Below are 56581 nucleotides of genomic sequence, written 5' to 3'. Positions count from 1 at the left end.
CGCCTTCCAGGCCCTGGTGACGCGGTTCACCGCGCCGATCACCCGGCTGAACGGCGTGGCGGGCCGCATCCAGGACTTCGCGGCGGACGTGGCGCGCCTCCGGGACGTCGAGAACTTTCCGGTCGACCCGCTGTACGCACGCGATGTGCCGGAGGCCGGCACTCGGCGGCTGACCGGGCACGTCACGCTGGAGGACATCACCTTCGGCTACAGCCCGCTCGACCAGCCGCTGCTCACCGGCTTCTCGCTGTCCGTCGGGCCGGGCCGGCAGATCGCCCTCGTCGGCGGCTCCGGCAGCGGCAAGTCGACCGTCTCCCGGCTGATCTCGGGCCTCTACACCCCGTGGGAAGGCACGATCCGCATCGACGGACAGCGGCTGGACGACATCCCGCGCGGCTCGCTGGCGGCCTCGGTCTCCTTCGTCGACCAGGACATCTTCCTCTTCGAGGGCACGGTGCGGGACAACGTGGCGCTGTGGGACCCGTCGATCACCGACGAGGCCGTGGTCACGGCGCTCCGGGACGCGGAACTGTACGAGGATGTCATCGCCCGGCGCCCGGAGGGCATCCACGGCCGGGTCGAGCAGGACGGCCGCAACTTCTCCGGCGGCCAGCGCCAGCGGCTGGAGATCGCCCGCGCGCTGGTGCGGCGGCCGAGTGTCCTCGTACTCGACGAGGTGACCAGCGCCCTGGACGCGCGGACCGAACAGGCCGTCATCGCCAATCTGCGGCGCCGGGGCTGCGCGTGCGTGGTGATCGCGCACCGGCTGAGCACCGTGCGGGACAGCGACGAGATCCTGGTCCTGGACCACGGGACGGTCGTCGAACGAGGCCGGCACGAGGCGCTGGTCGCGGCCGGCGGACCGTACGCCGAACTGGTCAGGGAGCACTGAGCGCCGCTATGACGTACGTTTCGCCTCCGGGCACCTCTGTGGCGCCTGCCTCCGACCCTGTGGTCCATGCGCTGGGCGGCCTCGGCTCGCCGGTCGAGGGCGCGGGCCTGCGCAGCCTTCCGCTGGAGGGGCCGCAGGTGCTCTGGCTGGTGGTGGCGGGCGCGCTCGACCTGTTCGCGGTCGACGCGCTCCAGGAGGGCCACTGGCACTTCCTGGGCCGGCTCGACGCGGGCGGACTGCTGCTCGGGCCGGTGGAGGGGCCGCAGCACACGCTGCTCGGCCGGCCCTCCCAGTACTGCCGGATGCGCCGGATCCCGCTGCGGGAGCTGTGGCGGCCGGAGCCGTACGGGGATGGGTACGGCGGTGCGTACGGTGACCCGTACGCCGCCACCGGCCCGACGCCGCTCGAACACGCGGTCTCGCTCGGCGCCGGGCGCGGTACCGGTGTCCTCTCCGCTGCGCCGCTGGACGGCCGTCCGGCCGCTGCTTCCGCCGCGGCCGTGTCCGACGACGATGTGCTGTGGCTGCCGGTTCCGCCGGGGAGCGTGCGGTACGGCGCGTCCTACGGCGCGGAGGCCGCCGCTGACCTGCTGATGGACGCGGAGCTGTGGCAGCGGATGGTGGACCAGCAGTACCGGCTGCTCACCGCCGTCGACCGCTGGATCGAGCAGGTGGAGCGGGCGCACGAGGACCGTACGGCCGCCGGGTTGCGCGCGGGCGAGGCGGTCCGGGAGAGCGCCGACCAGGCGCTGCTGGCCTCGATCGGGCGGCCGGGCGGCGGCGCGGTGGCCGGTGGCGGGACGGGCGCCGGCGTGGACGCCACGTACGCCGTGTGCCGGCGGGTCGCGGAGGCGGCCGGGATCACCCTGACCGAGCCGCCGAAGGGTGCGGCCGGGAACAGCGACCGCACCGGTGCGGTGGAACGCATCGCGCTCGGCTCCCGGGTGCGCACCCGTGCCGTACGGCTCGACGGGGCCTGGTGGCGCAACGACGCCGGACCGCTGGTCGGGCAGCGCGCCAAGTCCGGTGCGCCGGTGGCGCTGCTGTGGCGGAGGGGCCGGTACGAGGCGGTCAACCCGGCCACCGGCAGCCGGATCCGGGTCGGCGAGGAGAACGCCGAGGACTTCGCGGAGCGGGCGGTGATGTTCTACCGGCCGCTGCCGGAGAAGCCGCTGCGTACGGCCCGGCTGCTGCTCTTCAGCCTGCGGGGCACCCGGGCCGACCTGCGTAACCTCCTGATCAGCGGGCTGGTGACGGTCGGGCTCGGTGCGCTGGTGCCGATCGCGACCGGGCAGGTTCTCGGTACGTTCGTGCCCCGGGCACAGACGGATCTGATCGCGCAGGTGTGCCTGGTCCTGATGATCACGAGCGTCGTCGCCGCCACGTTCATGCTGCTGCAGAGCCTGACGCTGCTGCGGATGGAGGGCCGGATCGAGAGCACCCTGCAACCGGCCGTCTGGGACCGGCTGTTGAGGCTGCCGACGACGTTCTTCACCGAGCGGTCGACGGGTGAACTGGCCAGCGCCGCCATGGGGATCAGCGCGATCCGGCGGGTGCTGGCGGGAGTTGGTCCGGTGGCCGTGCAGGCGGGGACGGTCGGCGCGGTGAACCTCGGGCTGCTGCTGTTCCACAGTGTGCCGCTGGCGTTGGCGGCGATCGGCATGCTGGTCGTCATCGCGGCCGTGTTCCTGGCGTTGGGACTGTGGCAACTGCGCTGGCAGCGAAGGCTGGTGAAGCTCAACAACCGGCTCGCCAACCAGGCGTACCAGACCCTGCGCGGGCTGCCGAAGCTGCGCGTGGCAGCGGCGGAGAGCTTCGCGTACGCCGCCTGGGCGCGGGAGTTCGCGCGCTCGCGGGAGATGCACCAGCGGGCCGGGCGGATCAGGAACATCACCACGGTCCTGGACTCGGTGTATCTGCCGCTCTGTTCGCTCATCATGTTCATGCTGCTCGCCGGTCCGGCGCGCGGGACGATGTCGGCCGGGGCGTTCCTGACCTTCAGTACGTCGGTGACGATGCTGCTGACGTCGGTCACCCAGCTCACGGGCGCCCTGGTGTCGGCGGCGGCCGCGCTGCCGATGTTCGAGCAGGTCAGGCCGGTGCTGGAGGAGATGCCCGAGGTGAAGAGCGCGAGCGCCCGGCCCGGCGTGCTGTCGGGCGGGATCGAAGCGCGGAAGCTCTCCTTCCGGTACGCCGAGGACGCGCCGCTGGTCCTCGACGACGTGTCGCTGGAGATCCGGCCCGGCGAGTTCGTGGCGGTGGTGGGCCCGAGCGGCTGCGGGAAGTCGACGCTGCTGCGGCTGCTGATCGGCTTCGACCGGCCGGAGTCCGGCAGTGTGCTGTACGACGGCCAGGACCTGGCCGCCCTCGACCGGTCGGCCGTACGGCGTCAGTGCGGAGTGGTGCTGCAGAACGCCCAACCGCTGACCGGGTCGATCCTGGACTGCATCTGCGGTACGGAGTCCTTCACGCAGGAGGAGGCGTGGGAGGCGGCCGAGATGGCCGGGCTGGCGGAGGACATCCGGCGGATGCCGATGGGCCTGCAGACGATGATCGCCGGAGGCGGTGCGATCTCGGGCGGCCAGCGGCAGCGGCTGATGATCGCGGCGGCGCTGATCCGGCGGCCCCGCATCCTCTTCTTCGACGAGGCGACGAGCGCGCTGGACAACGAGACCCAGCGCACGGTGATCGAGAGCACCCAGCGCCTGGACGCCACCCGCCTGGTGATCGCGCACCGGCTCTCGACGGTGATGGACGCGGACCGGGTGGTGGTGATGGCGGAGGGGCGGATCGTGGAACAGGGGCCGCCTGCGGAGTTGCTGGGGAGGGCGGGGGGCCATCTGCGTGAGCTGGTGCGGAGGCAGCTGGCGTGATCGCGGGAGGGCCGGCACCGCGATCGCGCCGCGGTGCCGGCCCTTTGCCGTGCGTACGAGGAGGAGGTCAGGAGCCTTCGCCGCGCGGGAAGGAGACCTCCACGCGGCGGTTCTTCTTCCGGCCCTCTTCGTTGCTGTTGCTGGCGATCGGGTACTGCTCGCCGTAGCCCCGGATCTCGTACGTGATCGTGGGGCCGAGCGCCTTGGAGAGGACTCCGTGCACGGCGTCGGCGCGCTTCTTGGAGAGCACGTCGCCGTGGGCGGAGGAGCCGAGGTTGTCGGTGAAGCCGAAGACGCGGACCTTGGTGGCGTTCTGCTTCTTGATCTCGTCGGCGATGGCGGCGATGCGGGCGTTGGCCGCCGAGCTCAGCTTCGCGCTGTCCTTGCCGAAGAGGACTTCGGCCTGGAGCGCGAACTTGATGTCGGCGTTGCTGTCCTCGCGGCGTTCTTCGCCGCCGAGGTCTTCTACCACCTGGACGATGTCGAGGACCTTGGCGGGTCCCAGCGTGCCGCCGTCGGGCATCTTGAGGTCCGGGTCGTTCGGGTCGACCTCGACCGGGGGGACCGACTGGGCCTCGGTGCCCGGTGGGACGCTGGGGTCGTCGGCCAGGGCCGGCGTCGACCCGAACAGCGTGAAGCTCGCGACGACCAGAAATGAGGCGGCCGACAGTCCCGCCGACCTCATGCGGGTGCGTGTGTGCGTCATGGCGGCCGTCACCCGGAGATCTTGACGGACGTGGTCCCGAAGGTCGGGAGAGTGAAGTCGACCTCCGTCGTCGTGTTCGGCGGTGACGGGAACTGCATGAACACGGACGTGGTCTTCCCGGCCAGAAGAGGCGGAATACCGGTCGTGCACAGGCACCGGTTCTCGGTGTCACGCAGGATGTAGTAGCGCTTCTTGCCCACCTTGTCGACAAGGGTCGCTCCGGCGACCGAGTTCGGGTTCTTCGCCAGCAGTGCCGTCTCGGTGCCTGCCCACGCAGTCGTGTTCTTCGACTGCGTGCCGTCATTCCTGATCGACGCCTGCACGGTGACGAAACCGCCGGAGTCCCGCTTGGCCTGATGGATGGTCATGATCAGCCCATCACCGCGGATCTCCGCCAGCTTGACATTCGGGTCCACGTTCTCGCCGGCAGCGGTGTCCGGCTGCTGTTCGCCCTTGTCTTCCGTGGGAGCAGGAGCGGGCGCCGAAGGCTGCGCGGAGTTCTCACCACCCTGCTGAGCCTCATCGCTACCGCCGTCGCCACCGCAGCCGGTGAGGGCCAGGCCGAAGACGGCCGTGAGAGCGGCAGCCGCCAGCGCCTTTCGGCCTGTCGTGGTGTGCCGAATGCTCATGATCGGATTCCTCTACTCATCGTTCGCTGTCACTGGTCGACCAACCGCACATCAAAGAGGGTCCTGCTCACGCTCTCCCATGGTGGAGGGCTGCCTGGCGCGATCTCGAGGATCCTGCCGTTCCGGCATGTGAAGACGAAGAGGTCCTGGACTCCGTCACTGTTGACGTCCACAGCCTTCGGATTGGGACAGCGGAACTCGATGAGCGCAGTGGCCTTGGCCGTGGCGAACGTGTTGCCCGAACCAGGGAGCACCGAGGAGTCCACCGGCTTGCGGCCCTTGACCTCGACCGTGATCCGGTCACGCAGGTCGCCGTAGACCGGGACACAGAGGGTCGTGTCGGCGTCATTGGCGTCGGCCAGCCGTTCGGCCTCCGAGCAGGGCGGAACGAAAGGCGCGCCGAGAAAGAGGTCCAGCGTGTTTCCGGGGAGCGAGGCGTAGAACCCCGTCCCGAAGTCGTCGCGTGCGCTTTGAGCGGCAGCCAGTGCGGCGGCGTCAGCCGCACCCTGGGATCCGTTGCGCAAGGCGGAAGCCTTGCCGACAGCGAAGAAGGCCAACGCGAGGAAGAGCAGGCCCGCCACCATCATGACGTAGATGGGGAAAGCCTGCCCTCCGTCGTTGCGAGAACGACCGGTCATCACTGGGCGGTGATGGAATCCACCAGTCCGCTGATGCGGGTGGAGATCGCGCCGCCGATCCCCGTAGCCACGATCGCGCCGATGATCGCCACGACCACCAGAATGATCCCCAGGTACTCGAACGCCGTCTGCCCCCGGTCCTTCGCCGCATACCGCTTCCGGACGGCGGTGACAGCCGTGTTGGCCCAGCCGTTGACGCGGACGGCGGTCTTCAGGGTGATGTCCGACATGGTGTTCCCCTCCTGGTTCGGCCGGCCGTCTGCCGGCCGGCTCGGGCGTTTCCGCGGTGCTCTCCCCGGTACCGGCTTCCTCCTGGCCGGTGCCGGGGGCGACGGGAGAAACATAGGGGGGAACCGCTGTGCGGTCAGAGGGTCCGTGGGCCCATTCCCGGGCCCAAAAGGTCTCCTGGGCCCCCGTGGGTAACGTCCGGTTGGTCTTCCGGGCGGTCATGGGTGCCGTCCGGGGGCCTGGGGCGCCGTGCCGAGCCAGCGGGCTATGGCCTCGCTGCGGCTGGTGCTGTGGAGCTTGGTGAAGATGCGGTTGATGTGGTTCTTGACGGTCTTCTCGCTGATGAAGCAGGTGGCGGCGATCTGCTGATTACTCATTCCGGACGCAATCAGCTCCATGACCTCCACCTCTCGCGAACTCAGCCCGTACTGCTGCCTGTTGGGGGATGGCACCGACCCCCCGGTTACAGAAGACTGTCCCACAACAGGTTGCAGTTGCGAAAGGCTTTCGGAATGTTCGCGCTGTCGCGAGGGCGCTTGGGCGGGTGCCTGAACGGGCGTGCGCCCAGCTGCCGTTGTCAGCGCCGCACCCAGCCCGTCCGGCAGTGGCGCCCGCTCCGGGCCCGTGCCGTGGCGCATGTGGGCCAGGAGCGCGTCGGCGGCCGTGGCGGTGAAGTGGGCGCGGCCGTTCCTCGTGTCCCGTACCGCCTGCACCAGCTGGTCCGCCGTGAACTCGCCGTGCACCAGATAGCCGCCGGCGCCGAGACGCAGCGCCTCGTGCACGATCTCGCTCTCGCGGCTGTACGTCAGCATGAGGACGGGGGCGATGCCCACCAGGTGCGGCAGCGCGGAGATGCCGTCCACGCCGGGCATGCGGACGTCCAGCAGGACCACGTCCGGGCGGTGGTGGAGCGTCTTCTCGTACGCCTCCCGGCCGTCCGCCGCCTCCGCGACGACCTGGATGTCGGCGCGGCCCGAGAGCAGGACGCCCAGGCCCGCGCGGACCACCGGGTTGTCGTCGGCCACCACCACCCGGAGCCGGGCCGTGGCGGGAGCGGGGGGCAGGGCGGGGGGAACGGTCGCGGGGTGCGGGGGGCCTGGTTCGAAGACGTCGTCCGGCATGTGTGCGGCCTCCTCTCTGGGTCGGGAAATCAAGGGTCGGGGATCTGAGGGGGCTGAGCGGTCAGAGCGGTCTGAGGGGGCCGAGGGGCCACAGCGGTCATGGGGGTGACATGTGGGCGGCGGGGACAGAAGCGGGTCCGGCCGGTACCGGGGCCGCCGGTGCGAACGGTGGTGGTGGTGAAGGCACCAGCGCCGCCAGCGGGAGCTCCACCCGCACCTCCGTCCCCCGCTCCGCCCTGCCCCGGCCGATCCGGATCCGGGCCCCGATCGACGCCGCCCGCTCCACCATGCCGACCAGGCCGAAGTGGCCCGCCAGCCGCAGGCCCTCCAGGGTGGTTCCGGCGGGCAGGCCGCGGCCGTCGTCGTACACGCTCATCCTCAGCACATCGCCCTTCACCCCGGCCAGGACGACCAGGTACGTAGGGCCCGCGTGCCGGTGCGCGTTCTCCAGGGCCTCGGAGGCGACCGTGAGGAGCTGGCGGGCCACCGCGTGCGGGACGGGCGGGACCGGGGTGTTCTCGGCGAGGCGGCGGAACGTGGCCGTGACCGGGTGGCGCGCGGTGAAGTCGGCGGCCTGGGCGGCCAGTTCCGTCACCAGGTCCACGCCGCCCTCCAGGCCCTGTTCGCGCCGCAGGTCCGTCAGCAGCTCCCGTGACTCGGCGGCGGCCCGGCGCGCGGCCCGGGCGACCAGCTCCGCCTGGTGCCGTACCGTCGGCGGGTCCATCCGGTCGGCCGAGCACGCCAGGCCGTCGGCGGCCAGCGCCAGGCCGTGCAGCGTCTTGGCCACTGAGTCGTGCATCTCCCGTGCCAGGCGCGTGCGTTCGCCCTCCACCGCCTCGTTCACCGCCAGCCGCGCCCGGGTCTCGGTGAGCGCCTGCGTGGCCGCCCCGAAGCGGAGGAGCAGGTTGCGCAGAGTGACGCCGACCGCTCCGGCGATCACGCAGAAGCCGGGCAGCAGCAACGCCGTCGCTCCGCCCGCCTCCAGCTTCGGGACGCTCGCGTACACGCCGAAGACGATCACCACCTGGAGCGCCGCGAAGACCGCGGCCCCGCGCCAGCCCTGGACCAGGCCCGCCAGGAGCGGGGTGCAGACGGTGACGTACGCGAGGGTCGACTCGGGGGTCGCGGTGATCAGCAGGAGCGCGCCGAAGAACACGTCGACGGCGAGCAGCCAGGGGTGGCGCAGGAGGACGGGGCCGAAGCGTTCCCAGTCGCGGAAGAGGACGTACGAGCCCATGAAGGTGACCAGGATCGCCGCGCCGATGAACCAGGTGGGCAGACCGGGGGCGGTGTGGGCGATGGCGTACGGGGTTGCGATCGCGATCATCGCCAGGCGGAAGCCGAACACCTGGCGGCACATCGCCTGGAGTGCGTTGACCTGGATGGCGAAGGCCGGGGCCGCCGGGGTGTCGGTGTGGGCCCGGGTCAGGTCGGTGGTCAGGCCGGGCCGGGATCCGGTCAGTTGGTATGCCATGCTCCTGTCACCTCCGCCTCGTTCCCCGTAAGGCTCCGCTGTCCCCGTCGTCCCCATCCCGTACGCCGTTCATGTCAGCCGCCCGAGAGAAACGAGAAGTCGACGTCGGCTCCGTACACGAATCCGACCGTGAGGAGGACGAGGGTGCCGGGCAGCAGGAACGTGGTCACCGCGAACGTCGCCTTCGGGACCGCCTTGGCGGCCTTGCGGCGGGCGTTCTGGGCGTCGGTGCGGCGCATGTCGTTGGCGATCTGGATGAGCGTCTCGACGATCGGGGCGCCCAGCTCCTCGCCCTGCTGGAGCGTGGTGACGAACATCGCGACCTGCTCCGAGTCGTTGCGTCTGCGCAGCTCCTCGAAGGCCTGGCGGCGGCTGACGCCCATGTCCATCTGGCGCAGGGTGATGCGGAGTTCGTCAGACCACGGGCCCTCGTACTTCTCCGCCACCCGGTCCAGCGCCTGCCGGAAGCCGAGGCCGGCGGAGACGACGACGGCGAGGACGTCGAGGAAGTCCGGCAGGGTGCGTTCGATGTGCTCGCGGCGGACCCGGATCGCCGACCAGATGCCCGCCTCCACCCAGAACAGGCCGAACGCGATCATGAGGAGCGCCAGGAAGAGCTGGCCCTGGAGCAGCATGGAGAAGGCGCCCAGGAGGCCCAGCGCGCCGTAGACGGCGCGGCGGGCCGCGTAACGGTCGATGGTGAGGCCGCCCGGGTTGCCGGCCAGGTCGATCTGGCGGCGCTTCTTGTTGACCGCCTTCGGGCCCATCATCCGCAGCACCATCGGGGCCCAGCGGATGCCGAGGCGGTCGATGCCGGAGCCGACCGCGCCGGTGCGCGAGGAGCCGGATTCCAGCGCGACGGCGAGGTCGCCGGGGAGTTTGGCGTCGGCCCGGTACATCCGGATGCCGTGGATGGCCCCGTAGACGGCGAGGCCGACGACCAGGGCGAGCAGCAGGTCCATGTCCGTACCTCTTCTCTTCCTGGTCTCAGACGTCGATACGGGAGAGGCGGCGGATGACCACGAACCCGACCGCGTACAGGGCGAGGGCCACGACCACCGCGGCCTGGCCGATGAGGGCGCCGGTCATCCGGTCCAGCGCTCCCGGCATGACCGCGTTCATCAGGAGCATCGCGCCGATCCCGAAGACCGGTACGGCGTAGGCGGTGACGGTGACCTGCGAGAGCTGGGTCTTGACCTCGCGGCGGGTCTCCTTGCGCTCCTCCAGCGTCTCGGTGAGGTTGCGCAGCGAGCTGACGACCGTTCCGCCGGCCCGGTTGGAGAGAACCAACGTTGTTACCAAGACCACGAGTTCGCGGGACGGGAGGCGGTCGGTCAGTTCGCTCAACGCCTCGTCCAGCGATTCTCCTACCGCCAGCCTCCTTGCCACGCGCGCCAGTTCCTCGCCCGCCGGGTCCTCCATCTCCTCGGCGGCCATGGAGAGCGCGGTGCGCAGCGCCAGGCCCGCCTGGGTGGCGTTGGCCAGGATGCGGGAGAGTTCCGGGAGTTGGTTGATGAACTTCTCGGTGCGCTTGGTCCGCTGCCAGTTGAGGAACGCGTTGGTGCCCCAGAGCCCGATCAGCGCGGCGACCGGGCCGAAGAAGGACGCGAGCATGGAGGAGGCGATCATCCACAGCCCGGCCATCGCAAGGAGCGCGTAGACGAAGAACTCGCCGGGCGTGAGCTCCATGCCGGTCGCCGCGAGTTTCAGCTGCAGCCTCCGGCCGAGCGCGGTGGCCCGCAGCCGCCGGTCCAGGCCCTTGAAGCGGCGCCGGCGGCCGGTCTCGGGGACCTGGCCGACGTAGGAGAGCCGCTCGACGAGCGCGTCGCGGTCGGCCTTGCCGCCGGAGTAGGCGTACAGGCCCATGACGCCGAGCACACAGGCGATCAGCGTGACGCCGACGGTGAGCAGAGGGAGGTTGACGTTGTCCATGGCGCGTACCTAGTTGGCCTCTCGGGTGGCGAGCTGTTCGGCGCTCTGCGCGATGCCGAACGCCTGCGGGATGGGCTGGCTCGCCATGTAGAGGCGGTCGGCGACCCTGCGGGGCAGCGGCAGGTACTGGAAGCGGCCGTGGATCCGGCCGTCCGCCGCCATCGGCTGCCCGTTGAAGCGGGCCACCGTGACGATCCGGTACGGGTCGCGGCCGTGCGAGTCCAGCACCGCGATCTCGGTGATCTTCCTGGTGCCGTCGGCGTGCCGGGTGAGCTGGACGATCACGTCGACGGCGCTGTTGATCTGGTCGTGCAGCGCCTCGAACGGGATCTCCACCTCGGACATCGACGCCAGGGTCTGGAGCCGCATCAGCGCGTCCTCGGCGCTGTTGGCGTGGACGGTGGCGAGCGAGCCGTCGTGGCCGGTGGACATCGCCTGGAGCATGTCGAGCGACTCGCCGCCACGGACCTCACCGACGACGATGCGGTCGGGCCGCATACGCAGGGAGTTGCGGACCAGGTCGCGGATGGTGATCTGGCCCTTGCCCTCGACGTTGGCCGGACGGGACTCCAGCCGGATCACATGGCTCTGCTGGAGCTGGAGTTCGGCGGAGTCCTCGATGGTCACGATGCGCTCGGTGTTCGGGATGAGGCCGGAGAGCGCGTTGAGGAGTGTCGTCTTGCCGGTGCCGGTGGCGCCCGAGACGATGATGTTGAACTTGGCCTGGACGAGCCCGGCCAGCAGGACCAGCATCTGCTCGTCCAGCGAGCCGAAGCCGATCATCTCCTGGAGGGTGAAGGAGCGCGGGAAGCGGCGGATGGTGAGCGTGGCGCCGGTCAGCGAGAGCGGCGGGATGATCACGTTGACGCGTTCGCCGCTCGGCAGCCGGGCGTCGACCATCGGATTCGACTCGTCGACCCGGCGGTTGACGGTCGACACGATGCGCTCGATGGTCTGCATCAGCTGCTCGTGCGAGCCGAAGCGCAGCGGCAGTTGCTCGACCTTGCCGCTGCGCTCGACGAAGATCTGGTCCGGGCCGTTCACCATGATCTCGGTGATCGACGCGTCCTCCAGGAGCGGTTCCAGGATGCCGAGGCCGAGCGCCTCGTCCACGACGCGCCGGATCAGCTGTGAGCGCTCGACGGTGGAGAGGACCGGGCCCTCGCGGCTGATGATGTGGCCGAGTACGCGCTCCAGCCGGGCCCGCCGGTCGGCGGCGGCCAGCGAGGACATCTCCGCGAGGTCGATCTCCTCCAGCAGCTTGGCCCGGTAGGTGGCCACCAGGTGGCCGTCCTCCCGGCCGCTGCCCTGGTCGTCCGGGGCGGTCATGCGTGCCCGCAGGCTCATCGGCGTAACTCTCCTCGGTGTGACGGGTGGTGCGGGGCCGGGTCGGCACGGGCCGTGCGGGGCGCTACTCGCGCGGCATCGTGGCGCTCCGGGTCGCCACCCAGCCGTCCAGGCCGGGGACGACGGACGGGACCTTGACCTGGACCGTGGCGGTGATGTCCTCGCCGCCGCTCTGGCTGTACCCGAACCCGTCGCCGCTCAGCCAGCCGCTCACCGAGCTGCGGGCCACGGACGCCGGGTCCCCGTGGGCGTCGTAGCTGGCCGCCGTACGGGCTCCGGCGCGGGCTGCGGTGCCCGCCTGGTTGGCGGCGTACGCGGCGATGCCGAGCTGGACGGCTCCCATGGCGACGAGGAGCAGGAGGGGCAGGAAGCCGAGGTACTCCAGGGCGACCTGGCCCCGGTCCCGGCCCTGGCCCCGGCCCCGCTCCCGGCCCTTCGCGGCCCGCCCGGACCCTCCGGCCCGTCCGGCCCTGATGCGTGCGCTGTACGGCATGGTCGTCATCGCTCAGTCCTCCAGCGCCGATCCGGCTTCGCCGTCGATGTCGATGTCCAGGTCGAAGAGGCCCGGCACCAGGACCGGGACCTTGAGCGTCACCTTCGCCTCGTACAGGTCCGAGCCCCGGCCGCAGCTCACCCGGGCCGCACCCGCCCAGGCGTCGGGCAGGTCCTCCTCGGCTCCGGCCCGGCACGCCGCGTCCGCCCCGTACTCCGCTCCGCTCCCCTTCCGCGCGCCCACGTCCGCCGCGTTGCCCGCGAGGCTGAAGGTGTAGCCGATCAGTGCGCACTCCCAGAGCACGAGCATGATCAGGATGATGAAGGGGGTCATGCCGAGGAACTCGATCGCGGTCTGACCGCGGTCATCCCGTCGGAGCCGCCAGGCTCGCCGGGGCCCACGGAGACTGCGAGGCAGCCTCCTCGTGGAGCCGCGAGCCGTCCTTCCGGTCGTCGTCGTCATCGCTCAACGTGTCCCCTCAGCGTCTGCGGGCCCGCCGCGCCGGCGGCGCGGGCGTCCGATGGAGCCCCGGTCGTTCTTGAAGGTGCCGCTGTTCCTCTTGGCGAGAACGCCGCCGGACTTCTTGGCGGTCGCGCCCGGCTTGACGATGCCCAGCTCTCCGGCCAGGCCCCACAAGGCCTGCTTGACCGTGCTCTTGGCGTCCAGTTCGTGCAGGCGGCCGGAGTCGACGGCGGCCTGGAGCTCCTTGAAGTTGGCGGGGACCGCCGCGTTGGCGACCCGGGTGCCGGTGATCTTCTGGATCAGCGGCGGCTGGATCTCGGTGTTGCGGGTGAAGCGGTTGACCAGGGTGACGGTCTCCTCGGCCTTGCGGATCTGGAGCCGGTCCCACATCCGTACGATGCGTTTCGCACCGCGCACCGCGACCACGTCCGGGGTCGTCACCAGCAGGGCCGTGTCCGCCATCTCGATGGCCGCCGCGTTGGCGCCGTTCATCTGGCCGCCGCAGTCGATGACGACGATCTCGTACCGGGAGCGCAGCGCGCTGACGATCTGGCGGGCCGAGCGGTCGCTGACCTCCTCGCCGCGTTCGCCGTCGCCGGGGGCCAGCAGGAGGGCGAGGCCGGTGGAGTGGGAGAAGACGGCGTCGGCGAGGACGCGCGGCGAGATGTCGGTGATCAGCGCGAGGTCGACGAGCGAGCGGCGGAACTGTACGTCGAGGAAGGAGGCGATGTCGCCGGTCTGGAGGTCCATGTCGACCAGCGCCACGGTGTGGCCCGACGCCTGTGCGGCCAGGGCGAGTTGGATGGCTGTGACGGTGGCGCCGACGCCGCCCTTGGCGCCGGTGACCGTGACGACGGTGCCGCCGGGGCCGGTGAAGACGTCGCCGGCGGAGGAGAGGTGGCGGCGTACGCCGGTCGACCACTGGGCCGCCGCCTGGACCCGGTTGGCGAGCTCCTCGTACCCCACCGGCAGGGTGACCAGGCCGCGGGCGCCGGAGTCCATCGCGTCGGCGAAGAGGTGCGGGCCGGCGTCCGTGGTGATCATGACGACCCCGACGGACGGGAACCGCAGGGACACCTCCCGGATCAGCTCCAGCGCCGGGACCGGGCCGATCCGCTCGTGCACCAGCACCACTTCGGGCAGCTCGTCCAGGGCCTCGCCGGCCAGGCGCGCCAACGTGTCGATCAGCTGGGTGGAGTCGGTGACCGGGGCCGCGGGTTCGGCGTCGGGCAGCTGGCTGAGCAGGGTGGTGAGGGAACGGGCGGCGTCCGGGTCGCCGACGGCCGGGAGGATTCTGGTGGTCATCCGACCTCACTTGTCCTTGTCGAGCGTGTAGGTGCGGTCGCCCGGACGGATGGTGCCGTCGCTGCCGGGGGCGACGAGGGCGAGACGTACGTGCTCCGCGAAGGACTCGGCGTAGGCGATGCGCTGGGTGTCCAGCGTGTTGAGGGCGAAGGTGATCGGCACGGCCTCGGTCACCTGGGTGCGCCGGTCGTCGCCGCTCGGGTTGAGCGGGGTGAGCTTGCCGACCTCCAGCACCTTGGCGTTGGAGACGATGACCTTGGACTGGGCGGGGGCGCCGTCCTCGCGCTGCTGTTCGCCGGCGAAGGTGGCGTAGATGTTGACGGTGGCGCCGGGTGTGATCTTGCCCGCGACGCCGGTGGCGGCGTCGATCATGATGGCGATCTCCTGCTCGCCGGCGCGGAGTTCGGGTTTGCGGACCATCATGTCCGACTGGAGGAGCGAGCCGCCGCGCAGCTCGGTCACGGCGATCTTGCCCTCGACCTCCCGCAGGTCGGTGACGGCGTTCTCCGAGAGCCAGCGCTTGGGCATCGTGATCTTCTCGAACTGACCGCTGTTCAGGGCCGTGTAGGGGGCCACATCGGATTTCAGCTGGTAGGCGGTCACTTCGGGACCGACCTTGGAGTTCACATCGCTGATCACCGAGAGGACGCCGGCGAAGGCACCGAAGGCACACAGGACCGACAGGAGCAGGAGTATCACGCCGCGGCGCTGGCGGGAGTTCATGGGCCGGACAACCTCGTTCGAATCGGATGCGTGGGGCAGCGGACGGAGAGGGAGGCCCGGTGAGGCGGTACGGACCCGGGGGCCCGGTGCCTGGGCCGGGCGGGCCTAGGGGCCGGAGGGCTTGCCGGCTTCCAGCTGGAGGACACCGGTGGACGGTGTGCGGTTCTCGGGTGGGGCGAGCGGTGCGGAACAGAAGGCGCAGCGGTCACCGATGAGTTCCATCGCGCACCAGTGGCATCTCTCCCGGCGGACGGAGGCGACCAGTTGGTACAGCACGGAGATGTCGGGGAGATGGGCGGCGAACTCCACCAGCTTTCCCGTGCCCCACCAGCGCGGCGAGTCGGCGGGTACCGGCGTCTCGTGGACGGCCTGGACCTGCCAGGCGGGTGCGAGGGTCTCCTGCACCCAGTCCGACGGTAACTGCCCCTTGGCGACGAGGAGATGCGTACGGAATTCCGGTCCGGCCAGTGGTTCGGCGGCCGGGCCGACCTTGATGAGCTGCGGTTCGGGACCGGCGAGCACGGCGAACTGGGAGCCGGGGACCCAGGACCTGGCGTGGCTCTTGAGGCTGACCGGGACCCGGTCGAGCCTGGCGACGGAGTTGAGCAGGGCGCCGGCGTAGATGTAGTGGGACAGCAGGCGGGCGGCGGAGGCGATGACGCCGGGGCTGAAGTCGCAGATGGACAACTGCCTCAGCTGGCGCACCAGTACGGCGAAACCGAGCGGCGGAAGGTCGGCCTCGACCAGCGCGATCCGGTCGCTCTCCAGGACCGAGCGGATGGAGTGAAGCCGTCCGACGTGCTCGGGCCGGGTGCCGGACGGATAGAGGGCGATCACATATCCGTGCTGTTCGAGCAGGAGATGCATGTCGCCGATCGCCAGCTCCAGGGCCTGGGCTTCGGGGGCCTGGAGCAGGGCCGCGGTCGGGGTCTGCTGATCGGTGGGCGGCAGCACCAGATCTGCACTCGTCACTGCTATCGCGGTCGGCACGCTCTTCCCCGTTCGGCTCCGGCCGCCGTCGAGACGTCGGCCGCAATCGCTCCTGCTCCGTGCTCCTGCCCCAGCACTTTAGCCACGTCTCATCAGGCAGAGAACAGTTATCGGAGACCAGTGCGTCATCATGCGAACACCGTTCGTACGGGGATCGGGTGCTAAACGGGATGAAATCGATTTCGGTCAACTCGGCCGTCATTGCGGAGCGTTACCGAACCCGTCATCCGGAATCCGGTCATGCTTCCGTTACCGCACGTCAGGGCCGAGAGAGGTGCGTACCGGACCAATGCGGCGGGCGGTTCTCGTCACGGTACGAAGACCTTCGGCAAGATCACTCTTGCGGGTAGCGGAGCGCGGACGCCGGGTCACCGTCCGGCAAAGAAATTCCGGCCCTGCCCTCTCCGCCGGGCACCAGGCGGGCGGGCGGAGCCGGTGCGCGCCGACACCCCGCGAAGCCCCTTTCACTGCCAGAGGTCTTGACAACTTGATTGGTCTGGACCAGTTTATCCGCCAGCGGTGACGACCGCTTCCGCTCCACCCGCGCGGCCCTTCCGCACCCCCATCGCCGCGCGCCCGCCCGTCCGCCGTGCCCGCACCGCCGCACCACCCCCGCCACGCACCACCAACTCCCCACCGGAGGCCCACGTGCAACGCTCCGCAGGCAGCAGAAGACGCAGAAGGCACACCTCCCGGCCCTTCCTCGGCGGCGCCATGGCCGTCATCGCGGCCGGCGCCCTGACCGTCACCGGACTCGTCTCCACCGCTCAGGCCGCCGACGTCAACAACGCCAAGAACGCGGGCTTCGAGTCGGGGCTCGCCAACTGGTCCTGTTCCGCCGGCAGCGGCGCCACCGTCACCACGCCCGTGCGCAGCGGCACGTCCGCGCTGAAGGCCACCCCGGCCGGCCAGGACCACGCCAAGTGCACGCAGACCGTGGCCGTGAAGCCCAACTCGACGTACGCGCTGAGCTCCTGGGTGCAGGGCGGTTACGCCTACCTCGGCGTGACCGGCAGCGGAACGACCGACGTCTCCACCTGGACGCCGGGCTCCTCCACCTGGACCAAGCTGTCCACGAGCTTCAGGACCGGCGCCAACACCACCTCGGTGACCGTCTACACCCACGGCTGGTACGGGCAGTCCGCCTACTTCGCCGACGACGTCGAGGTGACCGGCCCGGACGGCGGCGGGGGCGGCGAGCAACCCCCCGTCCTCCCGGGCACCCCCGCCGGTCTCGCCGCGGGCGCCACGACGACCTCCTCCGTCGCCCTGTCCTGGAACGCGGTCTCCGGCGCCACGGGCTACAAGGTCTACCGCAACGGCACCCAGGCCACCACGGCCACCGGGACCTCGGCGACCGTCACGGGGCTGACCGCGGACACCGCGTACCAGTTCTCCGTGAGCGCCACCAACGCGGCCGGCGAGTCGGCCAAGTCGGCGGCCATCACCGCCCGTACGGCCAAGCCCGGCACGGGCCCCGGCCCCGGCCCCGCCGTGCCCAAGCACGCGGTGACCGGCTACTGGCAGAACTTCAACAACGGCGCCGCCGTCCAGAAGCTCACCGACGTCCCGGCCGACTACGACATCATCGCGGTCTCCTTCGCGGACGCCACGCCGACGCCGGGTGCGGTCACCTTCAAGCTGGACACGGCCGGCCTGAACGGCTACACCGACGCGCAGTTCCGGGCGGACATCAAGACCAAGCAGGCTCAGGGCAAGAACGTCATCATCTCGATCGGCGGCGAGCTCGGCACGGTCCGGGTCGACAACGACGCCTCCGCCACCGCGTTCGCCAACTCGGTGTACGCGCTGATGCAGGACTACGGCTTCAACGGGGTCGACATCGACCTGGAGAACGGCCTCAACGCCACCTACATGACGAAGGCGCTGCGCCAGCTGTCGGCAAAGGCGGGCTCCGGGCTCGTGCTGACCATGGCACCGCAGACCATCGACATGCAGTCGACGTCGGGTGAGTACTTCAAGACGGCGCTCAACGTCAAGGACATCCTGACCGTCGTCAACATGCAGTACTACAACAGCGGTTCGATGCTCGGCTGCGACGGCAAGGTCTACTCGCAGGGCTCGGTGGACTTCCTCACCGCGCTCGCCTGCATCCAGCTGGAGGGCGGCCTCGACCCGAGCCAGGTCGGCATCGGCGTCCCGGCCTCCACCCGCGGCGCGGGCAGCGGCTACGTCTCCCCGTCGATCGTGAACGCCGCGCTGGACTGCCTGACCAAGGGCACCAACTGCGGTTCGTTCAAGCCCTCGAAGACCTACCCGTCGCTCCGTGGCGCGATGACCTGGTCGACCAACTGGGACGCGACGGCCGGGTTCGCCTGGTCGAAGGCGGTCGGCCCGCACGTCCGCAGCCTGCCCTAACCGCAACCGGCACCACCACCCACCCCGAAACCTGCAGCGCCGCCGCTCCCCCGGCGGCGCTGCGGCGTTTCGTAAGCCCCCTCCTCACCAGGGCAGTTCGCGCACCTGCTGCACACACAGCACGACGAACAGCAGCCCGGCGAGAGCCAGCATGCCGTTGCTGACCCAGCCGTTGCGCCATTCCCTGGGCGTACGGGAGGAGTTGAGCAGCCAGAGCAGGGTCAGGGCGAGGAAGGGCATGAAGAACGCGCCGAGCACGCCGTACGCGATGACCAGGCCGAAGGGCTCGTCCAGCCAGAGCAGGGTCATCGGCGGGAAGGTCAGCCAGAGCAGGTACGCGCGGAAGGGCAGCGACCGCTGCTGCCGGGCGACGGCTGCGGGACCGGCGTGCTCCTCGTCCGGATCCGCGGGGGCCCGGAACCTCTCCACGAAGTCGGCGAACATCAGGCTCACCCCGTGCCAGACCCCGATCAGCGACGAGAACGAGGTGGCGAAGAAGCCGACCAGGAAGAGCTTCGCGGTGCCCGCGCCGAACCGGTCCTCCAGCACCTTGCCCAGGTCGATCAGGCCGCGGTCGCCGGAGGTCAGGGCGATCTGCGAGGCGTGCAGCAGCTCGGCACCGACGATGAGCATGGCGACGACGAAGATGCCGGTGGTGATGTAGGCGACCCGGTTGTCGAGCCGCATCACCTTCATCCAGGAGGAGTTGCTCCACCCCTTGGCGTTGACCCAGTAACCGTAGGCGGCCATCGTGATCGTGCCGCCGACGCCGCCGATCAGCCCGAGAGTGTAGAGCAGCGAACCGTCCGGCAGTACGGGGACGAGCCCGGCGAACGAGGCCCCCACATCCGGCACGACCCGGGCGGCCACATAGACGACCACCACGAACATGATCCCGATCAGGACCGTCATGACCTTCTCGAAGACGGCGTACCGGTTGAACCAGACGAAGGCCAGACCGATCAGCCCGGTCACGATCGCCCAGAACTTCAGCCCCGGCCCGTCCGGGAAGAGCGCGACGATGGGCAGGGCGCTGGAGGACATGGCCGTGGCGCCGTAGATGAAGCCCCAGACGACGACGTAGATCGCGAAGTAGACGGTCGTCCACGCGCCGATGCTGCGCCAGCCGTCGAAGAGCGTGCGCCCGGTCGCCAGATGCCAGCGGCCGGCGGCCTCGGCGAGCGAGATCTTGACGACACAGCCGATCACCGCCGCCCACATCAGCGTGTACCCGAACTTGCTGCCCGCGATGAGCGTCGCGACCAGATCCCCGGCCCCGACCCCGGTCGCCGCGACCACGATCCCGGGCCCGATGTACTTCCAGCTGGACTTACGCGGTCGGGAGGCCGGCTCCCCTGTCTCTGTGGTTGCGCTTGTCTCGGACATGCCGATCAAGGAAGCGCAATCGGCGGGACGGCACAAGGGGGCGTGCGGGGATTGTGCGGTGAGGCCGGCGCCGCGGGCAGCCGCAGGCAGCACTGGGCAGCCCCTGGTCAAGATCCGCCGGACGGCCCCTAGATCACCAGGCTGAGCAGCGCCGCGACCGCGAAGCCCGCCACCGACAGCACCGTCTCCAGGACCGTCCAGGACTTCAGCGTGTCGCGTTCCGAGATGCCGAAGTACTTCGACACCATCCAGAAGCCGCCGTCGTTCACGTGCGAGGCGAAGATCGAACCCGCCGAGATCGCCATGATGATCAGCGCCAGGTGCGCCTGGGACAGGTCCTGGCCCTCGACCAGCGGGACCACGATTCCGGCCGTGGTGACAATCGCGACGGTGGCCGAGCCCTGGGCGACGCGGAGGACCACCGAGATCAGCCAGGCGAGCAGGATGACCGGCAGGCCCACGTCGTTGAACGTGTCGGCGAGCGCGTCCGCGATGCCGCTGCCCTTGAGGACCGCGCCGAAGATGCCGCCCGCGCCGACCACCAGCAGGATGTTGCCGACCGGCTTGAGCGAGGACGTGGAGACCGACTCCAGGGACTTGCGGGACCAGCCGCGGCGGATGCCGAGCAGGTAGTACGCGAGGAACAGCGCGATCGTCAGGGCCACGAACGGGTTGCCGAAGAACTCCACGACCGAGCGGAGAGTCGAAGGGTTCAGCGCGATGGAGGAGAACGTCGCGGCGAGGATCAGGATCAGCGGCGTGCCGATGATCGCGAGGACCGTGAGGAGCGGGACCGGCTTCTCGTGCGGGGTGACGCCCGCCGCCCGCTGCTCGGCGGCGACGGCCTCCTTGGCCTCGGCGGCCGCGTCCACCATGTCCTGCGGTACGTCGACGAAGATCCGCTTCCCGATCCAGGAGGCGTACGCCCAGGCGGCCAGGACGGACGGGATGCCGACGACCGCGCCCATCAGGATGACCCAGCCGAGCGACACGTTGAAGAGTCCGGCGGCGGCCACCGGACCCGGGTGCGGCGGCAGGAACGCATGGGTCATCGACAGCCCCGCCAGCAGCGGCATCGCATAGAGCAGAATCGATTTTCCGGAGCGCTTGGCGGCGGCGTACACGATCGGCGCGAGGACGAAGATGCCGACGTCGAAGAAGACCGGGATGCCGAAGACGAGGCCCGTCATCCCCATGGCGAGCGGGGCGCGCTTCTCGCCGAAGGCGTTCAGCAGGCGGGCGCTCAACACCTCGGCCCCGCCCGAGACTTCGAGGATCGCGCCGAGCATCGTCCCGAGCCCGATGATGATCGCGACATGGCCGAGGATGCCGCCCATGCCGGATTCGATGACCGAGACGGCGGCGGATTTCTGCACGGTGCCGAAGAGTTCGGTGACCGAGAGCCCGGCGCCGAGGCCGACGGCTATGGAGACGGCCAACAGGGCGACGAACGGCTGGAGTCTGACCTTGATGATCAGGAAGAGGAGGAGCGCGATACCGAGGGCGGCGACGGTCAGCAGACCGGCGGTGCCGTCGATCAGGAGGAGCAGGCCACCGGTGTGCGGTGGCGTCTCGACCGGCGGTGGGGTGGCGGCGAGCGGCATGGGGGAACTCCGGTGGTGCTGGAGGGAGGGCAGGGCGGAGCGCGGCACGGCGCCCCCGGGGGGCGGGGCGCCGTGCCGTACGGCGAGTTGGAGAGTTGCTGCGGGTGGTACAAGGCGATGAGGTTGCGAGAAGTCCGAACCGTCAGCTGAGCCGGAACCGTCAGCTGAGCACCGCGAGCGCGTCGATCTCGATCAGCAGCCCCTTGGGCAGGCCGACGTAGACCGTCGTGCGGGCCGAGGGGGCTTCCTTCAGGTTCTGCTCGGCGAAGTACGCGTTGTAGATCTCGTTCATCTCCGCGAAGTGGTCGACGTCCGTGAGGTAGACGCGCATCATCATCACGTCGTCCCAGCTCGCGCCGCCCTCCTCCAGGATCGCCTTGACGTTGGCGAAGGTCTGGAGGGTCTGCTCGCGCAGCGTCGGGCCGGCGGGCGTCGGGGCCTGGCCCTCGACGGCCGGGAGGAAGCCGACCTGGCCGGCGACCTGGAGGATGTTTCCCTTCCGCACCCCGTGCGAGAACTTCGCCGGCGGCGTGGTGTGGGTGGAGGGGGTGAGGGCGGTCTTCTCGGTCATGGCTGATCAGACTTTCTTGGGTCGGTTGGTGCCGGATCCTGAGTACTCCCGGCTGATGGTCTCGGCGGTGCGCCGGACCAGCGGAAGGAGGGTGAGGAGTTCCTCGGCCGTGACGACCACGTTCGGTGCGGACACCGACATGGCCGCGACGACCCGCCCGTCCGCGCCCCGGATGGGGGCGCCGATGCAGTTGATGGACTCCTCGTGGCCACCGAGGTCGGTGGCCCAGCCCTGTTCGCGGACGACGGCCAGCTCCTTGAGGAAGGCGGCCGCGTTCGGCGTCGAACGGGACGTGTACATGGGGTAGTCGAGCTTCTCGGCGATCGCGCGCCGCTCGGGCTCGGTGAGGTCGGCCAGCAGCAGCTTCGCCACGGCGGCGACGGTGATCGCCACGGGCTTCCCGATCCGTGAGTACATACGGACCGGATAGCGGCTCTCGACCTTGTCGATGTAGAGGACTTCCTGCTCCTCGTAGACCGCGAGGTGCACGGTGTGCCCGCACCGGTCGTTCAGCTCGACCAGGTGCGGATGGGCGATCTCCCGTACGTCGAGGTTCTCGACGGCCTCCTGCGCGAGCGCGAAGAGCCGGGCGCCGAGGCGGTAGCGCTGGTCCTGCTGGCGGTAGACGAGCCCGTGCTCGTGGAGCGTACGCAGCAGGCGCAGCGCCGTGGACTTGTGGACGCCGAGCCGCTCGGCGACCTGGCCGAGGTCGGCGGGTCCCTGGGCGAGCAGCGGCAGGATGCTGAGTGCCCGGTCGACGGTCTGGCTCATGGCGTACGTACCTCCTCGGCGGCCCGGTCGGCTGCGGTCCAGCCGGGGCCGAGACGAAGTCTCCCCCAGGCCTCGTCGTCGAGGGCGACGAGGCGGTCGGCGTGGTCCCGGGCGGGCGGTTCGGTGAGGTCACCGGGGACGGTGAGGGCGGCGGCGGCCATGAGGTGCCCGTGCCGGACCCGGTCCCGGACGGGGAGGTCGCGCAGGGTCGCGGAGAGGAACCCGGCGGCGAACGCGTCGCCCGCACCGACGGCGGCGACGACGTCGACGCGGAGGGCGGGGACGTGGGTGACCACCTCAGCCCCGGCGCCGTCCGTGGAGCGCGAGGCCGGGGCATTCTCAGCCCCTCCCCCACTCGACGAGCGGGCTCCGGCGGCAAAATCAGCCCCTCCGGCGTTTGAGGAGCGGGGTCCGGGGCGGAGCCCCGAGGCGAACACCGTCGCGCCCGCACTCCCCCGCTTCACGACCACCACCGACGGCTCCGGCAGCGCCGCCCGGATCGCCTCCGCGCCGACGATCCCCCACGCCTCCTCCGCCTCGTCCTCCCCGACGAACACCAGGTCACACCGCCGAGCCAGCTCCAGCAGCACCGACGCGTCGGCGTGACCGCCCCGCCACAGATGCGGCCGGTGGTTCACGTCGAACGACACCAGCGGGCGCCCCGGCCGCGCGGCCGTCAGCTCCCGCAGCAGCGCCAGGCAGTCGCCGGACAGCGCCGCCGTGATCCCGGAGAGGTGCAGGACACGGCCCGCGAAGACCTCCTCGTACGGCACATTCGCCGGCGACATCGCGGACGCCGCCGACCCGGCCCGGTAGTAGGCCACCTCGTGCGCGCCCTCCCCGCGATCCGTCGCCGTACGGAAGTAGATGCCGGTCGGCCGGTCAGGATCCCGCCGCACGGCCGACGTGTCGACCCCGTACCCCCCGATCGTCTCGACCAGGTGGTCACCGAAGCCGTCCGCCCCGACCCGCCCGACCCAGGCCGCCCGGTGCCCGGCGGCGGCGAGAGCACAGGCCACGTTGGACTCGGCGCCCCCGATCCCGCGCCCGAAGGACGGTACGTCGGCGAGGCGGCCGGGCTGCGAGGGCAGGAACGTCACCATGGACTCGCCGAGACAGACGACCTCGGCGGTCGTGTCGGCGCGGGCCGTCCCTGCTGCGGGTCCGGACACTGAAGGCTCCTCGCTGATCGGCGTGCGGGCCGGTGGTCACCATTGACCGGGCATCGGCTCGGATGTTAGACAGCGTTGAGCGATATACGCAATGGGTGTTGCATATGTTGCAACAGACTTCGAGGAGCTCCCCTTGGCAGCCGAACGCCCCACCACCCCCACCACCTCACCCGCCTCTCTGACGGCCTGCCTCGCCGAAGAGCGCGTCGACCACCGCTTCAAGGCGCTCCCGCCCGACGCCGAAGGCCTGACCGTCGGAACCCTCGCCGCCGAGCGCCGCAACCTCTTCACCGGCGGGTTCACCACCCCGGTCCTCGCGCTCTCCGCCGAGTCGGTCGAGCACAACCTCGCCCTGCTGGAGACGTACGCCGAACGCCACGGCCTCGCCTTCGCCCCGCACGGCAAGACCTCCATGTCCCCGCAGCTCTTCGCGGACCAGCTGAAGCGCGGCGCCTGGGGCATCACGGCGGCCGTGCCGCACCAGGCCCGGGTCTACCGCGCGTACGGCATCGGCCGGATCTTCCTCGCCAACGAGCTGGTCGACCCGGTCGCGCTGCGCTGGCTGGCCGGGGAGATGAACGCCGACCCGGAGTTCCGCTTCATCTGTTACGTCGACTCCGTGCGCGGGGTCGAGCTGATGGAGGAGGCCCTGAGCGCGGCGGGCGCCACCCGTCCCGTCGACGTGGTGGTGGAGCTCGGCGCGGGCGAGGGCGCACGCACCGGCGCCCGTACGGAGGCCGACTGCGGCACGGTGGCCGACGCGGTGGCGGTGGCCGGGTCGCTGCGGCTGGTCGGGGTCGCCGGGTACGAGGGCGAGGTGCCGGACGCCGATCCGGAGCGCGTACGGACGTGGCTCCGGCGCCTCGTCGCGCTCGCGGCCACCTTCGACGCCGAGAAGCGGTTCACCGGCGCCGAGGAGATCGTGATCAGCGCGGGCGGCAGCGCCTGGTTCGACGCGGTGGCGGACGTGTTGGCGGAGATCCCCGAACTCACCTCCCCCGTACTGAAGTTGCTCCGCTCCGGCGCGTACGTGTCGCACGACGACGGGCACTACAAGCACCTCACCCCGTTCAACCGGGTCCCGGAAGAAGGCGCGTTGGAGCCCGCGTTCCGCCTCTGGGCGCAGGTCGTCTCGCGCCCGACCGGCGAGCAGGCGTTCCTGAACGCGGGCAAGCGGGACGCGGCGTACGACCTGGACCTTCCCGAGGCGCAGGTGGTCCGCTCCGGCCGGGACGGCTCGGTGCGGCCCGCCACCGGGATCACGGTCACCGGCCTCTCCGACCAGCACACCTGGGTCCGTACGGAGGCAGGCGCCGAACTGGAGGTGGGCGACTGGGTCGGCATGGGCCTCTCGCACCCGTGCACCAGCTTCGACAAGTGGCAGCTCATCCCGCTGGTCGAGTCGGACGGCACGGTCACGGACTACATCCGCACGTTCTTCTGAGCCGCCAACTCCCCCGCTCCGAAAGGCCATCCATGGACCTGGTCCTGCGCGACGCGCTCGTCGTCGACGGCACCGGCGAGCCGTCCTACCGCGCCGATGTGGCGGTCGACGGCGGCCGGATCACCGAGATCCACCGCGAGGGCTCCCCCGGCCCCCGCCCCACCGCCACCCGCACGGTCGACGCCGACGGCCTCGCGCTGGCCCCCGGCTTCATCGACATGCACGCCCACAGCGATCTGGCGCTGCTGCGGGACCCGGACCACACGGCAAAGGCGGCGCAGGGCGTCACGCTCGAAGTGCTCGGCCAGGACGGCCTGTCGTACGCCCCGGTCGACGACCGCACGCTTGCCGAGGTCCGCCGCTCCATCACCGGCTGGAACGGCGACGGCTCCGACATCGACTTCGACTGGCGCACGGTCGGCGGCTACCTGGACCGCCTGGACCGCAACTTCGGCGGCGAGGGCATCGCGGTCAACGCGGCCTACCTGATCCCGCAGGGCACGGTCCGGATGTACGCCGTCGGCTGGGACGACCGCCCGGCCACCGACGCCGAACTGGCCCGGATGAAGGAGCTGGTGGACCAGGGCATGCGGGAAGGCGCGGTCGGCATGTCGTCCGGGCTGACCTACACGCCCGGGATGTACGCGGACGATGCCGAACTCACCGAACTCTGCCGGGTTGTGGCCCGCCACGGCGGCTACTACTGCCCGCACCACCGCAGTTACGGCGCGGGCGCACTCGAAGCGTACGAGGAGATGGTGCAGCTGACCCGGAACGCCGGCTGCGCGCTCCATCTCGCCCACGCCACCATGAACTTCGGCGTCAACAAGGGCAGGGCGCCCGACCTCCTCGCCCTGCTCGACGGCGCGCTCGCCGCCGGGGCCGACATCTCGCTCGACACCTACCCGTACACCCCCGGCTGCACAACGCTCGTGGCGATGCTGCCGAGTTGGGCGGGCGAAGGCGGTCCCGAGTCGATCCTCACCCGGCTCGCGGACCCTTCGAGCGCGGAGAAGATACGGCACCACCTGGAGGTGCTCGGCTCGGACGGCTGCCACGGGGTGCCGATCGAGTGGGACACCATCGAGATCTCCGGCGTCAGCGTGCCGCACCTGGCCGAGTACGTGGGCCGTACGGTGGTGGAGTCGGCGAAGCTGCGCGGCGAGGAGCCATGGGTGACCGCGCGGCGGCTGCTCACCGAGGACCGGCTCGGGACGACGATCCTCCAGCACGTGGGCCACGAGGAGAACGTCCAGCAGATCATGCGCCACCCGGTGCACACCGGCGGCAGCGACGGCATCCTCCAGGGCGACAAGCCGCACCCGAGGGCGTACGGCACGTTCCCGCAGTATCTCGGCCGGTACGTGAGGGAGTTGGGCATCCTCTCGCTGGAGGAGTGCGTGGCCCACCTGACCTCGCGCCCGGCCGCCCGGCTGCGGCTGGCGGACCGGGGCCTGGTGCGCGAGGGCTACCGCGCGGACCTGGTGCTCTTCGACCCGGAGACGGTGGCGGCGGGCTCCACGTTCGCGGAGCCGCGCACGTTGCCGGTGGGCATCCCGCACGTCCTGATCGACGGGCGGTTCGTCATCGAGGAGGGCCGGCGCACGTCGGTGCTGGCGGGACGGTCGGTCCGGGGAGCCGGGGCGACAACCGCCTGAGAGCTCACGGGTGAACCGTCCACCGCGAGCGAGGCTGTACGAACCGTCCGCCGCGCGAGGCCCGACGAGCATCCGCCGCGCGCGAGGCCCTACGAAGCGTCCGCCGCGCGCTCGGCCGCCCAGGCGAGGTCCTCCTCGGTGGGGGCGTCGTCCTGGGTGAGCGCGCGTCGCCAGTAGCCGCTGAACTCGACGGCCGCCTTGGGCAGTTCGCGGTCCGCGACCAGGTGGCGGCGGAGCGCCCGCACCGCGGACGCCTCGCCCGCCACCCAGGCCGCGTCCACCCGGTCGAGGTCCGCTCCGGCGTCCCGTACGGCGTCCACCAGCGAGCCGCCCCGGTCGCGGTGCACCCAGCGGACCTCGGCGCCTCCCGCCGCGGCCGGCAGTTCCCGTTCCTCCGCCGCGTCGGCGACCTCGGCGTAGACGACGGCCCCGGTCCCGGCGGGCAGCGCCTCCAGCACCGTGGCGATGGCCGGGAGCGCGGTCTCGTCCCCGGCGAGGAGCATCCGCCGGGCGGCGGGCAGCGGGCGGGCGTAGAGGGAGGACGGGCCGACCATGCCGAGGACGTCGCCGACCCGGGCGGCCGCACCCCAGCGGGAGGCGGGCCCGCCCTCGCCGTGCAGCACGAAGTCCACGGTCATCACGTTGCGTTGGCGGTCGTAGGCGCGGACGGTGAAGCTGCGCATCCAGGGCCGCTCCGCCTCCGGGACCGCGAGGTACGCCTCATACCAGCGCATGCCGTACGGGTCGTCGGCGTCCCGCTCCGGCAGCCGGGGCACGGCCCGTCCGGCGCGCGGAAGGCAGAGCTTCATCTGCTGGTCCGGGCGGTCCTCCATGAGCCCCGGCAGCTCGTCGGCGGTGAAGCCGATCCTCGCCGTCCCGGGGGTGACCCGCTCGACGTCCACGACCCGTACGTACGTGACCGGCAGCGCCTGACCCATCGCGACCCGACCCCTCTCCCGTGGAGGTTGATACCTTACGGCGTAAGGAATTACCCGCCGGACGTTACTTTACGCCGTAAGGAGTCGCAAGTGGTGGTCTTCGCCGGGCAGGGCGATCCGCGCCGTTCCCTCTCCCTCCTGTGGCGGGCGGACGCCCCGCCGCCGACGCGCGGGGGCCCGGGGCCCAAGCCCCGGCTGAGCGTGGACGCGATCGTGGCGGCGGCCGTGGCGCTCGCGGACGAGGAGGGGATGGGGGCCTTGTCGATGCGCGCGGTCGGCGACCGGCTCGGGCGGACGGCGATGGCGCTCTACACCTACGTGCCCGGCAAGAGCGAGCTGCTGGACCTGATGTACGACGCGGTCCACGCCGAACTCCCCACCTCCTACGCGGAGTCGGACGACTGGCGGGCGCCGGTCATCGCCTGGTCCCGCGAGGTCCTGGAGCTCTACGTCCGGCACCCCTGGGTCCTCCAGGTGTCCCAGGCCCGGCCGGTGCTGGGGCCGCACGAGTACGCGAACCTGGACACGCTCGTCCGGCTGCTCGGGGCGACGGGGCTGGCGGCCGGGACGGTGCGGCGGCTGGTGGGGTCACTGTTCCCGCTGGTGCAGGGCTCGGCGCGGGCGGTGGCGGACGCGCGCAGGGCCGCGACGGCGACCGGTAGCTCCGACGAGGAGTGGTGGGCGGCCCGCTCGGCGGCCTTGCTGGAGCTGGTCCCCGACTTCGCGGAGCGCTTCCCGGCGTTGAGCGGCCTGGAGGCGGAGGGGCCGGTGGAGCCGTATCCGGGCGAAGGGACCGGGGGCGCCGAGCCGGTGCCGTATCCGGAGCGGGAGGCGCGCGAGACGTTCCGGGTGGGTCTCGGGGTGCTGCTGGACGGGATCGAGGCGGCACGCGCCGGCCGGACCTGACCGGGCCGGGTCCGGCCGACGCGCTGATGCGACGGGGTGACTACGGCTTGGGCAGCCCGCAGCCCTCGCGGTCCAGGTCGATCTTGTTGCCGGTGCCGATGCACGGGACCATGTTGTACGTCTGCTGGGCGTAGTTGATGCCCTCGCGGACGGTCACCTCGCCGTTCTCGTCGACCTCGCACGGGTTGTTGTCCGTGCACTCCTGGCCGCTCTCGTTACCGGTGTTGTTGACGGCGACCACCTTGCCGGTGGCGTCGTCGATCACCGGCGAACCCGACGTACCGCCGATCGTCTGGCACTCCGGGGTGTAGCGGACCGAGTCCTTCCAGGTCCACCGGCCCTCCTTGAGCTGGTGGACGAAGCCGTCGATGTCGCAGCTGTAGGTGCGCCTCCAGTAACCGGAGGCGACGGTGATGGCGGTGCCCGCGACCGGGTGCGCGGTCTCCAGCTCCAGCGCCTCGATGCCGTAACTGCTCTGTATCTGCTCGTAGGTGGAGGTGAGTTCGTAGAGCGAGAGGTCGGTGTCGGTCATGGTGCCGTACGCGATCTTGCTCGCCTTGAGCGTGCCGAGGCTGTTGCCCGAGGCGTCGAGCAGCGTGAACGTCCGCGTGGACGGCCGGTCGACGAGCACCTCACCGGGGCCCGGGAAGCCGGTCTCCAGGCAGTGCCCGTTGGAGAGCACGAGTGCGGGGTCGGTGGGTGCGGAGTCGGGCGAACGGACCACGGAGCCCGAACAGTTGCTGAGTGCGACGGTCCCGGCGAAGGTCACGGCCTTCACGGCGGGAGCCGTCTCGGTGGCGGATTCTCGCGCCTGTGCGGAGTCGGCCGCGACGGCGGGCGCGACGCCCGCTCCCAGGAGCAGGGCAGCAAGAAACGCACCGATGAGAGGCTTGTTCATGTGGGGGGTCCCCTCCAGTGGCGCCAAGGGCCGGAGATCTTCCGGCTGTTGACATGCGCATGGTGGCTCAGATGTCCGGCCATCACAAGGGGTTGTTTCCGGCCACGAGCCTCCGTCCAGGGCGCCGGGATCGCCTCCGCGCCCCGGCCCGGCCGGCGGTCGACGGGTAACACCCACTCATATGTGCGTACTTGATCTCCACCGGCCCGGTCGACCAGCCTGGTCCCATGTCCGACACCACAGCAGCACCGACCCCGTCCACCTCCCCCACCCCTGTCACCCTGCTCGGCCTCGGCGCCATGGGCACCGCACTCGCTCGCACCTGGCTCGCCGCCGGGCACCCTCTGACCGTCTGGAACCGCAGCCCCGGCCGCGGCGCCGAACTCGCCCGCGAGGGCGCGCGGGTGGCCGCGACGGCGGCGGAGGCGGTGGCCGCGAGCCCGCTCGTCATCACCTGCCTGCTCGACGACGCCTCGGTCCGCGCGGCGCTGGCCGACGCCGACCTCACCGGCAAGGACCTGGTCGACCTCACCACCTCCACCCCGGCCGAGTCGCGTGACCGTGCGGCCTGGGCAAACGAGCGCGGCGCCCGCTTCCTGGACGGCGGCATCATGGCCATTCCGCCGATGATCGGTGTGCCGGAGGCCGGCGGCTATGTCTTCTACAGCGGCTCACGCGAGGTCTTCGACGAGCACCGCGAGGTGCTGGCCGTGCCGGCCGCCACCAAGTACGTCGGTGAGGAGTTCGGCCTCGCCGCGCTGTACGACGTGGCGTTGCTCAGTGCGATGAACGCGATGTTCGCCGGGGCCCGGCACGCGGCCGCGCTGGTGGCGGACGCCGAGATCGACCAGGAGGCGTTCGGCGCGCTGGTGGCGGACTGGCTCACGGCGATGGCCCCGGCGACGGCGGCGTACGCGGGCGGGCCGGTGCCGGATGACCCGACCAGCGCGGCCGTGGCGGAGTCGGGGGACGCGACGCTGCTCCGTACGGCCGAGGAGCAGGGCGTCGACACGGCGCTGCTGATCGCGTCGGCGGGCTCGATGGACGGTATGTGACGGTCCGGGGGGGCGGAAGTCCGGAGGGGCGGAACCCGCCCGTACCGCCCGGGTCAGGCCTCCGTCGCCGCGGCCTCCTTCGCGTACGTCACCGCCTGGAGCAGCGTCAGTCCGGGCTCGGCCTGGCGCAGGATCTTGATGGCCTCCACGGAGTCCGCCGGCCCCTCGTGCCCGGCGGCGGCGAGCCGCTGGCGCACCCACCGGCCGCGCAGCTCCGCGTCCGGGCGTGCGGCGGAGTCCTCGGCCAGGGCGAGGGCGCGCTCCAGTCCGGGGCGCTCGGCGTCCGCGGCGGTCTCCAGCGCACTCCGAAGACCGGCGACGACATCGGGGGCGTCGCGGACGACGAGTACGGCGAGGGGCTGGGGCTTCCGGAACAGGCTCATGGTCCACCGTTACCCGGCCCGGCCCGGCTCGCACCGGAGTTGAGCAAGATCTGAGCAGCCCCGCGGAGGGCCTCGGTCCAGGGACCGAGGCCCTCCGGCCGCACACGTGGGTCCGCAGCCGGAGGCGCGCCCAGGCCCCGGCTGCGTACGGTCGGCGTATGACACTCGACCTCGACGCGTACGTCGCCCGTATCGGCTGGACCGGGACCCTCCGCCCCACGCTGGAGGTGCTGCGGTCCCTGCACCGCGCCCATCTGTCCGGCATCCCGTTCGAGAACCTGGACGCCGTCCTCGGCTCCGCCCCGTCGCTGGCGCTCGACGACCTGGAGGCGAAACTCGTGCGCGGCGGGCGCGGCGGCTACTGCTACGAGCACAACACCCTCTTCTCCGCCGTGCTGCGGCAGATCGGCTTCTCCGTGACGCTGCTGACGGCCCGCGTGAAGCTGGGTGCGGCGCCGGGCGACATCCGGCCCCGTACGCACATGCTGATGCGGGTGGACGTGGAGGGTGAGCCGCACCCGTATCTGGCGGACGTCGGTTTCGGGGCGACCGGCGCGCTGCTGGAGCCGATCGAGCTGGTGGAGGACGCCGAGCCGTCCGACACGCCGCGCCACCACCGGCTGGTCCACGTCGCGCACGACGGCCCGCTGCCGATGTGGGAGCTGCGGGCGGAGAAGGGCGGCGGGTGGGAGCCGCAGTACGCGTTCACCCTGGAGCCGTTCGAGGCGCCGGACTACGAGGTGATCAACTGGCACATCGCGACGCACCCGCGCTCGCCGTTCCGGCAGGCGGTGTACGCGCAGCGCACCCTGGCCGGCTCGCACCTGCTGCTGGCCGGGCTGGACCTGGTGGAGACGGCCGACGACGGCACGGTCAAGGAGCGGCGGCTGACGGACGGCGACGAGGCGTTGCGGGTCCTGGCGGACGACTTCGGCATCCGGCTCCCGGAAGGCGTCCGGCTACCGGAGTGACCGCCCCGGCGGCCTTCCGTACGAACGCGACGGCCGGCTGAACCTCGCGTGGCGCATCTCACCCGCCCCGACCGCCCCCGCCCGTTTCCGGCCTTTCCAAGCCGCGACCCCGCCCCGACCGGACGATCCCACGGTCCGGGGCCGGGGCGGCCTTGCCGATGGAAGCCGGAGCCTGGCGGCGGGCCGGTGCGGAGGTCGCGAGGACGGCGCAATCTCCGCGCACCGCGCGAAACGCCGCCGTAAGCTCGCGGACATGCAGGTCATCCAGTCCACCAAGCTCGCCAACGTCTGTTACGAGATCCGGGGCCCCGTGCTGGAGGAGGCGATGCGGCTCGAAGCGGCCGGTCACCGCATCCTCAAGCTCAACACGGGCAACCCGGCCGCGTTCGGGTTCGAATGCCCGCCGGAGATCCTTGAGGACATCCTGCGGAACCTTTCGGGCGCGCACGGCTACGGCGACGCGAAGGGCCTGCTCCCGGCGCGGCGCGCGGTGGTGCAGCACTACCAGACCAAGGGGATCCACGACCTCGACGTCGAGGACATCTACCTGGGCAACGGCGTCTCCGAGCTGATCCAGATGTCGATGCAGGCGCTGCTCGACGACGGCGACGAGGTCCTCGTACCGGCTCCGGACTATCCCCTGTGGACGGCGTCCGTCTCGCTGGCCGGCGGGACGGCCGTGCACTACCGGTGCGACGAGCAGGCCGACTGGATGCCGGACCTGGCGGACATCGAGCGGAAGATCACCGACCGCACCAAGGCCCTGGTGATCATCAACCCGAACAACCCGACCGGTGCGGTGTACGACGACGAGATGCTGCGCGGTCTCACCGAGATCGCCCGCCGCCACAACCTCATCGTCTGCTCCGACGAGATCTACGACCGGATCCTGTACGACGGCGCCACCCACACCCCGACGGCGGCGCTGGCCCCGGACCTGATGGTGCTGACGTTCAACGGGCTCTCGAAGAACTACCGGGTGGCCGGTTACCGCTCCGGCTGGCTGGCGGTCTGCGGCCCGAAGGCGCACGCCACCTCGTACATCGAGGGGCTCACGATCCTGGCCAACATGCGGCTCTGCGCCAACATGCCCTCCCAGCACGCGGTGGCCACCGCGCTCGGCGGCCGGCAGTCGATCGAGGACCTGGTGCTGCCCGGCGGCCGGATCCTGGAACAGCGGGACACGGCGTACGACCTGCTGACCGCGATCCCGGGCGTGACCTGCGTGAAGCCGAAGGGGGCGCTCTACCTCTTCCCGCGGCTCGACCCCAAGGTCTACAAGATCAAGGACGACCGGCAGATGGTGCTCGACCTGCTGCGGGCCGAGAAGATCATGGTCGTGCAGGGTACGGGGTTCAACTGGCCGGAGCCCGACCACTTCCGGATCGTGACGCTGCCGGCGACGGAGGAGCTGCGGGACGCGGTGACCCGGATCGGCTCGTTCCTGGACGGTTACGGCCAGCCGTAGGCCTGTTCTCCTTGAGCATCAATGGCCGGATCGGGCACAAACTTAGACTCGATCCAATGTAGGATGGATACCCAGCATCACCGGGAGGCCATCCATGTACGAGCCGATCCGCACCCCATCGGTCCACAGCCCGGCCGACGACGCGGACTTTCCGCACCGCAGCCGCGAGGAGGAGCTGGACATCCAGCTCGCGGGGCATCTCGCCGCACTCCTCGCGGTCACCGACGAACTCGGCCTCGGCCTGGCGGGCGACCGCATCGCCGAGCAGGTGGCACGCCTGCGCGGCGCCCCGCCCGCCCGGCACGCGGCCCTGACCGACGCCGCCCCGGCGTCCCTGCACCGCCGCGCCCACGCCCTGGCGGGCCGCGCGCTGGTGGTGGCCGCGTCGCGCGCCGACACCACCGCCGCGATCCTCTCCGCGCAGCGGATGGACGCCCACACCGAGGCCCTCGCCTCCACCGCGCCTTCCGGACATCTGGTCGGCGCCCCCTGACGGCCCCGGTCCGCGTGCCGGCAGGGCGCGCGGACCGGGTGCCACGACGTCCTCCCCCGAGAACGAGGCCGGCCCCCGGAACCGTGAGGGGGTTCCGGGGGCCGGGCGGGCGTCCTTGGTCGGGGACACCCGGGGGCCGTCTGCGACGACAGGCCCCGTACCGCGGCGGATCGTCGATTCCACAGGTCAGGGCGGATCTCCGATGGACCCGGCCGCGGGGTTCAGGGGTCCGAGCCTTGCGAGGCTCAGAGCGGTCGTACGGGGCTCAGCCCAGCCGCTCCACGCGTACGGGGCTCAGCCCAGCCGCTCCACCAGCGCGCGGTACTCGTCCCACAGCTCCTTGGGCGTGTGGTCGCCGAAGGTGTTGAGGTGCTCGGGGACCAGGGCGGCCTCCTCGCGCCAGACCTCCTTGTCGACCGTGAGCAGGAAGTCGAGGTCGGCCTCGGAGAGGTCCAGGCCCTCGGTGTCGAGCGCGCCCTTGGCCGGCAGGATGCCGATCGGGGTCTCGACGCCCTCGCCCTTGCCCTCCAGCCGCTCCACGATCCACTTGAGCACGCGGCTGTTCTCGCCGAAGCCGGGCCAGACGAACTTGCCCGCCTCGTTCTTGCGGAACCAGTTCACGTAGTAGATCTTCGGCAGCTTCGACTGATCGGCCTTGTCCGCACCGACCTTGACCCAGTGGTTCATGTAGTCGCCCATGTTGTAGCCGCAGAACGGCAGCATGGCGAACGGGTCGCGGCGCAGCTCGCCGACCTTGCCCTCGGCGGCGGCGGTCTTCTCGGAGGCGACGTTGGCTCCGAGGAAGACGCCGTGCTGCCAGTCGAAGGACTCGGTGACCAGCGGTACGGCGGAGGCGCGGCGGCCACCGAAGAGGATGGCCGAGATCGGCACGCCCTTGGGGTCCTCCCACTCGGGCGCGATGATCGGGCACTGCCCGGCCGGGACGGTGAAGCGGGCGTTGGGGTGGGCGGCGGGCGTGCCGGACTCGGGGGTCCAGTCGTTGCCCTTCCAGTCGGTGAGGTGCGCGGGCGCCTCCTCGGTCATGCCCTCCCACCAGACGTCACCGTCGTCCGTCAGCGCGACGTTGGTGAAGACGGAGTTGCCCCACATGGTCTTCATGGCGTTGGCGTTGGTGTGCTCGCCGGTGCCGGGCGCGACGCCGAAGAACCCGGCCTCCGGGTTGATCGCGTAGAGCCGGCCGTCCTCGCCGAACCGCATCCAGGCGATGTCGTCGCCGATGGTCTCCACGGTCCAGCCGGGGATGGTGGGCTCCAGCATGGCGAGGTTGGTCTTGCCGCAGGCGGAGGGGAAGGCGGCGGCGACGTACTTGCTCTCACCGCGCGGCGGCGTGAGCTTGAGGATGAGCATGTGCTCGGCGAGCCAGCCCTCGTCGCGGGCCATCACGGAGGCGATGCGGAGCGCGTAACACTTCTTGCCGAGCAGGGCGTTGCCGCCGTAGCCGGAGCCGTACGACCAGATCTCGCGGTCCTCGGGGAAGTGCGAGATGTACTTGGTGGTGTTGCAGGGCCACGGCACGTCTTCCTGACCCTCGGCCAGGGGTGCGCCCAGGGTGTGGACGGCCTTCACGAAGAAGCCGTCGGTGCCCAGCTCGTCCAGGACCGCCTGGCCCATGCGGGTCATGGTGCGCATGGCGACGGCGACGTACGCGGAGTCGGTGATCTCGACGCCGGTGGCGGAGAGCGGCGAGCCGACGGGCCCCATGCAGAAGGGGACGACGTACAGGGTGCGGCCGCGCATGGAGCCACGGAACACACCGTTCTCACCGGTGAAGATCTCCCGCATCTCGGCGGGGTCCTTCCAGTGGTTGGTCGGGCCCGCGTCCTTCTCTTCCCGGGAGCAGATGAACGTACGGTCCTCGACGCGGGCGACATCGCTCGGGTCGGACGCGGCGTAGTACGAGTTCGGCCGCTTGACCTCGTCCAGCTTGGTGAACGTGCCCTTGGCGACGAGCTCCCCGCACAGGCGCTCGTACTCGGCCTCGGAGCCGTCGCACCAGACCACCCGGTCGGGCTGGGTGATGGCTGCGATCTCGTCGACCCAGGAGATCAGCTCCTGGTGGTGGGTGGGGACAGTGAGGGGAGCCGCGATGTCGCGCGCCACGATCGCTCCTTGATGAGGGTGGGTGTTGTCAGGTGCCCCGTGGGGGCTGCGACCCGGATGCTTCGTACCCTTCGATCCCCTGGCGCTCATCCGGTGCCGACCGCACTCATTTGATCATCCGACCGTTTCGCCCATCTGTCCAGGGGGCCTCACACGTGAGCATGGCCACTCATATTCGTTACCTACGGTTGCGTAGGTAACATGCGGATATGACTGACGCCGCTGCCGCCGCCGCGACCACCGATCCGGTCGGGGCGACCCCGGGCCCGATCGGGGCGACCACAGGCCCTGTCGAACTCGACCCCGTCCCCGTCAAGCCCCGGATGCGCGGCTGGCTGCACGCCGGCATGTTCCCGGCGGTGCTGATCGCCGGGATCACCCTGATCGCCCTCACCGACAGCACCCGCGGCCGGATCGCGTGCGCCGTCTACATCGCGACCGCGTGCCTGCTCTTCGGTGTGAGCGCGGTCTACCACCGCGGCACGTGGGGCCCGCGCGGTGAGGCGGTGCTGCGCCGCCTGGACCACGCCAACATCTTCCTGATCATCGCGGGGACCTACACCCCGCTGACCCTGCTGCTCCTGCCGGAATCCACCGGACGGCCGCTGCTCTGGGCGGTCTGGGCGGCCGCGGCGGCGGGCATCGCGTTCCGGGTCTTCTGGGTCGGCGCCCCGCGCTGGCTCTACACACCGTGCTACATCGCGATGGGCTGGGCGGCGGTCTTCTTCCTGCCCGACTTCATGCGGACGGGCGGCATCGCGGTCCTGGTGCTGGTCATCGTCGGCGGGCTGCTCTACAGCGCGGGCGGCGTGATCTACGGCATCAAGCGGCCGAACCCGTCGCCGCGCTGGTTCGGCTTCCACGAGGTCTTCCACTCGCTGACGCTGGCGGCGTTCGTGGCGCACTACGTGGGCATCTCGCTGGTGGCGTACCAGCACGGCTAGGACGTACAGGGGGCCGGCCGCACGCGACGACCGGCCCCCCGCGCGTCCCTGCCCTCAGCCGCCGAGCTTCACCGCCAGCTCCCCCGCATCGGTGGTCGGCGCGTCACAGACGAAATGCCGGCAGACGTACGCGGTCGGCTCACCGCCCACCAGCGGCCGGTCCACCAGCAGCGGGAACTCGGCCCCCGCGCCCGGCCCTTCGCCCGCCGCGACGACGGCACCCGGCGCCCGTCCCAGCAACGCCGTACGGTGCAGCTCACCGCCGACCGGCCCGGCGACGGCGACCTCACGCGGCCCGTCCAGCAGCGCCTCGGCGACGGCGAGCCCCCAGCCGATGAACCGCGGCGCACGCGGCCCCAGCGCCTTGACCACGCCGAGCGCACCTTCGGCAGCAGTCCGGTGAGCTTCGGACCCGGTGTAGGCGGCGTACGAGAGCAGCGCCCCCGCAGCGGCCGTCCACCCGGCCGGAGTGGCGCTGTCGGTCGGATCCTGCGGCCGCCGGATCAGCTTCTCCGCCTCATGCGCGGTGTCGTAGAGCTGCCCGCCCTCGCCGGTGAACTGCTCCAGGACGACATCGAGCAGGAACCCGGCGAATTCCAGCCAGGCGCCCTCACCGGTCACAGCAGCCAGCGCGAGGAACCCCTCGGCCACATCGCCGTAGTCCTCCAGCACCCCGGCGTTGTCACCCGCACGCCCGTCCTTGGAGGTCCGGGTCAGCCGGGCGACTTCACCGAGATGGACCCGGACCAGCAGATCGGCGGCCTCGGTGGCGCGCTCCACGAGGTCGGGCCGGTCGAAGTAGGCCCCGGTCTCGGCGAGCGCGGCGATGGCGAGCCCGTTCCAGGCGGCGACCACCTTGTCGTCCCGCCCCGGACGCGGCCGCTCCTCACGCGCCGCCAGCAGCCGCGCCCGTACGTCGGCGACGCGCCCGGCATCCACGGGCCGCGCCTCACCGGAGAGCTGGAGGACAGAGGCCCCCTCCTCAAAGGTCCCCTCCTCGGTCACCCCGAAATACGCGGCGGCGAAGTCCCCGTCCTCCTCACCGAGCACCGCACGCAGCTGCGCGGGAGTCCACACGTAGAAGGCACCCTCGACATGCTTGCCGTCCGCGTCCTCACTGTCGGCGTCGAGCGCGGAGGCGAAGCCGCCTTCGGCGGTCCGGAGCTCCCGCACCATGAAGTCGGCGGTCTCCAGGGCGATGCGGCGGGCCTCCTCGGACCCGGTGGTCCGCCAGAGGTGGGCGTACACACGGCAGAGCAGCGCGTTGTCGTACAGCATCTTCTCGAAGTGCGGCACGACCCACTCCCGGTCCACGGAGTAGCGCGCGAACCCGCCGCCGAGCTGGTCGTAGATCCCGCCGCGGGCCATGGCCGAGCAGGAATCGGCAACCATCTGCAGGGCCCCCTCGGCCCCCGTACGGGCGTAATGCCGCAACAGGAACTCCACCGCCATGGACGGCGGGAACTTGGGCGCACCCCCGAACCCGCCGTGCTGCTCGTCGTACTCCCGGGTCAGCCCGAGCAGCGCCTGCGCCACCTCCGCCTCCCCCGGCACCCCGTCCCCGCCATGCGCCAGCGACCGCCCGGCCAGGTCGGCAACGATCCGCCCGGCCACCTCGGCGACCTCCTCCCGCCGATCGGTCCACGCGGCACTCACGCCTTCGAGCACCTGCCGGAAGGAGGGCGAGCCGTGCCGGGGCTCGGGCGGGAAGTAGGTCCCGAAGTAAAAGGGTTCGGCGTCCGGCGTGAGAAACACGGTCATCGGCCACCCCCCGTGCCCGGTGGCCGCCTGCACGGCCTCCATGTACACGGCGTCGACGTCGGGCCGCTCCTCCCGGTCGACCTTCACGGCGACGAACCGCTCGTTGAGGTAGGCGGCGACGGCCTCGTCCTCGAACGACTCGTGCGCCATGACGTGGCACCAGTGGCAGGAGGCGTACCCGACCGACAGCAGAACGGGTACATCACGCCGTTTTGCTTCCTCGAACGCCTCCGGCGTCCAGGGCCACCAATCGACCGGATTGTCAGCGTGCTGAAGCAAATATGGCGAGGTCACACCAGCCAACCGGTTCATACGCCCAGGCTCTCACACCACACGCGCCTAAGGGCTGTCCCGTATGGGACTCGGCTGGCAAGATGCCCGGGTGGTGAGTGCACAGGCCTGGGAGGCTACACGCCGCCGACTGCATTTCGGGCAACGCTTCCTTGGAACGGTGGTCCGGGTGCCAAGCCCCGGCGCGATCGGCATCTTCGTGGACATCGGGCTGCCCGTACGCGGCTTCGTCGACGTGCTGTTGCTACCAGGCGAAGCCGATCGCTGGCCCACGGAGGGCACCGAGTTGGAGTTCGAGGTGTGGTGGGCTGATGAGCGACCTCAGATTCGGCTGAAGCCGGCGGACCCTATGTTCGTGCGCGAGGACTTCGCCGAGTGGCTCGCCAGGTGGCGGCCGGGTTGGCCGCAGGAGCACGGCCTTCCGATCACGGTCGCCGACGTTCCGCCTTCGGCATCCGAGGCCGCCAGTGGAGATGCTCACGGATAGCACAAGGCAAGGTTGTGCAGGCGGGCGATGCCGCGCATGGCGTGGTGCACGCCGTCCCCCCTCAGTCGGCAGTCGCGCAGGATCTTACAGGTCTTCATGCGGGCGAAGCAGTGCTCAACGCGGGCTCGGACCTGCTTGTGGGTCTTGTTGTGGGCCTTCTTCCAGTCGGGTAGTTCCTCGCCGGGGCTGCGGCGTACGGCATCACCAGCCCTGTGCCCGGGTAGCAGCCATCGGCGATCACCACCGTCTTGCCGATAGCGGCTTTCGCGCCCGACTCGACCTAGGCCCGGCAGTCGTTGCGGTTGCCCGGCAGCGGCTTGCCGATCACCACGACACGGCGGGTGTCGGCGTCGATAACCACCTGGTGGCTGGTGGAGTAGCGATAGTTCTTCGACTGCTCGGCGACCTTGTGGTCGCGAGTGGGCACCAGGGTGCCGTCCACGATCAGCACAGCGTCCTGAGCGAACTTCCGGCGGAGCTGCAGGGCGAGCTTCGGCCCGAGGTGGTCGATGACCCGGCCGGCCGTGGACTTCGACACCCCCAACATCGGGCCGAGTTGCCGCATCGTCAGGTTGGTCCGCCAGTACACGGCAACCAGCAGCAGCCGGTCCTGCAGGGGTAGCTTCCACGGCCGGCCCCGACCTGGTAAGTCCACACCCTCATAACGCAGTAGCGTTACAAACTTGCCGAAGGCACGCGGGCTCAGCCCGGTAAACGGGGCTATCCAGGATGGCTCCGAGGCCGTGATCACACCAGACACACCAAGATTATCCATCAGGAGGACCAGTTACGGGACAGCCCTTAGCCTGTGGAACCCGCACGCCCCCGTCGGCCTGGCCGAGGTCCGTCCGTCCACCGTTGCTCGGTGTGGGGCTATGTCCAACCCAGAGCAGGGCGGCATAGGTGCGCACCAGGATGCGGGAAACATGGTGCACAACGACAGCACGTATCTCCGGCGCCTGAGCCGAGCGATGGTCTCGCCGAACTACAACAGAACCCCGGCGGCGACGGTTCGAAAAGGACAAGATGAGTCCCGCGCCGAAATCCAGCGAACAGGCTTGGAAACTGAGGAAGGAGTGAGTGATTTCTGGCCCTCACTTCCTGCCACGCCCTCCGGGTCACCGAACCCCGACAGAGCGAAATAGCCACAAGGGATTGCGTCGAGTCGTTTGTCGTCGAGTCAAGGGCGGCAACACCGTGTCGCGCCTTCGCGGCTGACCCAAGCCTGAACTCACTGCCCCTCACTCGGTGTCGATATCGGCCTCCCCGACCTCCTTATCCGCCGACTTGATGCCCAAACTCTCGATGAACTGCCGCTCCCGCGCGGCCAGCTCACTCTGGCGCGCCAGAATGAATTCGGTGAACTCATCGGACTTGAGGTGCTCGATGGACGCGAGACTGACTCCGTGTGAGTCCAGAATGTCGGTCCTCCCCTCCTCCGCGAGTCTGATGAGCGCCTGCCGGATCGACACGCCTGGCGGTGTCGTCATGACGATCCTGTTAGCGGGACTGGACGCCCCCGGGACCCCACTCTGAGTAATGATGTGTCGATAAGTTTCGGTGTGTGCCGTCGCGAGCTGCTCCAGTACGTTGGCAGTGCCGCCGTCGAGGTTCTTCCGCTCTGGAAACGTCTGCAGATCCCAAAGGAGGTAGGCGCGTACACGCGCGCTGCGCAGGTCGAAACGCTCGGGGAAGGAACGGGCCCGCTCACCGGAGTAGCTGAGCCCACCCTTGCCCCGCGCGAAGGCCTTCATCTCCGTAATGAAGTTCCGGACCTGGGTGGTTGTGGATCCTGCGAAGGTGCCTGCCAGCGACGTTGTCCAGAACCAGTTTCGGAGCTTGACCCGCTGCTCCACTTCGACCTTGTCGGAGAAGTGGAAGAAAACGGCGAGCAGCATAATTTGGATGTTGTACGGAACCAAGCGGGCCAGCGGAACCCGGACCTCGCCCCGCAAGAACTCGACCACCTGCTGAATGATCAGGTCGGTGTCCGTCACTGCGGTCATGAGCTGATCTTGGACCTTGCGAGCCATCGTCTCCCAGGATGTGTCCCGTTGCACATCCTCCTCGCCAGACAGTGCGAGGACGGTCTGAAAGATCGTCATGATCGGGATCTCGCCAAAGCCAGAAGCGGCGACCCGCCCCTTGATCTCCTCCATCTTGTCGCTGAGCGTCTCCGAGCCGATCGTCCCGTAGGTCAGAGCGGAGACCATCTGGTCGGGACGCATCTTCTGGCCACTGCTGTTGATCCTGGAAAAGACCTCGATGGCCTGCTGGAGAGTGCCGCCCTCCATGCGCACCACGGAAACCTTGTAGTTCTTCACCCGCTTCGCGATGCGCTCGCTCTCCGTTGTGAGGCGGTCGGCCTCCTCACGGGAGGCGGAGACATCGGAAAGCTTCCGTGCGTATTCGAGGAAGTCCAGGGTCCCCAGCACGGACCGCATGGGCAGGTAGTGGCTGGGCACTTCCTCGGCACTCTTCCAGTGGCGGTAGCGCAAGCCGTCATTGTCCGACCGGACGAGCGGCCGATAGACCCACCACATCCAGTCCTCCTGCCGCGTAGACCGCGGAGCATCGGCTGAGCGATGGAGGACGCCGAAGAGCGTCGAGAGCCGCTGATGGCCGTCCAGAACGTAGGCGACCTTCGCACCCTCTGGCGGCGGCGGAATTCTGCGCCCACCGATGGTATCGAGGCTCTCGAGTGGCATGGTGGTCTCCCAGATGAGCAAGCTTCCCATCGGATAGCCACGCTCCATACTGTCGAAAAGCTGCAACATCTGCTCAGGACGCCACAGGAAAGGGCGCTGGAACTTCGGCACCCGCAGTTCGCCCTGTGAAATCCGCTCCAGAACCTGCTCCAGGAAGTGAACCTCCGGAACCACCGAGATATCCTTGACCACTTCGACATCTCCCACGCTCAGATCACACTCCGAATTATTTCGAACATCGATTTCAATTCCTGCTTCACCCCGGGACCCAGGCCATCCAAGTCACGGTCCGATATACCGCCGCGTACTACCTCTTGAAGGAACAGACCTGGCAAGTCCGTCCCGAATCCCTCCTGAAGGGTGACGAGATCCTGCTCCGCCACTTCGTCGTACAGGTCACCGTGACGCGGGGGGATGATGTAGGTCGTGCCCGTTTTCCCGGAGTGCCGCCTCTTGCGGTCGAGGCTCCCCTTCGGTTTCCCTTTGAATCCGTGCTTCATATCAAAGTGGGCGCGCTGCTCGGGCGAGAATTTCTTGAGAGACTCCAGGCGCTTGGCCATGGAGGACATCCCAACAGTCCTCTTCGGCTGGCGGGCCAGGACCCGGTTAGGAATGTAGTTCTCCATCTCCCGGAAACTGAGGACATGTGAACTGACGCCTTCGCGGGCCGCAGCTTCGGCCTTCTCGTGATTGCCGGTCCGGTCCGCGGGGTGGAAACTGTCGCTATCAATGACTAGAACTACACGCTTGGTCCTGGAGAACTGCGCGGCCTGGTCGACTGCATGCTGGGTTGCTCCATCCTTGCCGCCTCCGTTGTACACACCGAGGCGACTGTCGTTCTTGGCGCCGATAACGTCCTCACAGCCCAACAGGCGCGCGAGCGCCTCGATCATCTGCCAGTCGTAGGTCGCATTCTCCACAACCAGCACAGCTGGCCGCTCCAAGTCACGGAGGTCGGCTGCCAGCGTCTCACCGGCCACCCTGACAACCCCGGCGGTCCCCCCATGAGGCGCCCAGGCCTGAGCCATGCTCGCCTTCTGCGCAAGCAGTAGGTAGATCTGCGCCAAGACCGGGACGTGACGCTCCAGGAACGCATGAACGGCGTCCACATCACGGGGAGAGATGACCCACTCGTGTCGCGCCTCCCTGAAGAACGCGATCAGCTTTAACACAAGCTCTGCGTTTTCGTCGCCCTGACGGTCCGTCAGCAGGTCTACAGGAATCTCAACGCGCATCGTTGATCCGATTCGCCTGCGCATCAGCGAGGGCGCGGACCTCCTCGAAATCCTCCGCGAAGACTCCCCGAGGCCAGTAATCGAGGTTGCCGAGGGCATCCACTTCGATCTTTCGCAGGGTAGCGGACCCCTCAGCCTGCTCGACGAAGTAGATTTTCACGTCCTCCGGTGCCAGCTTTCGTTCCGCAACCCGCCGACGAAGCCTCAGGAGAAAATTCTCGCTGTGCGTCTCCACCAGAAAACGCACGCGTGATTCCTGAACGGCATCAACATAGAGATCGGCGATCGCGGCGTGCGCCGAAGGATGGAGATGAAGTTCGGGCTCTTCCACGATCTCGATCACGTGCCCGGCAGGCGACTCCACGCGGTCTGCGGCCCTCTGAATCACTATCGGCAGGAACTGAACCACACCGGTGCCGACGTCATCGATATGGACGACGAGATCGGGGTCGCGCAGGGAACGCAGCTTGGGGATGTACATCCCGGAACCGACGTCGGTGACTTCGAGACGCCAGCCGGGCAGGATTCTTTCCAGCAGAATGTTCACTTCACGGCCGATCAGACCACGCCCGTACATCTCATCCGCCGCGAGCACACCGAAAGCCCTCTCTCCCCGATGACCGACGTGCCCCAGTGTTCTGACCGGTGACCGGAAGAATCGCTCCGGGCTCTTCCTGAACGGACCCAAATACCGAATCTCGTCTAGGCCTTCCCGAAGCAGCCCGGCGACTCCGCGGACACCGCCGACGGAGTCCGGCCAGTCGGCCGGATCGGGCAGCAGCCCGCGAAATCCAACCTTGTGCTCGTGGCCGTCGACAAGATAAGTGCGCTTCTCAGGCGAGTAGGCGTCCATGCCGGGGACCCAGGAGATGTTCACGACCTCCGACCTGCAGGAGATCGCCAACGAGGAAACCAGCTGCATTCCCTGGTTGGCGATGTTCTGGACCTCGGCGGTGACACTGAGGACCCCGCCGTCATCGATGCCGATCGATGCGCCCAGTCGAATGTGCCCGTGCGGTGACGAGCCGTGGATCAGATCCGCGAACGAAGGAGTGAGGCCTTGGACCAAGTCCAGGTCCAGAGGGTACGGGGAGTCGCCGCGGATACCGATTGACAGAAGCGGGAGCGCTCGCACGACGGCACTCTTGCCGGAATTGTTTCGCCCCAGCACGACGGTGATCTTGCCGAGCTCCATCTCCTGCTTCTCTCTGAAGCAGCGATAGTTCTCCAGCGAGAACCTCTCCAACGACACCTGGGCTCCGTTCGCTCACACCATGTCCGGCGCACGCCGCCCCAACGGAGCGTCGGCGCGGCTGCGGCAATACTGTCAGACGGCGGAAGCACGGGACCTGAGGTTCGCTCTTCTCACTGCGTAGACGCCCAACATCCGCCTCGGAGATCCAGCTGCCCGGCAAGACCGTGAGCCTCTGTACAACAACCCTCTCGGCGGCAGAGGTGCTGTGCACGATTGCGGGCATGAGATCCAGTAAGAGCATCAAGGCGATCCGCTTCCCCAGAGCCACGGGCAAGCCCAGTCCCGGGGCCTCCTGGCGAGGGGTACGGCGTCAATCACCTGGGGCTAGCAACAGCTCCGCCCCACTGACGCGGCTTCCTCCGGGTATCTCAACTTGCGGCCCGCTCGCGCCCGGCATGTCCACCTCTCAGGTAGCCACCACTCGCTGGGTCTGTCACCCGCGCTTCAGACGGACGAAAAAAATGGCGACCTACTCAGTTGACGAGTTCACTGACACCAGTGGTCAGGAGACGTATCCGACGCTGAGCAGCACCGGGAGATTCCGCCTTCTGGCTTCCTCGAACGCGTTGGGTGACCATGGCCACCAGTCGACGGGGCTGTCGGCGTGCGGGAGCGGGTACGGGGAGGTGGTCTGCGTAAGCCGGTTGGCCATGGCCCCAATCCTCGCGCACCCGCCTCCACCACACCCACACGCCACGGGACGGAAGACGAACGGGCAGGTGGGACGGGGTGCACCACCGAAGCCGGGCGGGCCGGCAACGGCGGACAGTAGGCTGGCTCCAGCAGCACCGGGACTGCTGAGGCTCCTCGAAGGAGGTACACCATGACCGCCGAGATGGTGGCGCCCGCGTGGATGCATACGCAGATCAGCGCGGAGCAGTACGACTCGTGGTCCGAGGAGCAGTGCGCCGGCATCGAGATCGTGGACGGGATGGTCGTCGTGAGCCCGAGCGCCTCCAAGCGCCACAACCGGCTGGCCCGCATTCTGGCCAACGCCTTGGACGCCGCCGCGGGCCCGGACTGGAACGCCGACACGGACTTCGACGTCCGCCTGCAGGACGTGCCGCTCACCAACCGCCGTCCAGACGTCACCGTGTACCGGGCGGAGACCATCGACCTCACGCCCACCCGCCCCGAACACGTACTCCTGGTCGTCGAGGTCGTGTCACCCGGCTCGGAGACCACGGACCGGATCGTGAAGGTCGACCAGTACGCCAAGGCGGGCATCTCCTTCTACTGGCGGGTCGAGCAGGCCGCCACCGGGGTCCCGATCATCTACACCTATGTTCTCGATCCCGCCACCAGGGCTTACAGGGACGGCGAGATGTTCACCGGCACGGTGAAGGCCACTGCACCTTTCTCCGTCACAGTCGATCTCGGGATCTTGTAAGGAACCGAGAATGCGCCCCGCTGTCGACGTTTGACCGTTAGCGCCCGCATCGCGGTTCTTCGCGGACCGATTGAGGCGGCGCCTGCAAAACGACCCGGGCCTCGACGTTCAGTTGCAGTTCATCGACGCCAACGGGCTACGGCTGCTCCCTTTTGCCATCGATGCCACTGCCGCGCCACTCGCGGCTGGAACCGCGACATTGCCGGCTGGTACCAGCTGACGTGTTCGTCCCCCAGCCGACCGTGCACTTGGACATCGCCGTCAGCCGTCCGGTCTTGTTCTGTTCCTCGGTCAGGTCTGTCCGGTCAGGGCTGCGTAGACGACGACGTTGTCGGCGTAGCGGCTGTCGGCCTGGGAGTAGTCGCCGCCGCAGGTGATGAGGCGGAGGCCGGCGTGGTCGAGGTTGCGGTAGACCTCGACCGTCGGGAACGCGTCCTTGGGGTAGACGGCGGTCCGTTCGACGGTGAACACCGCGGTCGTGCCGTCCGCGCGCCTGACGTCGATGCGGTCGCCGGGTTCGAGTTCGGTGAGTTCGAAGAACACGGCCGGGGCCCCGTCCCATGTGACGTGTCCCGCGATGACGGAGGGGCCGAGAGCTCCGGGGGTGACTCCGGGGCGGTACCAACCGGCCTTGGCCGGGTCCTTCGGCGTCTCCATCGCGCGGTCCTTCCCGAGCCCGAGCTGTTCGAGGTCCGAGGTGACCTTGAGGGACGGGATCGTGATGCTGACGGGCCGGGAGGAAGGCAGGGCCTCGGCGCGCGGCGCCCCGGACGGTGGTTCGGTCCGGGGGTCGGCCGGGGTGGCGGCGGCCGGGCCGCCCTTGTTCGCGGCGGGCGGCGGGGCGGGCTGCTGGCGGCTGGTTCCCAGGGCCAGCAGCAGCCCGCCGGCCAGGAGCAGGGCGATCGCGGCGATGAGCGGGACACGTCGCCGCCGGAGTGTCCTGCGGCGCTCGTCCGTGCCGGGCTTGTCGGGCGTGCCGTTCATCGCTTCACCTGTCCCTGTTGTACGCCGTGTACGCCGTTGTTCGGCCCTTGCGGCGTGGCCGTTCGGTTCCGGTGCCGGGCCTGGCGTCAGCCCTCGTGCCGGACGTCCGAGGTCCGCGTCCGGCGGCGCACGGCGAACAGTCCGCCGGCCGCGAGGACGGCCGCGCCCCCGGCCGCCAGCAGGCCGGGCGACTCCACGCCCGCGGTGGTGGCGGAGCCGGTCTCGACGCCGCCCACCGGCACGGAGCCGACCGCGGCGCCCTTGACCATGCCGCAGTTGGCCGGGGCGGTGGCCTCCTGGGGAAGCTTCGGGTCGAGTTCGCTCTTGCCCGCGCCGAAGTCGTACTTCCCGTCGTTGTTGCGGTCGATGCCGTGCTGCACGATGTGCAGGTCCTTGAAGTGGTCCGCCACGTCCTGCGAGACGGTGATGGTCCGCGAGTACGTCAGCTTGCCGTCCTTGTCCGCGACGGGCATCCGGTCGACGGCCAGCCCGCTCTCCTTGGACGTGTCGCCCTTGGTGGTGAGGGAGATGTTGATGTCCCCGTACGTCGGGAGCCCTTCGGCCGTGGTGACGATGCCGTCGCCGTCCTTGTCGGCGCTCTTGTCCGGGCAGCGGAAGTCGTGGCCGTCGGTGGAGCCGTGGATGTGCTGGGCGTGCGGCTGTCCGGGCACCAGGCCGCGGGCGTCGATCTTCACGGTGAGCTGGGTGCCGTCCAGGGTGACCAGGGCGGCGCCGGTGGCGCCGGAGTCGTTCAGCGGTTCCAGGTCGACCTGGTACGTGTCGCCGTCGGCGGCCTTCGTCGTGGCGCCGGCGTGGCCGTCGTGCGCGAAGGCGGGTACGGCGACGCCGAGAGTGAGCGCGGCAGGCACGACGAGCAGTGCGGTGAGGCGGGTCGTACGACGGGCTATCACAAGAACACATCCCCTTCCGGCGGTTCCGATCGGGACCGGAGCCGCGTGCGGTCGCTGATGTCTTGTGTTCGGTGCCGTCCACGGGACGGATTGGTCTGGTCACGACAGATCTGTTTCCGGGCGTGCTCGCCGCCCTCAGCGCCTCAGCAGGAGGGCGAGGAGGAGCGGGAGGCCGCCGGCCAGGGCCAGGACGATCGACAGGCGGAGCAGCCAGTGTTTGCGCCAGGCGATGTCGCTGTTGACCACGATGGACCGGGTGACCACGGGCAGCACGTCCTGCTGCAGGGCTTCGGCCAGGCGTACGGGGTCCCAGAGGCGCAGGTGGCCGAAGTAGACGAAGTCGGCGGCGACTTCGTCGCGTACCTTCCGCGCTCTCATCCGGGGCATCAGGACCAGGACCGCGCTCACCACAGCGGCCACGAGGAGGCAGGCGCCTGCCAGGAGAAGGACGAGCCGGACGCCGGTCATCCTCATGTCGCCTTCGGTGGAGACCGTCACCAGGCCGGCGAGTATCGCGATCTCCAGGGTCAGCACCACCGAGGCCTTGACGTCGACCCGGCCGGTCCATTCGGCCACGCTCGTGTGGATGCGCCAGGCGTTGTCGAGTGCTGCGGAGGCGTCGGGGGTGCGGGCCGGCCGGGCTGGGTGGGGCGGCTCCGGTGAAGGAGTGCGAGTGGGAGGCGGCTCCGGTGAGGGGTCAGGAGGCGGCTCGGGTGGGGGTGTCGGGGAGGGCAGGGGCGTCTGGGACATGTCGGCTTTCTCCCTTCTCACCACGGAACTGCCGACCATACGGAGATATCGGGTGGCCGAGTACATCAGGAGAGGTAATGCGCCATCGGCGTTCTCCCTAGGCTCGATCACGTCCCACTCGCGCCGCACCGTTCGGGGAGCGCCATCGTGACGACCCAGACCTTCTCCGCCCCCTTGACCCACCTGACCGATGGAGAGCTGGCGCAGCAGGCCGCCGACGGTGAGCACCGGGCCTTCGCCGAGCTCGTCGCCCGGCACCAGTCCCGGCTGCTGGCGATCTGCCGGCGGGTCACCCGTGACGAGCACGACGCGCAGGACGCCCTGCAGAACGCGCTGCTCGCCGCCTGGCAGCGGATCGGCGGTTACCAGGGCCGGTCGTCCGTGGGCACCTGGCTCTGCCGGGTGGCCGTCAACTCCTCACTGGACGAGCTGCGTCGGCGCGGCCGTCGGCCCGACCCGGCCCCGGACCTGGCCCTCGCCGGGCCGGCGGCCTCCGACGATCTGATGACGACCCGGGTGGCGCTGCTGTGGGCCATGGACCAGCTTCCGCCGCACACCCGCGACACGGTGCTGCTGCGCGACCACTACGGCCTCTCCTACCGGGAGATAGCCGAACGCCACCACACCTCCACCGACGCCGTCCGCGCACGGCTCGCCCGGGGGCGGCGGGCCCTGGCCGACCTGTTGGAGTCGCCTCGCCGTCGCCGGCCGGTCCGGCGGGCCGTTCCGGAAAGCCCCGCACCGTGCGGAACCGGCCACTAGACTCGCCCACCGTGATGCCCCGTCGGCATCCGGGGGGTGGGGACGACGACAGACCTCGACGGTGCGCGAGACGCCCCGGCTCGCGCCCGTGCCGCGGAGACGCACTGGCCCGCGCGGAGCTTCGTGGCGGACCTGTCGCCCGCACCGCGGGAGGCGCTGCTCGGCCTCGGTACCGTACGCCGGTACGCGCCGCATGAGGCCCTCGTCCTCCAGGGGCACCTGGACACCGAGGTGTATCTGCTGGCCGCCGGGTACGTGCGGGTGGTCGGGGACACCGCGAGCGGCCGGACGGTCCTGCTGGCGCTGCGCACCCGGGGCGACCTCGTGGGCGAGCTCGCCGCTCTCGACGAAGGGCCGCGCAGCGCCTCGGTGCTGGCGGCCACGCCCGTACTCGCCCACTCCATCGGCCGCTCCGCGTTCCTCCGCTTCCTCCGCGCCCACCCGGACGCGGCGGAGGCCGTCCAGCGCTCCGTCACGCGCAAGCTGCGGATGGCCACCCGCCATCGGATGGAGACGGGTTCGGCTCCGGTGCTGGTGCGGATCTGCGGGATCCTGGACGGCCTGGTCGCGGCCTACGGCCGCCCCACCTCGGAGGGCGTCCAGCTCGACGTCCCGCTCAGCCAGCTCGATCTCGCCATGCTCGCGGGCGCCTCCCTGCCCAGCGTCCAGCGTGCGGCGGCCGAACTGCGCCGCCGCGCCATCCTGACCACCGGGTATCTGCGCCTGGTGGTGCACGACGTGGACGCGTTGCGCGCGCTCGCCCAGGCGGCGGGCGAGGAGGACTGACGGCGCCGCCGTGCTCCCGCCGGAGCCGCGCGGCGGGAACCCGACACCCGAGGGGTGGGTCATGAGCAAGTCGTTCAAGAGCACAGCACTGCGGTCCGAGCGGCGGGTAAGCCTGGTCGTGGACATCGAGCAGTACAGCCGCCGCACCCACACCGAGCAGCTCGACCTCCAGGACCGGCTCGACTGGATGATGGGCCAGGCGTTCCGGGCCGCCGGGCTGGACACCCGCCGGTGCCGCCGGCAGAACCAGGGCGACGGCCTGCTCTTCGTCCTGCCGCTCGGAGTGAAGGAAGGCCGGGTGACGCCCGGCCTCGTCTCCGGGGCCCAGACCGCGCTGCACGGGCTCAACCGGTCCCCCGGGCCGGGAGACAGGATCCGGATGCGGATGGCCGTCGCGCAAGGGGTCTTCACCGAGGGGCCGACCGGGTTCGTGGGCGAGGGCGTGGAGCAGGTCTGCGCGCTGGTGAACTCCGCCGCGGCCCGCGCCGCGCTGGCCGCCCGGCCCGACTCCGACCTGGCCCTCATCGTGGACGACCACTACTTCGGGGACGTCCTGCTCCAGGACTTCGCGGGCCTGCCGTCGGCGGACTTCGAGCGGGTCACGGTGGACACCAAGTCGGCGGCGGACTCCACCGTGACCGCCTGGGTCGTCGCCCTGCCCTCGGCGCGCACCAACGAGAAGGTCCCCGTCTTCGACCCGGACGCGCTGACGGAGGCGAAGGCGGTCTATCTGGCGGCCGGGGTGTTGGCCGGAGACTGGCTCGCGCGCATCCTGGTCGGCCGCACTTCACCGGGACCGGGCGCTCCAGGTGGTCCCGGCGCTCCCGGCAAGGGGAAGGGCGGGCCGGGCAGCATGGCACGGAACGGCGTCGCCGTCGCCGCGTCACATCCGTCCGAGCCGCCGGAGATGGGCCGTCCCAGGGAGGAGGACGAGGAGGAGGACGAGCATGAGAGCGAGGAAATGGGTTACTCCGAGGGCGAGTTCACCGGGTACGAGGGTGAGGACGGAGGCGGTCACGCCTCCGAGGAGTACGGCGCGGACGGGACGGCATCGGACGCGGTGACCTCGTTCGGCCATCCCTACCCGACGTCGGTGGACCCTGGCGGCGACGCCGGCGGACCGGCCATCGGTCAGTCCCCCGTGTGAGGCAGGGTCCGGCCAGGATGCCGGGTCACCGCTCCGCGCCGGCCGCGAAGTACAGCGCCTCGCACAACGCCCTTGCCGTGCGGGTGTGTTCGCGAACGGCCCGCCGCAGGTCCGGCTCGTACGCGCGCCAGCGCCCCGTCTCCGCCGCCGCCCGCTCCGCCGTCTCGGCGGGTCCGGCGGCGGCCGGGAGCCCCAGGCACTCCGCCGCCGTACGGCCACGGGCCAGCAGCCGCAGCGCCTCGGTCCGGTCCTCGTCCAGGACCAGACGGCCCGCGGCCAGGTCCGCCAAGGCGGTGGACAGGGCCGCCTGCCGCAGCACCGGGTGCCGGCGGACCAGGGCCAGCTCCGCGCGCAGTTCCTCGCCGGGGCCGCCGGTGCCGAGTCCGTACGCCACCGCCGTCAGGGCTCTCAGCGCGGTGGCGGCCCGCAGCTGGCCGGCCCGGTCCACGAACTCGCGGCGGACGCGCTCCTCCAGGGCGTCGAATCCGGAGCGCCGGCGCAGCTCGGCCAGCAGGACACGGGTGGAGCCGCCGCCGTGACAGCGGGCGGCCTCCTGGATTCCGTACCGTCCGAGCAGGGACAGCAGCCGTCCCCGGTCCGCGCTGCCGAGCGGCCCGTCCGGCCAGAGCAGGAAGGCGTCGGCCGAGGACAGGGCGTCCTTCAGCCGGGCCTCCGGCAGCGCGGCGAGCAGCGCGACCGACTCGGCGTCGCGGTCGGTGAAGCCTTCACAGCGGCCGGCCTGGGCCAGCAGGCCGGCGACCGGGACCACGTCGGCGACCAGCCCGGTGAGCCGGCGCGCGTACGTGGCGCACAACCGGTCGGCCTGGGGCCACGGGTCACCGGTGCCACGTCCGAGTTCGTCGATCCGGCTCAGTACGCCGAGGGTCCTGGCGGCGGTGACGCCCCGGCCGGACTGGCGCCGCAGCGCCTCCAGCGCCTCGGCGTCGCCTTGGCCCGGGTGCGGCATCACGTAGAGCAGCGCGTCCGAACGGTCCAGAGCGGTCATGGCGAGGTCGTCCAGCCCGCTGAGCGAGTCCATCCCGGGGGTGTCCACCAGCAGGTAGGAGTCTCCGAGGGCCTGGTTCGGTGCCTCGACGACGAGTTCGGCGATCTCGCCGGCCTCCGCGCCGAGCGCGCCGGGTGCCTCCGGGACGCCGCCTCCCGCCGCCCCCGGTACGTGGTGCGCGCTCCCGTCCCGGAGCCGGACCAGCACCCTGTTCTGGGGGCCGGAGCGGTACCAGGTCACCAGCCGGGTGCACTCGGTGGCCCCGGTCGCCGCCAGGGACTGCCCGAGCAGCGCGTTGACGAGGGTCGACTTGCCCGCGTTCAGCCGGCCTCCGACGGCGATCCGCAGCGTCGGCTCCGCGAGCCGGGCGGCGATCGCGGCCACGGCGGCGGCTTCCGGCGCGGGCAGCCGCGGACCGAACGAGGCGCAAAGAGCGGCCAGCCGGACCACGGGAGCCTGTTCGGGCGGTCCGAAGGGGTCGGGGGGAAGGCTTTGCGGGCCGGACGCACCCGCAGACAGCCGAGCCCCGTCGGACACACCCGCAGACGCCCGAGCCGGGCCGGACGCACCCGCAGTCGGCACAGTCCGGTCGGCCGCACCCACAAACGACCGAGCCGAGCCGGACACGCCCGCAGACAGCCGAGCCCGGTCGGACGCGCCCGCAGACGACCGAGCCGGGCCGGGGCTGTTCACCTCGTGCCGTTTCCGGTGGGGCCCTCCGCGGGCACCAGGGCGTCCAGCCGGTCGAGCAGCCCCGTGATCAGCTCGCTCCGCGACCGGGCGAGCTCGGCCACGCGCTCGCGTTCCTCCTTCTCGCGGGCGAGGACGGCCCGGAGCTCCTCGCGCTCCTCGCGCACCTCCCGCTCCCGCCGCTCCAGAGCCAGCGTGATCGTCCGGGCCAGTCCGTCACGCGTCTCCGCCACCGCTCTCTTGGTCAACGGCGGTGCCTCGGTGTCCAGTTCACTCACCACCCGGTTCACATAGCGCTGTACGTCGTTCCGCTCCCTGAACAGTTCGCCGCGCCGCCGCCGCCGGGAGAGGAGCCATGAGGTGACCCCCGTACCGGCCATGAACGGAATGAGCAGCCCGCCGGTGACGAAGGCGGTGGCGGCGGCGATGAGCCCGCCCGCGCCGTAGGCGGGTACGAGCCCCTCCATGAAGGCGCCCGGCCCGCCCTGGTCGTGTGCCGTGCGGGGCGGGCGGCTCGGGTTGCGCAGCCGGTCCGGGAGCGGGAGCACGAACGGGGCGGGGGCGTGGTCGGCGTCTTCGCCGTCGGTCCGCTCACGGCCCAGCGCCTTGTCGATCTCCTCGCCGGTCTCCCGGACGATGTCACGGAGCCCCGCCCCGAGTGCGGTCTCCAGGTCGACCCAGACGGCCCGGGCCCCGTCCTCCAGGGCGGCCGGAACCTGCGCCAGCTCGGTGGCGTCGCGCGCGAGCGAGATCTGGTCCTCGCCGGCGGACCGCAGATCGTTCACGCTCCGCCGGAACCGGAGCAGCAGGTCGGCCTCCAGCCGCGCCGCCCGTTTGCCGAGGGACCTGCGCCAGGCCGCCGCCGCGCTCCTCTCGCGGGCGAGGGCGGTCTGCAGGCGTTCCATCTCGGCCGCGCCGGTGAACCGGCCGGTCGCGGCCTCCAGCATCCTGGCCGTCTGTCCGGCGACGGGGGCCAGCGCGGTCCGGATGACGTGCGCCGCGTTCGCCATGCGCAGGTCGAGGGCCCGGTCGGTGACCAGCTGCCGCAGCGCCGACCGCAGTTCTCCGCAGCCGTCTTCGGCCCTCTTGCGCCGCGCGGTCTCCGGGTCGCCCGCCCGCTCGGCCGCCTGCGCTTCCTCCTCCAGGGTGGCGCTGACCGCGAACCACGGTGCCCGGGCGTAGCGCGGGGCGTGCTCGGCGATCAGCGCGCGGTCCTGCTCCATGACCTCCCGCCAGTTCGGGTAGTTGTCGGTCTTGGTGAGGACGAAGACCACGGTGGCGATCCGCTCGGTGGCCCGTTCCAGGAAGGCGAGTTCGGAGCGGGTGAGCTCACCGGAGCCGTCGGTCACGAAGAGCAGGGCGTCGGCGCGCCCGAGCGTGGCCAGCGTCAGCCGCGCGTGCCCGGCGACGAGCCCGCCCACCCCCGGCGTGTCGACGAGGACCAGGCCGGGGCGGAGTACGTCGGCGGGGACGGCGACGTCCAGATGGCTGACGTCGTCGTGCCGGGGGAGCTGGGTCTCCGGGTCGAGTGCCGCGTACTCGGCTATGTGGTCGCGGAGGTCGTGAACGAGGTCTTCCAGGACCAGCGGTACGGGCGTGGCCACGCTTTCGGGGTCCTGTCCGGCGTCGGGGTCCCAGCGGTGGACGACGGCCTGCGGTGTCTGCCCGTGGCGTACGAGTACGTGGACGCTGCTCGCCACGTCGACGTCCACCGGCAGCAGCTCGGGGTGGCCGGTCAGCGCGTTGATCAGGGAGCTCTTGCCGCGGTTCTTCTCGCCGACGCAGACGGCGACCGCCGCGCCGGCGTTCAGGGCTTCGAGCTCGGCGAGGATCCGGGCGGCGGGTCCTTCGGGCTCGGACACCCCGGTCAGGACGTCCACGGCCTCGGCGGCGTCGTAGGCCAGGTCGACCAGGGCGCCGAGGCGGCCGGCGGGGGCGCTGTGGGCCGCGCCGTTCGTGTCATCCGTCCGGTCCGTGCGGTCGGTGGCGTTCATGTCGTGTCCTCCTCGGTGCCGGGGTGGTCCTCCGGCTGCCGTGCCGGCTCGTCCAGTGCGGCGAACGGCCCGCCGGCCGCGAACTCCTCCCGGGACACCACCGACCGGCCGGGCAGCGCCCCCGGCTTCAACGGCGCGCGGCGCACCGGCGCGTCCGACGCGGCGGCGGAGGTGTCCGGGGGTGAGGGGGGCGAGGGCGAGGTGTCCGGCGGCGAGAGGGCCGGGGGCGGGGCGGGCTCGCCCGCTCCGGTACGCGTTTCTCTCGACCGCCTCCCGCCGAGGACGGTCTCGCGCAGCCCCCTCACCTTCCGGGACACACACTCCATGCGCCCCCGCACCCCGGCCAGGGCCTGAGACGATTCACTCACCTGCCAAGTGGCGTACTTTCTCCACGAGTTGTGCGCCTCAGAGTCCTCCCCCTCCGCCGCAGGTGCCTCGTACCCCTCCGCGTACGAGCGCTCGCCGTCGAACGCCGGAGCCGCGAAACCCGTCCCGCACAGGTGGGTCAGCGCCGAGCGCGTGGGGGCGTGCGGCTCGCTCCAGCCGGTCACCAGGACGCAGGGGCCGTCCGCCGTCCGGGCGCCGTCCCAGTACGCTCCCGCCCGGCCCTCGGGCAGCAGCCACACCCCCCGGCCCTCGGGCTTCGGCAGCGCGGTCGGCGGGCCGTCGCCGCCGGCCAGGTCGGCCGGGCCCCAGGGCGCGGGGCGCGGAGCGCTGTATCCGCGCCACTCCGGTGACGTGGTCGACTCCCAGTCGGGGCCCACCGCGCGCTCGTAGGTCTCCTTCGCCCAGCGCGGGAAGCCCCGGTGCAGCGCTTCGAGGGACGGGATGTCCGCCGCCCCCGGGGCGGAGAGCCAGCCGACGAAGCAGTAGAGCGGGCGGCCGCCGCTGTCGGTGCGGAACGCGGCACTGATCCGCTCGGCGTCGCAGGCCACCCCCACCAGGGCGGGCGGGGCTCCGTCGTACCGTCCCGGTGGGCGGGCCAGCAGCATGCGCGGCCCGTCGGACAGCCCGCGTCCGTTCATGACGGCGGCCGAGACGGCGTCGCCGAGCCAGCCGTCAGCGCGGGTGCCCTCGGGCACCTCGCGCCACCATTCGTCGACGCGGAACAGCCGGGCGAGGACCACCGGGCTCCACGCCGCGTCCGTCATGACGATCCGCCCGACGAGATGTGGATGTCGCCGTCCTTGATGATCGGCAGCCGGTCGAACTCCCGCATCAGCAGCTCGGCCTGGCTCTCCGTGGCCGTGATCTCGGCCTCCATTCCCGTCCTCTCCGTCTCCCAGCCCCACTGGGCGCTCCGGGCCGCCGCGATCTTCTTGCGCCGGATGGACTGGAACGACTTCGCGCGGAGTTCGGACAGCTCGGCATCGCCCTCGGTGATCTTCTTCTCGATCTCCGCCAGTTGAGCCTGACGCGCCGTCAAGGTCTCGGTCAGGTAGTGCCACA

The 56581-nt window shown here is 70.6% G+C and carries 52 protein-coding genes and 1 pseudogene (2 of these 53 cut by a window edge); 16 read left to right on the top strand and 37 right to left on the bottom strand.

Features of this window, described 5'->3' with window-relative positions; translation table 11 throughout:
* A protein-coding gene (locus tag ACQP09_RS23405) for an NHLP family bacteriocin export ABC transporter peptidase/permease/ATPase subunit (RefSeq protein ID WP_433402669.1) crosses the window boundary here: on the top strand, positions 1–892 show its end. Its footprint begins 1361 nt before the window's first position; the window shows 892 of its 2253 coding nt (coding positions 1362–2253); its start codon lies off the left edge, out of view; its stop codon occupies positions 890–892.
* A gap of 8 nt (positions 893–900) precedes the next feature.
* Entirely contained in the window at positions 901–3765 is a 2865-nt protein-coding gene (locus ACQP09_RS23400) for an NHLP bacteriocin export ABC transporter permease/ATPase subunit (protein WP_433402666.1), read from the top strand.
* 67 nt (positions 3766–3832) lie between these two features.
* Here ACQP09_RS23400 and ACQP09_RS23395 read toward each other — a convergent pair whose 3' ends face one another.
* The 14 genes from ACQP09_RS23395 to ACQP09_RS23330 form a co-directional block, all read right to left on the bottom strand.
* Complete coding sequence (locus tag ACQP09_RS23395; protein ID WP_433402663.1) at positions 3833–4471, bottom strand: OmpA family protein; 639 nt, start codon at positions 4469–4471, stop codon at positions 3833–3835.
* An 8-nt stretch (positions 4472–4479) separates the two neighbouring features.
* The gene (locus tag ACQP09_RS23390; RefSeq protein ID WP_433402660.1) at positions 4480–5100 is read right to left on the bottom strand and encodes a hypothetical protein; all 621 of its coding nucleotides are present in this window, start codon (positions 5098–5100) and stop codon (positions 4480–4482) included.
* Between the two features lie 29 nt (positions 5101–5129).
* On the bottom strand, positions 5130–5738 hold the full coding sequence (locus tag ACQP09_RS23385; RefSeq protein WP_433406732.1) for a pilus assembly protein TadG-related protein: 609 nt from the start codon (positions 5736–5738) through the stop codon (positions 5130–5132).
* A complete protein-coding gene (locus ACQP09_RS23380; RefSeq protein WP_433402658.1) occupies positions 5738–5968 on the bottom strand; it encodes a hypothetical protein in 231 nt (76 codons plus the stop codon). Before ACQP09_RS23380 ends, ACQP09_RS23385 begins: the two co-directional genes overlap by 1 nt.
* 216 nt (positions 5969–6184) lie before the next feature.
* Positions 6185–7087, bottom strand: a complete 903-nt coding sequence (locus tag ACQP09_RS23375) for a response regulator (RefSeq protein ID WP_433402655.1) — start codon at positions 7085–7087, stop codon at positions 6185–6187.
* Between the two features lie 97 nt (positions 7088–7184).
* On the bottom strand, positions 7185–8561 hold the full coding sequence (locus ACQP09_RS23370; RefSeq protein ID WP_433402652.1) for a sensor histidine kinase: 1377 nt from the start codon (positions 8559–8561) through the stop codon (positions 7185–7187).
* 74 nt (positions 8562–8635) lie between these two features.
* Positions 8636–9523, bottom strand: coding sequence for a DUF5936 domain-containing protein (locus tag ACQP09_RS23365; RefSeq protein WP_433402649.1), 888 nt, complete (start codon positions 9521–9523; stop codon positions 8636–8638).
* Positions 9524–9548: 25 nt separating this feature from the next.
* A complete protein-coding gene (locus ACQP09_RS23360) occupies positions 9549–10493 on the bottom strand; it encodes a type II secretion system F family protein (RefSeq protein WP_433402647.1) in 945 nt (314 codons plus the stop codon).
* Positions 10494–10502: 9 nt separating this feature from the next.
* The gene (locus ACQP09_RS23355; RefSeq protein WP_433402644.1) at positions 10503–11840 is read right to left on the bottom strand and encodes a CpaF family protein; all 1338 of its coding nucleotides are present in this window, start codon (positions 11838–11840) and stop codon (positions 10503–10505) included.
* A 64-nt stretch (positions 11841–11904) separates the two neighbouring features.
* Positions 11905–12342 carry a TadE/TadG family type IV pilus assembly protein gene (locus tag ACQP09_RS23350; protein WP_433402642.1) on the bottom strand — a complete coding sequence of 146 codons (438 nt, stop codon included), beginning with the start codon at positions 12340–12342 and terminating at the stop codon, positions 11905–11907.
* A 3-nt stretch (positions 12343–12345) separates the two neighbouring features.
* On the bottom strand, positions 12346–12795 hold the full coding sequence (locus ACQP09_RS23345) for a TadE/TadG family type IV pilus assembly protein (protein ID WP_433402639.1): 450 nt from the start codon (positions 12793–12795) through the stop codon (positions 12346–12348).
* Between the two features lie 3 nt (positions 12796–12798).
* On the bottom strand, positions 12799–14100 hold the full coding sequence (locus ACQP09_RS23340; protein WP_432148908.1) for an AAA family ATPase: 1302 nt from the start codon (positions 14098–14100) through the stop codon (positions 12799–12801).
* Between the two features lie 6 nt (positions 14101–14106).
* Positions 14107–14823, bottom strand: a complete 717-nt coding sequence (gene cpaB / locus ACQP09_RS23335; RefSeq protein ID WP_433402636.1) for a Flp pilus assembly protein CpaB — start codon at positions 14821–14823, stop codon at positions 14107–14109.
* Positions 14824–14928: 105 nt separating this feature from the next.
* On the bottom strand, positions 14929–15795 hold the full coding sequence (locus ACQP09_RS23330; protein WP_433402633.1) for a hypothetical protein: 867 nt from the start codon (positions 15793–15795) through the stop codon (positions 14929–14931).
* Between the two features lie 666 nt (positions 15796–16461).
* On the opposite strand from ACQP09_RS23330, the gene ACQP09_RS23325 reads away from it, so the two are divergent.
* Positions 16462–18192, top strand: coding sequence for a chitinase (locus ACQP09_RS23325; protein ID WP_433402631.1), 1731 nt, complete (start codon positions 16462–16464; stop codon positions 18190–18192).
* An 84-nt stretch (positions 18193–18276) separates the two neighbouring features.
* Here the strand turns inward: ACQP09_RS23325 and ACQP09_RS23320 are convergent, their stop codons facing one another.
* The 5 genes from ACQP09_RS23320 to ACQP09_RS23300 all read right to left on the bottom strand — a co-directional run bounded on the left by ACQP09_RS23320 (position 18277) and on the right by ACQP09_RS23300 (position 23696).
* Positions 18277–19578 (bottom strand): Nramp family divalent metal transporter, encoded by a 1302-nt coding sequence (locus tag ACQP09_RS23320; protein WP_433402628.1) that lies wholly within the window; start codon positions 19576–19578, stop codon positions 18277–18279.
* A 128-nt stretch (positions 19579–19706) separates the two neighbouring features.
* Positions 19707–21182, bottom strand: a complete 1476-nt coding sequence (locus ACQP09_RS23315) for a GntP family permease (protein WP_433402625.1) — start codon at positions 21180–21182, stop codon at positions 19707–19709.
* Between the two features lie 160 nt (positions 21183–21342).
* The gene (locus ACQP09_RS23310; RefSeq protein ID WP_030561417.1) at positions 21343–21753 is read right to left on the bottom strand and encodes a RidA family protein; all 411 of its coding nucleotides are present in this window, start codon (positions 21751–21753) and stop codon (positions 21343–21345) included.
* Positions 21754–21759: 6 nt separating this feature from the next.
* The gene (locus ACQP09_RS23305; protein WP_018490108.1) at positions 21760–22524 is read right to left on the bottom strand and encodes an IclR family transcriptional regulator; all 765 of its coding nucleotides are present in this window, start codon (positions 22522–22524) and stop codon (positions 21760–21762) included.
* Entirely contained in the window at positions 22521–23696 is a 1176-nt protein-coding gene (locus ACQP09_RS23300; protein WP_433402620.1) for a sugar kinase, read from the bottom strand. Before ACQP09_RS23300 ends, ACQP09_RS23305 begins: the two co-directional genes overlap by 4 nt.
* A 133-nt stretch (positions 23697–23829) precedes the next feature.
* Between ACQP09_RS23300 and ACQP09_RS23295 the strand changes: the two genes are divergently transcribed.
* Both ACQP09_RS23295 and ACQP09_RS23290 read left to right on the top strand, forming a co-directional pair.
* Positions 23830–25140: an amino acid deaminase gene (locus tag ACQP09_RS23295; RefSeq protein ID WP_433402617.1), complete on the top strand. Its 1311-nt coding sequence runs from the start codon at positions 23830–23832 to the stop codon at positions 25138–25140.
* Between the two features lie 32 nt (positions 25141–25172).
* A complete protein-coding gene (locus tag ACQP09_RS23290) occupies positions 25173–26798 on the top strand; it encodes an N-acyl-D-amino-acid deacylase family protein (RefSeq protein ID WP_433402614.1) in 1626 nt (541 codons plus the stop codon).
* Between the two features lie 89 nt (positions 26799–26887).
* On the opposite strand, the gene ACQP09_RS23285 is transcribed toward ACQP09_RS23290, so the two are convergent.
* Positions 26888–27736 (bottom strand): siderophore-interacting protein, encoded by an 849-nt coding sequence (locus ACQP09_RS23285; protein ID WP_433402611.1) that lies wholly within the window; start codon positions 27734–27736, stop codon positions 26888–26890.
* A 90-nt stretch (positions 27737–27826) separates the two neighbouring features.
* Here ACQP09_RS23285 and ACQP09_RS23280 point away from each other — a divergent pair, with 90 nt between their 5' ends.
* Positions 27827–28642 carry a TetR/AcrR family transcriptional regulator C-terminal domain-containing protein gene (locus ACQP09_RS23280; RefSeq protein WP_433402608.1) on the top strand — a complete coding sequence of 272 codons (816 nt, stop codon included), beginning with the start codon at positions 27827–27829 and terminating at the stop codon, positions 28640–28642.
* Between the two features lie 40 nt (positions 28643–28682).
* Here the strand turns inward: ACQP09_RS23280 and ACQP09_RS23275 are convergent, their stop codons facing one another.
* Complete coding sequence (locus ACQP09_RS23275) at positions 28683–29540, bottom strand: S1 family peptidase (protein ID WP_433402606.1); 858 nt, start codon at positions 29538–29540, stop codon at positions 28683–28685.
* A gap of 227 nt (positions 29541–29767) precedes the next feature.
* Between ACQP09_RS23275 and ACQP09_RS23270 the strand changes: the two genes are divergently transcribed.
* Positions 29768–30595 (top strand): NAD(P)-dependent oxidoreductase, encoded by an 828-nt coding sequence (locus ACQP09_RS23270; protein WP_433402603.1) that lies wholly within the window; start codon positions 29768–29770, stop codon positions 30593–30595.
* A 53-nt stretch (positions 30596–30648) separates the two neighbouring features.
* Here ACQP09_RS23270 and ACQP09_RS23265 read toward each other — a convergent pair whose 3' ends face one another.
* Entirely contained in the window at positions 30649–30978 is a 330-nt protein-coding gene (locus tag ACQP09_RS23265) for a hypothetical protein (protein ID WP_433402600.1), read from the bottom strand.
* A gap of 158 nt (positions 30979–31136) precedes the next feature.
* Between ACQP09_RS23265 and ACQP09_RS23260 the strand changes: the two genes are divergently transcribed.
* From ACQP09_RS23260 to ACQP09_RS23250, 3 genes are all read left to right on the top strand, one after another.
* A complete protein-coding gene (locus ACQP09_RS23260; RefSeq protein ID WP_433402597.1) occupies positions 31137–31949 on the top strand; it encodes an arylamine N-acetyltransferase family protein in 813 nt (270 codons plus the stop codon).
* Positions 31950–32202: 253 nt separating this feature from the next.
* Positions 32203–33417: a pyridoxal phosphate-dependent aminotransferase gene (locus tag ACQP09_RS23255; RefSeq protein ID WP_433402594.1), complete on the top strand. Its 1215-nt coding sequence runs from the start codon at positions 32203–32205 to the stop codon at positions 33415–33417.
* Positions 33418–33511: 94 nt separating this feature from the next.
* Entirely contained in the window at positions 33512–33910 is a 399-nt protein-coding gene (locus tag ACQP09_RS23250; protein WP_433402591.1) for a hypothetical protein, read from the top strand.
* A gap of 294 nt (positions 33911–34204) precedes the next feature.
* On the opposite strand, the gene ACQP09_RS23245 is transcribed toward ACQP09_RS23250, so the two are convergent.
* A complete protein-coding gene (locus ACQP09_RS23245) occupies positions 34205–36031 on the bottom strand; it encodes a phosphoenolpyruvate carboxykinase (GTP) (protein ID WP_433402588.1) in 1827 nt (608 codons plus the stop codon).
* Positions 36032–36240: 209 nt separating this feature from the next.
* Here ACQP09_RS23245 and trhA point away from each other — a divergent pair, with 209 nt between their 5' ends.
* Complete coding sequence (trhA, locus tag ACQP09_RS23240) at positions 36241–36975, top strand: PAQR family membrane homeostasis protein TrhA (protein WP_433402585.1); 735 nt, start codon at positions 36241–36243, stop codon at positions 36973–36975.
* A 54-nt stretch (positions 36976–37029) separates the two neighbouring features.
* On the opposite strand, the gene ACQP09_RS23235 is transcribed toward trhA, so the two are convergent.
* Positions 37030–39048 carry a thioredoxin domain-containing protein gene (locus tag ACQP09_RS23235; protein WP_433402582.1) on the bottom strand — a complete coding sequence of 673 codons (2019 nt, stop codon included), beginning with the start codon at positions 39046–39048 and terminating at the stop codon, positions 37030–37032.
* A gap of 43 nt (positions 39049–39091) precedes the next feature.
* Here ACQP09_RS23235 and ACQP09_RS23230 point away from each other — a divergent pair, with 43 nt between their 5' ends.
* Positions 39092–39514, top strand: coding sequence for a hypothetical protein (locus ACQP09_RS23230; protein WP_433402580.1), 423 nt, complete (start codon positions 39092–39094; stop codon positions 39512–39514).
* On the opposite strand, the gene ACQP09_RS23225 is transcribed toward ACQP09_RS23230, so the two are convergent.
* From ACQP09_RS23225 to ACQP09_RS23200, 6 genes and pseudogenes are all read right to left on the bottom strand, one after another.
* A complete protein-coding gene (locus ACQP09_RS23225) occupies positions 39505–39741 on the bottom strand; it encodes a transposase (protein ID WP_433406731.1) in 237 nt (78 codons plus the stop codon). The two genes, ACQP09_RS23230 and ACQP09_RS23225, sit on opposite strands and share 10 nt — an antisense overlap.
* A 53-nt stretch (positions 39742–39794) precedes the next feature.
* Entirely contained in the window at positions 39795–40169 is a 375-nt protein-coding gene (locus ACQP09_RS23220; protein WP_433402577.1) for a helix-turn-helix domain-containing protein, read from the bottom strand.
* A 586-nt stretch (positions 40170–40755) separates the two neighbouring features.
* Positions 40756–42429, bottom strand: coding sequence for a DUF262 domain-containing protein (locus ACQP09_RS23215; RefSeq protein ID WP_433402574.1), 1674 nt, complete (start codon positions 42427–42429; stop codon positions 40756–40758).
* A gap of 2 nt (positions 42430–42431) precedes the next feature.
* Positions 42432–43457 (bottom strand): hypothetical protein, encoded by a 1026-nt coding sequence (locus tag ACQP09_RS23210; protein WP_433402572.1) that lies wholly within the window; start codon positions 43455–43457, stop codon positions 42432–42434.
* Positions 43447–44709: a DUF3696 domain-containing protein gene (locus tag ACQP09_RS23205; protein WP_433402569.1), complete on the bottom strand. Its 1263-nt coding sequence runs from the start codon at positions 44707–44709 to the stop codon at positions 43447–43449. Before ACQP09_RS23205 ends, ACQP09_RS23210 begins: the two co-directional genes overlap by 11 nt.
* Positions 44710–45204: 495 nt before the next feature.
* Positions 45205–45364: pseudogene (locus tag ACQP09_RS23200) on the bottom strand (DUF255 domain-containing protein); the annotation flags it as partial.
* A gap of 171 nt (positions 45365–45535) precedes the next feature.
* On the opposite strand from ACQP09_RS23200, the gene ACQP09_RS23195 reads away from it, so the two are divergent.
* Positions 45536–46102 (top strand): Uma2 family endonuclease, encoded by a 567-nt coding sequence (locus ACQP09_RS23195; protein WP_433402566.1) that lies wholly within the window; start codon positions 45536–45538, stop codon positions 46100–46102.
* A gap of 291 nt (positions 46103–46393) precedes the next feature.
* On the opposite strand, the gene ACQP09_RS23190 is transcribed toward ACQP09_RS23195, so the two are convergent.
* The 3 genes from ACQP09_RS23190 to ACQP09_RS23180 all read right to left on the bottom strand — a co-directional run bounded on the left by ACQP09_RS23190 (position 46394) and on the right by ACQP09_RS23180 (position 48747).
* Positions 46394–47086 carry a class F sortase gene (locus ACQP09_RS23190; protein ID WP_433402563.1) on the bottom strand — a complete coding sequence of 231 codons (693 nt, stop codon included), beginning with the start codon at positions 47084–47086 and terminating at the stop codon, positions 46394–46396.
* A gap of 86 nt (positions 47087–47172) precedes the next feature.
* Positions 47173–47997 carry a CHRD domain-containing protein gene (locus ACQP09_RS23185; RefSeq protein ID WP_433402560.1) on the bottom strand — a complete coding sequence of 275 codons (825 nt, stop codon included), beginning with the start codon at positions 47995–47997 and terminating at the stop codon, positions 47173–47175.
* A gap of 135 nt (positions 47998–48132) precedes the next feature.
* A complete protein-coding gene (locus ACQP09_RS23180) occupies positions 48133–48747 on the bottom strand; it encodes a Pycsar system effector family protein (protein ID WP_433402558.1) in 615 nt (204 codons plus the stop codon).
* A gap of 147 nt (positions 48748–48894) precedes the next feature.
* Here ACQP09_RS23180 and ACQP09_RS23175 point away from each other — a divergent pair, with 147 nt between their 5' ends.
* The 3 genes from ACQP09_RS23175 to ACQP09_RS23165 all read left to right on the top strand — a co-directional run bounded on the left by ACQP09_RS23175 (position 48895) and on the right by ACQP09_RS23165 (position 51442).
* A complete protein-coding gene (locus tag ACQP09_RS23175) occupies positions 48895–49509 on the top strand; it encodes an RNA polymerase sigma factor (protein ID WP_433402555.1) in 615 nt (204 codons plus the stop codon).
* A gap of 36 nt (positions 49510–49545) precedes the next feature.
* Positions 49546–50295 carry a Crp/Fnr family transcriptional regulator gene (locus ACQP09_RS23170; protein WP_433402552.1) on the top strand — a complete coding sequence of 250 codons (750 nt, stop codon included), beginning with the start codon at positions 49546–49548 and terminating at the stop codon, positions 50293–50295.
* 61 nt (positions 50296–50356) lie between these two features.
* Positions 50357–51442, top strand: coding sequence for a hypothetical protein (locus ACQP09_RS23165; protein WP_433402550.1), 1086 nt, complete (start codon positions 50357–50359; stop codon positions 51440–51442).
* A gap of 25 nt (positions 51443–51467) precedes the next feature.
* On the opposite strand, the gene ACQP09_RS23160 is transcribed toward ACQP09_RS23165, so the two are convergent.
* The 4 genes from ACQP09_RS23160 to ACQP09_RS23145 form a co-directional block, all read right to left on the bottom strand.
* Positions 51468–52832, bottom strand: coding sequence for a dynamin family protein (locus ACQP09_RS23160; protein WP_433402547.1), 1365 nt, complete (start codon positions 52830–52832; stop codon positions 51468–51470).
* A 305-nt stretch (positions 52833–53137) separates the two neighbouring features.
* Positions 53138–55132 (bottom strand): dynamin family protein, encoded by a 1995-nt coding sequence (locus tag ACQP09_RS23155; protein ID WP_433402544.1) that lies wholly within the window; start codon positions 55130–55132, stop codon positions 53138–53140.
* Complete coding sequence (locus ACQP09_RS23150) at positions 55129–56283, bottom strand: hypothetical protein (protein ID WP_433402541.1); 1155 nt, start codon at positions 56281–56283, stop codon at positions 55129–55131. The genes ACQP09_RS23155 and ACQP09_RS23150 overlap by 4 nt, the downstream gene beginning before the upstream one ends.
* Positions 56280–56581: the final stretch of a hypothetical protein gene (locus ACQP09_RS23145; RefSeq protein WP_433402539.1), read on the bottom strand. Its footprint extends 769 nt past the window's final position; only the last 302 of its 1071 coding nucleotides appear in the window; the start codon falls outside the window, past its right edge — the gene reads right to left on this strand; its stop codon occupies positions 56280–56282. Before ACQP09_RS23145 ends, ACQP09_RS23150 begins: the two co-directional genes overlap by 4 nt.

The sequence above is a fragment of the Streptomyces sp. CA-146814 genome (genome assembly GCF_050942385.1).
Taxonomy (GTDB): Bacteria; Actinomycetota; Actinomycetes; order Streptomycetales; family Streptomycetaceae; genus Streptomyces.
The sequence above is the reverse complement of the archived record's forward strand: the minus strand, read 5'-3'. Positions and strand labels throughout refer to the sequence as shown.

Coding starts and splice junctions, on each gene's coding strand:
- ACQP09_RS23400 (WP_433402666.1), top strand. CDS start 901: ATGACGTACGTTTCGCCTCCGGGCACCTCTGTGGCGCCTGCCTCCGAC.
- ACQP09_RS23395 (WP_433402663.1), bottom strand. CDS start 4,471: ATGACGCACACACGCACCCGCATGAGGTCGGCGGGACTGTCGGCCGCC.
- ACQP09_RS23390 (WP_433402660.1), bottom strand. CDS start 5,100: ATGAGCATTCGGCACACCACGACAGGCCGAAAGGCGCTGGCGGCTGCC.
- ACQP09_RS23385 (WP_433406732.1), bottom strand. CDS start 5,738: ATGACCGGTCGTTCTCGCAACGACGGAGGGCAGGCTTTCCCCATCTAC.
- ACQP09_RS23380 (WP_433402658.1), bottom strand. CDS start 5,968: ATGTCGGACATCACCCTGAAGACCGCCGTCCGCGTCAACGGCTGGGCC.
- ACQP09_RS23375 (WP_433402655.1), bottom strand. CDS start 7,087: ATGCCGGACGACGTCTTCGAACCAGGCCCCCCGCACCCCGCGACCGTT.
- ACQP09_RS23370 (WP_433402652.1), bottom strand. CDS start 8,561: ATGGCATACCAACTGACCGGATCCCGGCCCGGCCTGACCACCGACCTG.
- ACQP09_RS23365 (WP_433402649.1), bottom strand. CDS start 9,523: ATGGACCTGCTGCTCGCCCTGGTCGTCGGCCTCGCCGTCTACGGGGCC.
- ACQP09_RS23360 (WP_433402647.1), bottom strand. CDS start 10,493: ATGGACAACGTCAACCTCCCTCTGCTCACCGTCGGCGTCACGCTGATC.
- ACQP09_RS23355 (WP_433402644.1), bottom strand. CDS start 11,840: ATGAGCCTGCGGGCACGCATGACCGCCCCGGACGACCAGGGCAGCGGC.
- ACQP09_RS23350 (WP_433402642.1), bottom strand. CDS start 12,342: ATGACGACCATGCCGTACAGCGCACGCATCAGGGCCGGACGGGCCGGA.
- ACQP09_RS23345 (WP_433402639.1), bottom strand. CDS start 12,795: ATGACGACGACGACCGGAAGGACGGCTCGCGGCTCCACGAGGAGGCTG.
- ACQP09_RS23340 (WP_432148908.1), bottom strand. CDS start 14,100: ATGACCACCAGAATCCTCCCGGCCGTCGGCGACCCGGACGCCGCCCGT.
- cpaB (WP_433402636.1), bottom strand. CDS start 14,823: ATGAACTCCCGCCAGCGCCGCGGCGTGATACTCCTGCTCCTGTCGGTC.
- ACQP09_RS23320 (WP_433402628.1), bottom strand. CDS start 19,578: ATGTCCGAGACAAGCGCAACCACAGAGACAGGGGAGCCGGCCTCCCGA.
- ACQP09_RS23315 (WP_433402625.1), bottom strand. CDS start 21,182: ATGCCGCTCGCCGCCACCCCACCGCCGGTCGAGACGCCACCGCACACC.
- ACQP09_RS23310 (WP_030561417.1), bottom strand. CDS start 21,753: ATGACCGAGAAGACCGCCCTCACCCCCTCCACCCACACCACGCCGCCG.
- ACQP09_RS23305 (WP_018490108.1), bottom strand. CDS start 22,524: ATGAGCCAGACCGTCGACCGGGCACTCAGCATCCTGCCGCTGCTCGCC.
- ACQP09_RS23290 (WP_433402614.1), top strand. CDS start 25,173: ATGGACCTGGTCCTGCGCGACGCGCTCGTCGTCGACGGCACCGGCGAG.
- ACQP09_RS23285 (WP_433402611.1), bottom strand. CDS start 27,736: ATGGGTCAGGCGCTGCCGGTCACGTACGTACGGGTCGTGGACGTCGAG.
- ACQP09_RS23275 (WP_433402606.1), bottom strand. CDS start 29,540: ATGAACAAGCCTCTCATCGGTGCGTTTCTTGCTGCCCTGCTCCTGGGA.
- ACQP09_RS23270 (WP_433402603.1), top strand. CDS start 29,768: ATGTCCGACACCACAGCAGCACCGACCCCGTCCACCTCCCCCACCCCT.
- ACQP09_RS23265 (WP_433402600.1), bottom strand. CDS start 30,978: ATGAGCCTGTTCCGGAAGCCCCAGCCCCTCGCCGTACTCGTCGTCCGC.
- ACQP09_RS23260 (WP_433402597.1), top strand. CDS start 31,137: ATGACACTCGACCTCGACGCGTACGTCGCCCGTATCGGCTGGACCGGG.
- ACQP09_RS23255 (WP_433402594.1), top strand. CDS start 32,203: ATGCAGGTCATCCAGTCCACCAAGCTCGCCAACGTCTGTTACGAGATC.
- ACQP09_RS23250 (WP_433402591.1), top strand. CDS start 33,512: ATGTACGAGCCGATCCGCACCCCATCGGTCCACAGCCCGGCCGACGAC.
- trhA (WP_433402585.1), top strand. CDS start 36,241: ATGACTGACGCCGCTGCCGCCGCCGCGACCACCGATCCGGTCGGGGCG.
- ACQP09_RS23235 (WP_433402582.1), bottom strand. CDS start 39,048: ATGAACCGGTTGGCTGGTGTGACCTCGCCATATTTGCTTCAGCACGCT.
- ACQP09_RS23230 (WP_433402580.1), top strand. CDS start 39,092: ATGGGACTCGGCTGGCAAGATGCCCGGGTGGTGAGTGCACAGGCCTGG.
- ACQP09_RS23210 (WP_433402572.1), bottom strand. CDS start 43,457: ATGCGCGTTGAGATTCCTGTAGACCTGCTGACGGACCGTCAGGGCGAC.
- ACQP09_RS23195 (WP_433402566.1), top strand. CDS start 45,536: ATGACCGCCGAGATGGTGGCGCCCGCGTGGATGCATACGCAGATCAGC.
- ACQP09_RS23190 (WP_433402563.1), bottom strand. CDS start 47,086: ATGAACGGCACGCCCGACAAGCCCGGCACGGACGAGCGCCGCAGGACA.
- ACQP09_RS23180 (WP_433402558.1), bottom strand. CDS start 48,747: ATGTCCCAGACGCCCCTGCCCTCCCCGACACCCCCACCCGAGCCGCCT.
- ACQP09_RS23165 (WP_433402550.1), top strand. CDS start 50,357: ATGAGCAAGTCGTTCAAGAGCACAGCACTGCGGTCCGAGCGGCGGGTA.
- ACQP09_RS23155 (WP_433402544.1), bottom strand. CDS start 55,132: ATGAACGCCACCGACCGCACGGACCGGACGGATGACACGAACGGCGCG.
- ACQP09_RS23150 (WP_433402541.1), bottom strand. CDS start 56,283: ATGACGGACGCGGCGTGGAGCCCGGTGGTCCTCGCCCGGCTGTTCCGC.